Origin of the sequence: Pantoea sp. RIT413 (genome assembly GCF_003057675.2) — a bacterium.
Taxonomy (GTDB): domain Bacteria; phylum Pseudomonadota; class Gammaproteobacteria; order Enterobacterales; family Enterobacteriaceae; genus Pantoea; species Pantoea eucrina.
In genome coordinates this window covers 1-57,483 of record NZ_QBJB02000007.1, presented here as the reverse complement: position 1 = coordinate 57,483, position 57,483 = coordinate 1, and the positions used below count along the sequence as shown (strand labels likewise).

The following is a 57,483-nucleotide window of genomic DNA, read 5'->3' as shown; positions in this document are numbered from 1 at the left end:
GCGCCAATCAGCGCGCTATCGCCAAACGTTGCCACCATCGCCCCGATGCTTTGCGCCCAGTCGGGCGAATTCAGCGGAATTTCGATGGCATCAAAGCCAGCCTCAATGAGCGCACCGACGTGCGCTTCAGCTTCATCCGGTGTTATGCCGCGCAGAATAGCAATCAGCGGCAGTTTAGTGGGCCAGGACATTCGCAATACTCCTCATTCCATGCTGGAATGCAACATCGCCTTCCAGCGTAACTGAATCCCGGTTAATAAACGTCAGCGCCTGCTGATAACGCTGCGCCAGCGTGTGGCCGCCAATAATGGCGATCGGCTGTGGTGACGCATCCATGCGCTGCGTCATCAGCGCCACTTCATGACCGATTAACAGGCCGGAAAGAAACTCACTGACATGACGGCGATCGCGGGCGCCCAGCACATGCGCCGCGCGCACTTCAAACAGGCGGGCAATAACAGACGCATCCTGACACCCTCTTTCCACCCCCTGCATAAATGCCGCCTGAGAGGTCTCCTGTTCGGGCAGACCGGCGCCAATCAGCGACTGCTGCAGCAGTAAATGGTGCAGCTCACCGGTCATGACCGTACGAAAGTCCAGCACCCGATCCTGTTCCAGCTGAACCCATTTGGCATGCGTGCCGGGCATTACACACAGCGCTACCGGCTGCAGCGTTAACGCACCCAGCAGCTGCGTCTCTTCACCGCGCATCACGTTGTAGTTATCATCACGTTCAACGCTTAGTCCCGGCACAATCCATGCTTTTTGCTCCACACGCGTCAGGTGAGCGTGCAGCGCATTCAGGCTGGCCGGACAGGGCAGATAGGGGACTGACAGCCAGCCGGCATTGCTGCCGACCATGCCGGCCATGATCACCGGCACCTCATCCACAGGCCAGCCAGCGGTGACGCTGGCAAAGACCTGCGCTGGCGTCTGCCCGCCGAGGCGCGTGATGCCGGCGGGGGAGCGGCGTTCATTAACGCAGACGCCCTGCTGATAATGCCAGGCGCGTAAATTCGTTGAGCCCCAGTCAATAGCGATATAGCTGGTCACAAAATCTCTCTCAGTCGGGCCGTGGAGCTGGCAATCATCGCTTTTGCTGCACGTTCCGCGGCGTCACTATCCTGATGACGAATAGCGTCGTACAGCGCTTTATGTTCAGCTAATGTGCGCGGCATATTGCCGGCGTCCGCCATGTACGTCTGCGCAAACACCGCTTTCTGGAGCTGGCTTATCGCGACGTTAAGCTGCTGCAGCACCGGATTATGTACCGAGCCCATCACCGCTTCGTGATAGCGAATATCCGCATCGTTAAACGCTTCGCGATCGAGATGGTTTGCCACCATATCGTTATAGGCCTGTTCGATAGCGGCCAGATCGGTTGAGGTCGCCCGCTCGGCTGACCAGCGCGCAATCTGCGGCTCAACCAGCACGCGCACTTCGTTCATGGCGGCAATCAGGCGCGGATCCTGATCGTGCGCCAGCGCCCACTGCAATACATCGCTATCGAGATAATTCCACTGATTGCGCGGGGTCACGAACGCACCGCGGTAACGCTTCATCTCCATCAGGCGCTTTGCGATCAGCGCACGATAAACCTCACGGATGATGTTGCGTGAGGTCCCGAATTGTTCGCACAGCTCTGCTTCTGCGGGCAGCGCCGCACCCGGCACATACTTACCGGCGACAATCTCTTCACCCAGCGTATGGATAATGCGCTCTGTTTTGCTCAGCTGTTGTTGTGTCATGGGAGTCCGGTATATGAAGGGCATCAGCCCGTCAGATTACTGCGTTCCTGGTTTGAAACCTAACGGCTGCCTGAGCCATTGCGGACAATTGTAGTACTACATATGTATCTCGTACTACAATTCAGATCACAAAACAGACAATCGATGCGGATTTTACCGATTGGCAGGCCCTGCCGGCTCGTCATGACGCGCACAGCGTCAGCGTTTAACCACGGCAATGAGGAAGCCTGAAGCGCGCGGCTGGTCTGAGAAGGAGGTGATGCCGGTGCGGCAGGCCATACGACCTTCCACAACCGGCACAGAGATACCGCGGTGAGGGGGATTATCTGCGGGGCTCCCGCAGCGTGCCGGGAATCATATAAACGTGCTGGGGTTACAGCACCAGCTCTTCGATAGCGTGCGCAACGCCATCTTCCATATTGGTTTTAGTCACGAACTGAGCGATCTTTTTCACTGAGTCGATGGCATTACCCATCGCCACGCCGGTGCCGGCATACTCAATCATCGCCAGATCGTTCTCCTGATCGCCAATCGCCATCACTTCTGACTGCTGCAGGCCGAGTTTTTCCGCCAGCATCTTCACGCCATAGCCTTTGTTCACCAGCGGGTTGAGGATTTCCAGAAAATAAGGCGCGCTTTTCAGGACGGTGTAGCTCTCCTGCATGCGTACTGGCAGCCCGGCGATCGCTTTATCCAGCAGCGCCGGCTTATCGATCATCATAATTTTCGGGAAGCGCGTCGCCGGATCCATCTCTTCAACCGCACGATAGCGCACCGGAATACCGGTCAGGCTGGCTTCATGAATGGTGTATTCGCTGATGTCTTTATTGGGGGTATAGAGGGACGATTTGTCGAACGCCTGAAAATGCACGCCGAGTTCGCGCGCCAGCTGCTCAAGATAGAGGTAATCATCAAAGCTCAGCGTTTTCTCAGCCACCACGTCACCGCTATCGGCCTTGTGCGCCAGCGCACCGTTATTGCTGATGCAGTACTGACCCGGCTGGCGCAGATCCAGCTCCATCAGATAGCGCTCAACGCCGACAAACGGGCGGCCGGTCGCCAGCACAATCGACACGCCCTTGTCGCGCGCGCGCCCAATCGCTGTTTTTACCGCCGGAGTGATTTCGTGCTGCGGATTCAGCAGCGTGCCGTCCATATCGATCGCAATCAGTTTTATCGCCATAACGTCCTCGGTTAATTCAGGGTCTGACTTTCATGCTAGCGCGATTCAGCTCTCATTGACCAGTTTATCGGCGCGGCGGATCGCAGATGCGGTGGGCGGCAGATTCCGGATCGCTATGCTGGCCATATACAGGCGGCTGAATAGTTGACCATATAAGTGATTGCTTATAAATTTATATAAGCAATCACTTATAGGACGATTGCAGTATGTGGGAAATTATATTTTCCAGTCACTTTAAAGACTGGTTGCTATCACAGGAAATAAACCTGAAAAAGCGTCTTGCCGCAGCGCTTCTGAACCTTGAGCACTATGGGCCCCTGCTGCCCAGGCCTTATGCCGATACCGTTCACGGTTCCAGTTATCACAATATGAAGGAACTCAGAATTCAGTATGCAGGCCAGCCAATAAGAGTTTTCTATGCTTTTGATCCTGAAAGAAAAGCGATTGTACTCTGTGCTGGCAATAAGCGCGGGGATAAGCAGTTTTATCAGCGCATGATTGCCCTTGCAGACCAGATTTTCACCAACCACCTCGAACATGCTGAGGACAGGAACACATGAGCGACCTGAAGAAATTTCTCGATACGACATTTTCTGCCGCTGAGAGAGTGGAAATTCAGCAGCAAGCTGATGAATTAATACTGGAAACCGGCCTGCAGCTATTAAGGGAAGAATTGCAGTTGTCGCAACGGAAAGTGGCTGAAGCCATGGGTGTGAAGCAGCCGCGGATCGCACAAATTGAGCAGGGCGGAGCCGATCAGCGGTTAATCACGATTAAACGTTATATCGAAGCGATGGGCGGCAGGCTGAGCCTGGTGGTTGAGATGCCGGATGGTGCAGGAGAAAGGACTTTGCGGATATAAAAAACCCCTCCCGGGCGGGAGGGGTCAGAGCGTATCAGATATCGATGTTAGCGGCTTTCAGCGCGTTCTCTTCGATAAAGGCGCGACGCGGCTCCACCGCATCGCCCATCAGCGTGGTGAAGAGCTGATCGGCAGCAATCGCATCCCTGATGGTGACGCGCAGCATACGGCGGCTGTCCGGATCCATGGTGGTTTCCCACAGCTGCTCCGGGTTCATCTCGCCCAGCCCTTTATAGCGCTGAATGGAGAGACCACGGCGCGACTCTTTCACCAGCCACTCAATCGCCTGCTCAAAGCTGGCAACCGGCTGACGACGTTCGCCGCGCTCGATGTAGGCATCTTCTTCAATCAGGCCGCGCAGCTGCTCGCCCAGCGCACAGATTTTGCGATACTCCGGGCCACCGATAAACTCGCTATCCAGCGGGTAGTCGGTATCCACACCGTGGGTGCGCACACGCAGTACCGGCTCAGCCAGCTGCAGCTCACGATTTTCGCGTACCTGTGCCACATAGGTGCTGCCGTGTGCTTCACGCTCGTTAAGATACGCTACCAGCGTTTCCAGCCAGCTGCTGACGGCGGCGGTATCATCCAGCCCTGCCAGCGTTGGATGGTAAACCAGCGCATTAAGCAGGGCTGCCGGGAAGCGACGCTCCATGCGTTTGATCATCTTCTGCGTACTGTTGTACTCCGCGACCAGGCTCTCCAGCGGCTCACCGCCCAGCGCCGGTGCGCTGGCGTTGGTGTGCAGCGTAGCGCCGTCCAGCGCGATGGCGATCTGATACTGATCCATCGCGTCGGTGTCTTTAATATACTGTTCCTGCTTGCCTTTTTTCACTTTAAACAGCGGCGGCTGCGCAATGTAAACGTGGCCGCGCTCAATGATTTCCGGCATCTGACGGTAGAAGAAGGTCAGCAGCAGCGTACGGATATGTGAGCCATCGACGTCCGCATCGGTCATGATAATGATGCTGTGATAGCGCAGTTTATCCGGGTTGTACTCATCGCGGCCGATACCGCAGCCCAGCGCGGTGATCAGCGTGGCGACTTCCTGCGAAGAGAGCATTTTATCGAAACGCGCTTTCTCTACGTTGAGGATTTTACCCTTCAGCGGCAGAATCGCCTGGTTTTTACGGTTACGCCCCTGCTTCGCCGATCCGCCTGCAGAGTCACCCTCCACCAGGTAGATTTCAGAGAGCGCCGGATCGCGCTCCTGACAGTCTGCCAGCTTGCCCGGCAGGCCGGCCAGATCCAGCGCGCCTTTGCGGCGGGTCATCTCACGCGCACGGCGTGCTGCTTCGCGCGCGCGCGCAGCATCGATGATTTTGCCTACCACAATTTTTGCATCCGCCGGGTTTTCCAGCAGGTATTCGCTCAGCAGCTCATTCATCTGCTGCTCTACCGCCGATTTTACTTCGGAGGAGACCAGCTTATCTTTGGTCTGCGAGGAGAACTTCGGATCCGGCACTTTCACGGAAACCACGGCAATCAGGCCTTCACGCGCATCGTCACCGGTGGCGCTGACTTTGGCTTTTTTGCTGTAGCCCTCTTTATCCATATAGGCATTGAGCGTGCGCGTCATCGCCGCACGGAAACCGGCGAGATGCGTCCCGCCGTCGCGCTGCGGAATGTTATTGGTAAAGCAGTAGATGTTTTCCTGGAAACCATCGTTCCACTGCAGCGCCACTTCCACACCGATGCCATCTTTCTCGGTAGAGAAATAGAATACGTTAGGGTGAATCGGGTTTTTGTTGCGGTTCAGATACTCCACAAACGCCCTGATGCCGCCTTCATAGTGGTAGTGATCGCTCTTGTCATCACGCTTATCCTGCAGGCGAATAGAGACGCCGGAGTTCAGGAACGACAGCTCACGCAGGCGTTTGGCAAGAATCTCATATTCAAAATCGGTGACGTTGGTAAAGGTCTCGTGGCTTGGCCAGAAGCGTACGCGCGTACCGGTCGTCTCGGTATCGCCGGTAACCGCCAGCGGCGCCTGCGGCACGCCGTGCACGTAGGTCTGCTGATGCACTTTGCCGTCGCGACGAATGGTCAGCTCCAGCTTCTGCGACAGGGCATTAACCACGGAAACGCCAACGCCGTGCAGGCCGCCCGACACTTTGTAAGAGTTGTCATCAAACTTACCGCCGGCGTGCAGAACGGTCATGATCACTTCCGCCGCCGAGACACCCTCTTCCGGGTGAATACCGGTTGGAATACCGCGCCCGTCATCCTGCACCGACACGGAGTTATCTGCGTGGATAGTGACCACGATGTCACTGCAGTGTCCGGCGAGCGCTTCGTCGATGGCGTTATCCACGACCTCGAATACCATGTGATGCAGACCGGTGCCGTCATCCGTATCGCCGATATACATACCCGGGCGTTTGCGTACCGCATCAAGCCCTTTCAGGACTTTGATACTTGAGGAGTCATAAGAATTCGACATCAACGTTTCTCGCTCATTTAATCTTCAGGTTGAACCGCTATTTTACCCTGTTCCACGCGGAACATCTTGCCCTTTTCGTCGCTCATATCGATTACATGCTCTGTGCCAATAGCACTGACAAACACCTGAGCCTGCGTGGCTTTCAGCCGCTCAGCCAGCAGTCGCCGGCGCGTGTCATCCAGCTCGGATGCGAAGTCATCAATCAGGTATAAACAGCGACGTCCGCTGCTGCGCGTCAGGTACTCACCCTGCGCTAAACGCAGGGCGCACATCAGCAGCTTCAGCTGTCCGCGTGAGAGTAAATCTTCTACCGGCGTCCCTTCAGCACGAATGCGGAAATCCGCTTTGTGCGGGCCGCTGGCGGTGTAGGTAAGCGCGCGATCGCGCTCAAAATTGCGCTCCAGCAGATCGCCATAGTCGCTCTCTTTATCCCAGCCGCGCTGGAAAGAGAATGACAGGGCAAACTCAGGCAAAAACTGGCTGCAGGTCGCGGTGATCTCACTGGCGATGGCCGCGCTGTACTCCGCGCGCCAGGCGCTGATCTGCGCGGCCAGCGGCACCAGCTCCTGATCCCACGGACGAATCTGGCTGTAGCGTGAGGCCTGACGCAGCGCCGCGTTACGCTGCTTCAGCAGGCGACGCAGGTTGCTCCAGGCGATAAAAAAACCGGGATAAGCATGAAAACAGCCCCAGTCGATATAGGCTCTGCGGTATTTGGGGCCGCCGTTGAGCAATGTAAACCCCTCAGGCGTAATCAGCTGCATCGGCAGCAGCTGCGCCAGCTCGGCCACTTTATGCCCGTCGCTGCCGTCAATCCGCACCTTGCTGTCGCCGGCGCGGTTTTTGGTCAGCCCCACCGCCAGCGTGCGTTCACCGCCGCCATCAATACGCCCGTGCAGGACAAACGCCTCCTGCTCGTGACGGATCACCCGCCCCGCCTGCAGGCTGCGAAACGCCCGTCCGTGACCCAGCGTATAAATCGCCTCCAGCACGCTGGTTTTACCGCTGCCGTTGGCGCCGACAAGAAAGTTAAAGCCGGGTGCGAGGTCCAGGTCAGCCTGCTCAATATTACGAAAATCTTTAATCAGAAGGCGGGTTAAAGCCATGACGTGTTCCGGGGATCAACGTAGGGGAGCCATTAATGGCTCCCGAAGTGGTGCAAAAATCCGTCAGGTCGGCATAAATGCCGCCCCTACAATCTCATCGGCATGACGACGTATGCCGCAGCTGGACTGGCTACGTCTTCAATCTGTACGCTGGAAACAGAGTCGGTAAGCAGCAGACGGACGTTCTCGCACTTCAGCGCATTCAGCACATCCAGTACGTAGCTGACGTTAAAGCCAATCTCCAGCTCGGTGCCGCTATAAGAGACATCCAGCATCTCTTCCGCCTCTTCCTGCTCCGGGTTGTTTGCCGTGATTTTCAGCTGATTTTCAGTGATGTAGATGCGTACGCCGCGGAATTTCTCATTGGACAAAATAGCCGCACGGGCAAACGCCTGCTTGAGCAGATCGCAGCCCGCCTCCAGCGCCTTGTCCGGATTTTTGGGCAGAACGCGCCGGTAGTCAGGAAAACGACCATCCACCAGCTTAGAGGTGAAGATGAAATCGCCTACGTGCGCCCGAATGTTGCTGCTGCCAATCTGCACGCGCAGCGGGTTCTCACCGCCGTCCAGCAGGCGGACCAGCTCAATGACCCCTTTACGCGGTACGATCACAGAATGGTTTGGCAGCGCCTGACCAATCGGCATGGCGCAGACCGCCAGACGGTGACCGTCGGTTGCAACGGTACGCAGCTCTTCACCTTCGGTCTCAAACAGCATACCGTTAAGGTAGTAACGTACATCCTGATGCGCCATTGAAAACTGCGTGGCTTCAATCAGCCGCTTCAGCGTGGCCTGCGGCAGCGTAAATTCAACCTCGCTTTGCCAGTCATCCAGGTTAGGAAAATCGCTGGCAGGCAGCGTTGACAGTGAAAAACGACTGCGTCCGGAACGCACCAGCATGCGATCGCCTTCCAGCGTAACGCTGATTTCAGCGCCTTCCGGCAGGCCACGGCAGATATCAAGGAATTTGCGCGCCGGCACCGTGGTGGCGCCAGGCTCGTGGGCCTGATTCAGCGCCACGCGCGCTACCATTTCCATTTCCAGATCGGTTCCGGTCAGCAACAACGACCCTTCATTTACCTGCAGCAGCAAATTTCCGAGGATCGGCAGCGTCGGACGTCCGCCAAGCGGACCACTTACCTGTTGCAGGGGTTTCAGCAACTGCTCACGTTCAACAATAAATTTCATATGCGTCAGGAAGATAATGTTCGGATAAGGTTAGAGAAATCTTCTTTGATGTCGTGGCTCTCTTCACGCAGCTGCTCGATTTTTCGGCAGGCGTGCAGCACGGTGGTATGGTCCCGGCCACCAAACGCATCGCCAATTTCTGGCAGACTATGGTTGGTCAGCTCTTTTGCCATCGCCATCGCCATTTGACGCGGCCGCGCCACAGAGCGCGACCGGCGTTTCGACAGCAAATCCGCCACTTTGATTTTGTAATATTCCGCTACGGTTTTCTGAATGTTGTCGATAGTAACCAGCTTCTCCTGCAGCGCCAGCAAATCGCGCAGCGCTTCACGCACGAAATCGATGGTAATGGCGCGTCCGGTAAAGTTGGCATTCGCGATCACGCGGTTCAGCGCCCCTTCAAGCTCACGCACGTTGGAACGCAGACGTTTGGCAATGAAGAAAGCGACTTCACCCGGCAGGCGGATATCGTTCTCATCTGCTTTTTTCATCAGAATGGCCACGCGCGTTTCCAGTTCAGGCGGCTCAATGGCTACGGTCAGACCCCAGCCAAAGCGTGACTTGAGACGATCTTCCACGCCGTTAATCTCTTTAGGATAACGGTCAGAGGTGAGAATGATCTGCTGATTGCCTTCCAGCAGCGCGTTGAAGGTGTGAAAAAACTCCTCCTGCGAGCGCTCTTTATTGGCAAAGAACTGAATATCATCGATCAGCAGCGCGTCCACGGAACGGTAGTAGCGTTTGAACTCTTCAATCGCATTGTTCTGCAGCGCTTTTACCATGTCCTGCACAAACCGCTCTGAGTGCATGTAGACCACTTTGGCGTTGGGTTTACGGGCAATAATGCCATTACCGACCGCATGCAGCAGGTGCGTTTTACCCAGACCCGTGCCGCCATAAAGGAACAGCGGGTTATAGGCACCACCAGGATTATCTGCCACCTGGCGTGCCGCCGCGCGCGCCAGCTGGTTTGATTTACCCTCAACAAAGTTGTCGAAGTTATGGCGGTTGTTCACGTTCGAGCGATAGGTCACGTCCGCAGGTGCCGGCACTGAATCCCAGCTCGGACGCAGCAGCTGTGCCGGTGCCGGACGGGTTTCCACCGGTGCCGGCGCGCTGACGGTGCTGGTCATAACCGGCTGTGCAGCAGCAACCTGCGCCACAGGACGCGTACCCACTTCAAATCGCAGCAACGGCACATTTGCGCCGCAGAATTCGTTCAGCAGCCCATTAATACTGTTGAGGTATTTATCCCGAACCCAGTCGAGTACAAACCGATTTGGTGCATATAAGGCCAGCGTATTGTCGTTTAATTCAGCCTGCAGTGGACGGATCCACATGCTGAATTCGGTGGCAGGTAATTCATCCTGCAAACGGGCAAGACACTGTTGCCAAAGCGTAAGTGACACGGCGGACTCCACTCGTACAAAATCGATAAGAATTTCAGGCGCTAATAATAGAAACTGTCTTTTTTGACACAGGCGGTCAGAAAGCGCCTGCGACCGCTGTCTGCGGTAGTCATCCCCGGCGATCGCAGTGAGGATCGTCAGCGGAAGGGCGGATCATAGCGCAAAGCGCACCAGAGATCTTCCCTTTCTACACAGTTTTGATCCAATTTATCCACAGGGTGTAAAACCTTTGAACAGTTTATCCGTTCTGGCAAAAAAGCAAGCGAAGATCGCGCAGCAGACGCGAATTTTTCAGCCGCCGTCGCGTTTTTTTCCTGTGGATAGCGTGTGCGATCGCAAGAAGATCCTGGACGATCCTTGCGCTTTCCTTTACAGGCCGTATAATTCCCCACCCGGCATTGGCACGTGGTGCATTAATGCCCGGAATCGCGGTGTTTCCGGGTATTCAGGTCCCGCGACCAGCGAAGTAAATTGACTCCGGACTGTACAATTATTACAATCCCGCCTCTTTATTAAAGACACATTGAGGCGTCGGTCGCTTTACTGCCCCGAAAACGCGTCACCCAGTGAAATTTTTCAAGTTTAGGTAGAAATCGCCATGAAACGCACTTTTCAACCGTCCGTACTGAAGCGCAACCGTTCACACGGCTTCCGTGCTCGTATGGCAACCAAAAATGGTCGTCAGGTTCTGGCACGTCGTCGTGCTAAAGGCCGTTCTCGTCTGACCGTTTCTAAGTAATAAAAGCTAACCCTCGTGGTTCAGCTCGCATTTCCCAGGGAGTTACGTTTGTTAACTCCCGCTCATTTCACTTTCGTCTTCCAGCAACCTCTTCGGGCTGGCACGCCGCAAATCACCATCCTCGGCCGCCGCAATTCGCTGGGGCATCCCCGCATCGGTCTTACCGTCGCTAAAAAGCATGTAAAGCGCGCGCATGAACGTAACCGGATCAAGCGATTGACCCGGGAAAGTTTTCGTCTGCGTCAGCATGAACTGCCTGCGATGGATTTTGTTATTGTTGCGAAAAAGGGGATTGCTGACCTCGATAACCGGGCACTGATGGAAGCGTTGGAGAAACTATGGCGTCGTCACTGTCGCCTGGCTCGCGGCTCCTGATCGCACTGATACGCGTTTATCAACGCGCTATCAGCCCTCTGCTGGGACCTCATTGTCGGTTCCATCCCACCTGTTCGCAGTACGGGATTGAGGCCCTGCGCCGTTTCGGCGTGATAAAAGGCAGTTGGTTGACGATTAAACGCGTATTAAAATGCCACCCGCTAAACCCGGGTGGCGACGATCCTGTGCCGCCAAAAACCTTTGATACCAGAGAACATTAACGATGGATTCGCAACGCAATCTCTTTCTCATCGCTTTTCTGTTCGTGTCTTTTATGATCTGGCAAGCCTGGCAGACGGACCACGCTCCGCAGCCACAGCAGACCCAGACCACGCAGAACACAAGCAGCGCAGCGGGTGATGCCGCCACTTCCGGCGTGCCGGCCAGCGGTCAGGGCAAAACGATCACCGTTAAAACTGACGTCCTGTCACTCAATATCAACACGCGCGGTGGTGATATTGAACAGGCTCAGCTGCTGACCTACCCGGATAAACTCGGCTCCGACGCGCCATTCCAGCTGCTGGAAACCACGCCGGCATTTGTTTATCAGGCGCAGAGCGGCCTGACCGGTCGTAACGGCCCGGACAACCCGAACAATGGCGCGCGTCCGCTCTATACTGCCGCACAGGATAGCTTCGACATGGCCGATGGCCAGACTGAGCTGCGTGTGCCGCTGAGCTGGACTGGCGAAAACGGTGTGGTTTATACCAAAACCTTCATCTTCAAGCGTGGCGAGTTCGCGGTTAACGTTGACTACAACATCAATAACACCTCACAGCAGCCGCTGGAAGTGGCGATGTTTGGCCAGCTGAAGCAGACCATCGACCTGCCTAAGCATCGCGACACGGGCAGCAACAACTTTGCGCTGCACACCTTCCGCGGTGCCGCCTACTCCACCAGCGATGCGAAATATGAAAAATATAAGTTCGACACCATCGCTGATAACGAGAATCTGAGCACCACCACCAGCAACGGCTGGGTTGCGATGCTGCAGCAATATTTCGCCACGGCGTGGGTGCCACGTACGCAGGGTAATAACACCCTGTATACCAGCAACCTCGGCAACGGCGTAGCGGCGATCGGCTATAAGTCAGCGCCGGTTACCGTTGGTGCAGGTGCACAGCAGATGCTGGGCGCAACGCTGTGGGTCGGCCCGGAAATTCAGGATAAGATGGCTGCGATTGCGCCGCACCTTGACCTGACCGTGGATTACGGCTGGCTGTGGTTTATCTCTCAGCCACTGTTCAAGCTGCTGAAGTTCCTGCACAGCTTTATCGGTAACTGGGGCTTCTCCATTATCGTCATCACCTTCATCGTGCGCGGCATCATGTACCCGCTGACCAAAGCGCAGTACACCTCGATGGCTAAGATGCGCATGCTGCAGCCGAAGATTCAGGCGATGCGTGAGCGTCTGGGCGATGACAAGCAGAAGCAGAGCCAGGAAATGATGGCGCTCTACAAAGCGGAGAAAGTGAATCCGCTGGGTGGCTGTCTGCCGCTGGTGATTCAGATGCCTATCTTCCTGGCGCTCTACTATATGCTCTCTGGCTCGGTAGAACTGCGTCACGCACCGTTTGTACTGTGGATCCATGACCTCTCTGCACAGGACCCGTACTACATTCTGCCGGTGCTGATGGGTATCACCATGTTCTTCATTCAGAAGATGTCACCGACCACCGTGACCGATCCTATGCAGCAGAAGATCATGACCTACATGCCGGTGATCTTTACCGTCTTCTTCCTGTGGTTCCCGGCAGGTCTGGTGCTGTACTACATCGTCAGCAACCTGGTCACCATTCTCCAGCAGCAGCTGATTTACCGCGGCCTGGAAAAACGGGGCCTGCACAGCCGCGATAAGAAGAAAGCGTAACCTTCAGCCCGGCTGAGCAACAGGTATAATCAAGGGGCGGCATTTATGTCGCCCTGTTTTTTTTCTATTTTTCAGCCCGGCACAGCGCGGGCAAGAGGACGATCATGAGCCACAGCGATACTATCGTTGCGCAGGCAACCCCACCGGGCCGCGGCGGCGTCGGTATACTGCGTATCTCAGGCACCCGGGCAGCAGACGTTGCGCAGGCGCTGCTGGGTAAGCTGCCAAAGCCGCGCTATGCCGATTATCTGCCCTTTACCGATGCAGATGGCAGCGTGCTGGATCAGGGCATTGCGCTGTGGTTTCCGGGTCCGAACTCCTTTACCGGTGAAGATGTGCTGGAGCTGCAGGGGCATGGCGGACCGGTTATCCTGGACCTGCTGCTGAAACGTATTGTCGCCCTCCCCGGCCTGCGTATTGCGCAGCCAGGTGAGTTTTCGGAGCGCGCGTTTCTGAATGACAAGCTCGATCTGGCGCAGGCTGAGGCGATTGCCGATCTGATTGATGCCAGCTCGGAACAGGCGGCGCGCTCGGCAGTGAACTCGCTGCAGGGCGTGTTTTCACAGCGCGTAAATGCGCTGGTGGAGGCGCTGACCCACCTGCGCATCTATGTTGAGGCCGCTATCGATTTCCCGGATGAGGAGATCGACTTTCTTTCCGACGGTAAGATTGAAGCGCAGCTTAATGCGGTGATCGGCGACCTGAATGGCGTACGCGCTGAAGCGCGTCAGGGCAGCCTGCTGCGTGAGGGCATGAAGGTGGTGATTGCCGGACGCCCGAATGCAGGTAAGTCGAGCCTGCTGAATGCGCTGGCGGGACGCGAAGCGGCTATCGTTACCGACATTGCCGGCACCACGCGCGATGTCCTGCGCGAACATATCCATATTGATGGAATGCCGCTGCATATCATTGATACCGCCGGACTGCGCGAAGCCAGTGATGAAGTCGAGCGCATCGGCATCGAGCGCGCCTGGCAGGAGATTGAACAGGCCGATCGGGTGCTGTTTATGGTCGATGGCACCACAACGGACGCTACCGAAGCGGCGGCTATCTGGCCCGACTTTGTGGCACGCTTACCGGCGGCGCTGCCCATTACCGTGGTGCGTAACAAAGCGGATATGACCGGTGAGATCCTGGGGCTGAGTGAGATGAACGGCCATGCGCTAATCCGCCTTTCAGCCCGGACCGGCGACGGTGTGGAAACGCTGCGCGATCATCTGAAACAGAGCATGGGCTTTGCCGGCAATATAGAAGGCGGATTCCTTGCGCGCCGTCGCCATCTGCAGGCGCTGGAGAGTGCCGCCACGCATCTGCAGCAGGGGAAAGCGCAGCTGCTGGGCGCGTGGGCGGGTGAGCTGCTCGCGGAAGAGCTGCGGCTGGCACAGCAGGCGCTCAGCGAAATTACCGGCGAGTTTACCTCTGACGATCTGCTGGGCCGTATCTTCTCCAGCTTCTGTATCGGGAAATAAGCGCGTACCGCTCTTTGCCAGTCGATCATACATCTTTGTTATTTGGCTCCCTTTCTCCTTTACAGTATAACGATAGAGGCTGCGTTAAGCGCAGCCTCTATTATTCATGCTAAAAATCGGGCCTGCATCGCAGCCTGAACAGGAGAAAAACATGAGTACACCGCTCGACAGCGCGGCGCTTGATGCGCTGTTTACTGACGCCCGCACCCACAGCCACTGGCAGGATAAGCCGGTTTCACAGGCGCTGCTGCAGGAGCTTTATACCCTGACGGCTCTGGGCCCGACCTCCGCTAACTGTTCACCAGGCCGCTTTGTATTTGTGACCTCAGCGGAAGGCAAAGCCAGGCTGAAACCTGCCCTCTCCTCAGGCAACGTGGATAAAACCATGTCGGCGCCGGTAACGGTGATTGTCGCGTGGGATCCGGAGTTTTTTGAGCAGCTGCCAAAACTGTTTCCGTTTGGTGACGCGCGCAACTGGTTTACCAGCAGCCCGGAGCTGACAAAAGAGACCGCGTTTCGTAACAGCAGCCTGCAGGCAGGCTACCTTATCCTCGCCGCACGTTCGCTCGGTCTGGATGCCGGTCCGATGTCCGGCTTTGATCCCGCCAAAGTAAATGCCGCTTTCTTCAGCGAAAGTAAATGGCAGGTGAACATGCTGATCAATCTTGGCTACGGCGAGGCAGATAAACTGCATCCGCGCCTGACGCGACTCGGTTTTGATGAAGCCACCACCTTTGCCTGAAAGCTGGCAGCCCGTTTGCGCTCTGCCGGTCAGTCCGGCAGAGTCTCTTTCCCGCCTCGTCCCGCGCTAATTTTCAGTCTTATCTGAATTTATCGCTCTGCCGGGAAAGCCGGATGCAAACATCTAAGAAAATTCTTACAATGCCGCTGATGATTATTCGCCCATTTTCACGGAGCGACAGATGGCTGGTCATTTTGTGCGCTGGACAGGCACCACACCCCTGCCGGTAACGGTTTCACGCATCACTCCGGATGTGCTGGATAGCGCTGCCCGCCTGCCCGACCGGCGGCGCGCGCGTTTTCTTGCTGCCCGCGAGCTGCTGGCGCAGCTGATGCTGCGTATCTACGGAATCGATCGGCTGCCACCGCTGAGCGTCAGCAGCAGCGGACGCCCCTGCTTTGCCGATCCGAACCTGCCTGATTTCAGCATCTCCTATACAGGCAATATTACCGGCGTACTGCTGGCGGAAGAAGGCGGGCGTGCCGGACTGGATATGGAGATTGTCCGCGCGCACAGCCGGCAGACGCAGGAAGCGCTGATGCAGGAACTCTCTTCCGGTGAAAAGGCGTGGATCAATGCACAGCAGGATTTTATGGAAGCGGCCACGCAAATCTGGACGCTACGTCAGAGCGTGCTTAAGCTGACCGGTGAAGCAGATCGGGGCCTCTCTTCGCTGCGTCTGCATCCGGCATCAGGCCGGTTGCGCTCCACGCTATTTCCCGATATTCAGGCGGTCTGTGATGCCGAGCCGACGCTGGTCTGGTCATGCGCCCTTTCACCCGGAACCGGACATCTGCGACTGTGGGAGATTGACGGGCAGCAGCAGTGGGTTGCGCTGCGGGATATTGAAATGAATAAGCCGAACATGGATTCACATACGCTGCGCCTGACCAGTCTGCCCGGCGAACGCATAGCCGGGCAGCAGGAGATGCGGCAGCACTGAATCGGATGGCCGCACAGGCCACCTGAAGCGTCAGTGCGCGTCAATAAACGCGATTTTCAGTGCAAACAGCAGCGCAACTATCACCACGCAGGGGCTAATTTCACGCCAGCGTCCGGTGCCCAGCTTCATCACGCAGTAGGCGATAAAGCCCAGCGCGATCCCTTCCGTAATCGAGAAACTAAACGGCATCATCGCCGCGGTGACAAAGGCCGGTACCGCTTCGGTGAGATCGTCCCAGCGTACGCGCGACAGCGATGCCGTCATCAGTACACCGACGTAGATCAGCGCGCCCGCCGCCGCATAGCCCGGCACCATCGCCGCCAGCGGCGACAGAAATATTGCCAGCAGGAACAGCAGCCCGGTGATGACCGCCATCAGCCCGGTACGGCCGCCAATGGCAACGCCGGACGAACTCTCAATATAGGCTGTCACCGATGACGTACCCGCCAGCGCACCCGTGACGGAGCTGATGCTGTCCACATACAGCGCCTGCTTCATACGGGGAAAGGTGCCCTTTTCATCGGTCAGACCCGCTTTATCCGTTACGCCAATCAGCGTACCGGAGGAGTCAAACAGATTGACCAGCATAAAGGAGAAGATCACGCCTGCCATACCGATATTGAATGCGCCTTTGATATCCACCGCACCCGCCACCGCAGAGATTGACGGCGGCGGCGCAAAGAAACCGGTGAACCTGACATCTCCCAGCGCAAGCCCGATGCTGGTCGTGATCACAATCGAGACCAGCACCGCCGCGTGAATATTACGCGATGCCAGAATAGCGATAATGAAGAAGCCCAGCGCGCCCAGCAGCACACTGTGCGACGTCAAATCGCCGACGGCCACCAGCGTCTCCGCGTTTGGCACAATAATGCCGGCATTTTTCAGCCCCATCATCGCGATGAACAGGCCGATACCGGCGGTGATCCCGGTGCGCAGGCAGAGCGGAATATTGGCTATCATCCAGTAGCGCACGCGCAGCAGCGTCAGGATCAGCAGCCCCAGCGCACCCCAGAAAATGGCGCCCATCCCTATCTGCCAGGAGTAGCCCATTGCACCCACCACCACAAATGCGAAAAAGGCGTTCAGGCCCATCGCGGGTGCCAGCGCAACCGGCAGGTTCGCTATCAGCCCCATCAGGATGCTGCCAAAGGCGGCAATCAGACAGGTAGTGACAAACACCGCCTGGGTATCCATACCGGCAGCGCCGAGGATCTGCGGGTTAACAAAGACGATATAAACCATCGTCAGAAAAGTGGTGAACCCGGCAATCACTTCGGTGCGTACCGTAGTCCCGTGTTCCTGCAGTTTAAACGTGCGCTGCAGCAGGCCCTGAGTCTTCATTTCGCTGTTCCGCTGAAAAATTTATCGCCGCGTATCCTATAGGCTTTATTGCGGTAAAACACGGAATTTTCGCAACCGGTTGCCTGCTGCTGCCTGTGGCAATCCAGGCTAGAGTAAAAGCTGAAGAGTTATCAGAAGGATAGTGGGCGATGACAGTGGAGTGTGTGTTCTTTGATTGTGACGGCACGCTGGTCGACAGCGAAATGCTCTGCACGCAGGGCTATGTGAATACGTTTGCGCGCTACGGCATCACGCTGTCGCTGCAGCAGATGTTTGAGCGGTACAAAGGCGTGAAGCTTTACGACATTATTCGCGACATCAGCGAAGAGTATCATCAGGCGCTGCCGGTAGCAGAGGTGGAGCACGCCTATCGTATTGAAGTCGCGCGCCTGTTTGAGCAGGAGCTGCAGCCGATCGGCGGTGCACCGGAGCTGGTGGCGCGGATCCGCGTTCCGGTATGCGTGGTTTCTAACGGACCGGTAAAGAAAATGCAGCATTCGCTGGGTCTTACCGGCATGCTGCCGTGGTTTACCGAGCGCCTGTACAGCGGCTATGACATTCAGGCATGGAAACCCGATCCGCAGCTGATGTTCCACGCCGCAGAGCAGATGCAAGTGCCGATTGAACGCTGCATTCTGGTGGATGATTCCGAAGCGGGCGTTCGCGCCGGCATTGCTGCAGGTATTCCGGTGTTTTACTACTGCGCCGATGCGCATAATCCCGCAATTGATCATCCGCTGGTGACGCGGTTTGATGATATGGCGCAGCTGCCTGCGCTGTGGCAGGCGCGCGGCTGGGCGCTGTTATCAACCAGCGAGGTTCTGTAGGGGGCGCCCCTGATATGCGGCGGCATTGCCTGATATCAGGGCGGCATTAATGCCGCCCCTACGGCGCCCCTGCAATGTTTTGTAGGGGGCGCATTTATGCGCCCCTGGCATGAGACGCCGTACATCGCCTGATACCAGGGCGGCATGAATGCCGCCCCTACGGCGCCCTTGCAATGTTTTGTAGGGGGCGCATTTATGCGCCCCTGGCATGCGCGCAGGCTATCAGCCTATCGCGCCCAGCGAATCCTCATTGCTTTGCTTCTTAGGCAGCAGAAACAGCGTGGCGAAAATATCCAGCAGATAAATCAGCGCCAGCAGCGTAATAGCGGCGGTGAAGGAAATTTGCGTAGCCAGCGCGCCAATCACCAGCGGACCAAAACCGCCGACGCCGCGCCCAAGGTTAAACAGCACATTTTGCGCGGTAGCACGCGCCTGCGGCGGGAACGTATCGGAGATCAGCGCGCCATAGCCGCCAATCATGCCGTTAACAAACATGCCCATGATGGCGCCGGTAAACAGCATTACCGTCGGATCGCGCAGCTGCGCATAGACCACCACCATCACCACGGCACCGAACTGGTACAACAGAAAAATTTTCCAGCGTGCGAAGCGATCGGCCAGCACGCCAAACAGCCAGATACCCAGGGTCATGCCCACCACCGTCACCGCGGTCCACAGCCCCGATTTTGTCAGGCTGAAACCAAAGCTGGAGGAGAGATAGCTCGGCATCCAGATCATCAGACCGTAATAGCCAAAGTTCTGTACCGAACAGAGGATAAAAATACCCAGGCTCGCTTTACGGGTGGCGCGGTCAGCAAACAGCAGCTTTATGCGGGCGGTAAACGAGAGAGCCGGTGCGTTTTTCACCTCTCTTGTAAAGCTCTCCGGCTCTCCCATACTGCGCCGCAGCACGAATGAGAGCAGTGCCGGCAGCATACCCACCAGAAACATGCCGCGCCAGCCAATCACGCTGAGCAGCGGCGGCGTAATAAAGGCGGCCAGCAGCACGCCGAGCTGCCAGCCGATGCCGACCCAGGCCGATGCCCGGTTGCGCTTCTCCTGCGGCCAGGCTTCGGCGATCAGCGCCATACCGATACCAAATTCGCCGCCCAGCCCCACTCCGGCCAGAGTCCGGTACGCCAGCAGATCCCAGTAGCCCTGCGCCACCGCGCACAGGCCGGTAAACAGTGAAAACATCAGTATCGTTACCGTCAGGATACGGATCCGGCCAAAGCGATCGCTGAGGTGACCAAACAGAATACCGCCGATCACTGCACCGATCAGCGTCCAGGTCACCAGCGAGCCCGCCTGTGACGGGTCAAGCACCAGCGATACGCTGATGGCCGGCAGCATAAAACCGAGGATCAGCAGATCAAATCCATCCATGGCGTAGCCGCTGATTGCGGCCAGCATCGCTTTAGCCGGCGTTACGGCAGGTCTAGCAGAGCGGGAAAGGGACATAAAAGAGCACCTGGCGAAAAAAAGTGCGCCAAGTATAAAGAGCGGGCAGCAGAGTGACCAATCAGAAATGGTAATGGCTGCCGCACAGGCAGCCGGAGGAGAGGGTCAGGTAGGGCGATTGCTGCCGTCGTCGCCGGAGAGCAGTTCATCCAGCCGGTCGCCGCCAACGTGACGAAAATCCTGCCCCTTAACAAAATAGAAGATAATTTCGCAGATGTTCTGACAGCGATCGCCGATACGCTCGATCGCGCGCGCGCACAACAGGGCGGTCAGCACGCTGGGGATCGTGCGCGGATCTTCCATCATGTAGGTCATCAGTTGGCGCACGATGCCTTCATACTCTTTATCCACTTTTTTATCTTCACGGTAGATGGTGATGGCAGCGCTGAGATCCATGCGCGCAAACGCATCCAGTACGTCATGCAGCATCTGCACCGTATGATGGCCCAGCGACTCCAGGCTGACCAAGAGCGGCAGATGCTGCTGGCCAAACTTCTCCAGCGCGGTGCGGCTGATTTTTTCCGCCACGTCACCAATACGCTCCAGCTCAGAGATCGCTTTGATAATGGCCATTACCAGCCGCAGGTCGCTGGCGGTAGGCTGACGCTTGGCGATAATACGCACGCACGCCTCATCAATCTCTACCTCCATCATATTGACCTTCTGGTCGCCTTCAATCACCCGGCGTGCCAGTTCCGCATCCTGATTATGCATGGCGGTAATCGCGTCGGTGAGCTGCTGCTCCACCATGCCGCCCATGATCATCACCTGCGTACGAATATGCTCCAGCTCGGCATTAAACTGACCGGAGATATGTTTATTAAGATTTAAATTATCCATGAGTCTCTCCTGAATCAGCCGTAACGACCGGTGATGTAATCTTCAGTCTGCTTCTGCGCGGGTTTGGTAAACAGCGTGTCGGTGTCGCTGAACTCAATCAGCTCGCCAAGATACATAAACGCCGTATGATCGGAGCAGCGGGCGGCCTGCTGCATATTGTGCGTCACAATCACCACGGTGTAATCCTGCTTGAGCTCGGTGATCAGCTCCTCAATGCGGCCGGTGGAGATCGGGTCCAGCGCCGAGCAGGGCTCATCCAGCAGCAGCACTTCCGGCCGGATAGCGATACCGCGCGCGATGCAGAGACGCTGCTGCTGCCCGCCGGAAAGACTGTAACCGCTCTGATGAAGCTTGTCTTTGGTTTCGTTCCACAGCGCGGCTTTGGTCAGCGCCCACTGCACGCGCTCATCCATATCCGCGCGCGACAGCTTCTCAAACAGGCGCACGCCGAAGGCGATGTTGTCGTAAATTGACATCGGAAACGGCGTTGGCTTCTGAAATACCATGCCGACGCGCGCGCGCAGCAGGGCGATATCCTGGTGCGACGCGAGAATATTGTCGCCATCCAGCAGGATCTCACCTTCTGCGCGCTGCTCCGGGTAGAGCGAATACATTTTATTAAACGTGCGCAGCAGCGTGGATTTACCGCAGCCCGACGGGCCGATAAACGCGGTGACCTGATTGCGGGCAATATCCAGGTTGATATCTTTCAGCGCGTGGAACTTACCATAATGAAAGTTCAGATTACGCACCTGGATTTTACCGGCAGAAGGGGTTGCCATACTCATTGCTCATCTCTCTTATACAGCGCCGCCAGAGCCGCGCCGGAAAATTAGTGTTTGCCTTTGGCGAAGATCATGCGGGCAACAATGTTCAGCAGCAGCACGCACAGCGTAATGATCAGCACGCCTGCCCACGCCAGGCTTTGCCATTCGGCAAACGGGCTCATGGCGAACTTGAAGATAGTGACCGGCAGGTTGGCCACCGGCTGCATCATGTCAGTGCTCCAGAACTGGTTGGAGAGCGCGGTAAACAGCAGCGGAGCGGTTTCACCTGCGATACGCGCAATCGCCAGCAGTACGCCGGTAATGATGCCGGAAACAGACGCTTTCAGCGTGATGGCTGAGATCATCTTCCACTTCGGTGTGCCCAGCGCGTATGCCGCTTCGCGCATGCTGTCCGGCACCAGCCGCAGCATATTCTCGGTGGTACGGATCACAATCGGGATCTGCAGCAGCGCCAGCGCCGCAACGCCTGCCCAGCCGGAGAAGTGCTGCATCTGTGATACCACAATGGTGTAGACAAACAGTCCGACCACGATAGAGGGCGCGGAGAGCAGAATGTCGTTGATAAAGCGGATCACCTCTGCCAGCCAGTTCTTACGGCCATACTCCGCCAGCCAGATCCCGGCCATAATGCCCAGCGGCGTACCGAAAAAGGTGGACCAGAAAATCAGCAGGCCGCTGCCCGCCAGCGCATTTGCCAGCCCGCCGCCGGCGGTGTTGGGCGGCGGCGTTGATTCGGTAAACAGCGACCAGCTCAGCCCGTCGATGCCTTTAGTCACCGTGGTGAACAGGATCCAGATCAGCCAGAAGAGGCCAAACGCCATGGTCAGCAGCGACAGCGTCAGGGCGATTTTATTTTTTGTACTGCGCCACGCCTGCATTTTGCGGCGCGAGGCTTCCAGCTCAGTACGGCTCTGCATTTCAATTGCGGTCATGAACGGGCCCCTTCACTTTTTGCCAGCCGCAGGATCATCAGCTTCGAGATCGCCAGGACGATAAAGGTGATCACAAACAGGATCAGCCCCAGCTCCATCAGCGCAGCGACATGCACGCCCGATTCCGCTTCAGCAAACTCGTTAGCCAGCGCGGAGGTGATACTGTTGCCAGGCATAAACAGCGAAGCGCTGTCGAGCTGGTAGGTGTTACCGATAATAAAGGTCACCGCCATGGTCTCTCCCAGCGCCCGCCCCAGTCCCAGCATCACGCCACCGATGACGCCGTTTTTGGTAAACGGCAGCACGATACGCCAGATCACTTCCCAGGTTGTGCAGCCGATGCCATACGCGGACTCTTTCATCATCACCGGCGTCTGTTCAAAGACGTCGCGCATTACCGAGGCGATATAAGGAATGATCATAATCGCCAGGATGACGCCTGCGGCCAGGATACCGATACCAAACGCCGGGCCGGAGAACAGCGTGCCGACGATGGGAATGTTAGCGAGGACGTTGCCAACCGGCGTCTGAAAATATTCGGCAAACAGCGGCGCGAAGATAAACAGGCCCCACATGCCATAAACAATGCTCGGGATGGCCGCCAGCAGTTCAATGGCGGTGCCCAGCGGACGACGCAGCCAGCCGGGTGCCAGCTCGGTCAGAAACAGTGCGATCCCGAAGCTTACCGGTACCGCGATGATTAATGCGATCAGTGAGGTCACCAGCGTACCGTAAATCGGCACCAGTGCGCCAAACTCTTCGTTTGGTGCATCCCAGGTTTTGGTCCAGAGAAAAGCGAAGCCAAACTTCTGAATGCTGGGCCAGGAGGAGACGATCAGGGAGACAATAATGCCACCCAGCAGCAGCAGGACAATCAGCGCAGAGAGTTTAACCAGCGCGCCAAAAATCATGTCGCCTTGCTTACCCGGTGCTTTGAATGCCGGCTTGGTAGCAGCCATAAAATTCTCGGTTCTCAGAGGATATGCAGGGCGACCAGGCGGCCGCCCCCGGGATACTCAGCCAGTAGCCGAGCCTGACAATGGCTTACTGCCAGAGCGCTTTGCCGCTGCTGTCTTTGATATTCGCTTTCCATGCCGCACGGATCTGCGTCACTACGCTCTCCGGCAGCGCTGCGTAATCCAGCGCCGTGGCGGTTTTGCTGCCGCCTTTATAGGCCCAGTCAAAGAACTTCAGCACTTCTGCGCCCTTCTCCGCATTAGCCTGATCTTTGTAAATCAGGATAAAGGTGGTGGAGGCGATCGGCCACGCGTCGTCACCTTTCTGGAACGTCAGGTCCTGAGCAAACGAGCTGCTCCAGTCAGCGCCTTTGGCGGCGTTGGCAAAGCTGCTTTCACTCGGGGCCACCGGCTTGCCATCCGCATCCAGCAGTTTGGTGTAGGTCAGGTTGTTCTGTTTCGCGTAGGCGTATTCGACATAGCCAATTGAACCCGGCAGACGCTGCACGAAAGCGGCCACGCCATCGTTGCCTTTACCGCCAAGACCGGTTGGCCAGTTAACGGTGTTGCCTTTGCCTATTTTGCTTGCCCAGTCCGTGTTCACTTTGGTCAGATAGCTGGTAAACACAAAGGAGGTACCGGAGCCGTCAGCGCGGCGCACGACGTTGATATTGGTGTCAGGCAGTTTCAGGTTCGGGTTCAGCTTAGCGATCGCCGGATCGTTCCATTTTTTGATGGTGCCGAGGTAGATGTCACCTACGGTTTTGCCATCGAGCGTCAGCTCGCCCGACTTTACACCCGGAATGTTAACGGCCAGCACCACGCCACCGATAACGGTCGGGAACTGGAACAGGCCATTTTTCTGCAGATCTTCCTCTTTCATCGGCGCATCAGAAGCACCGAAATCCACGGTTTTTGCGATGATCTGCTTTACGCCACCCGAAGAGCCGATCCCCTGATAGTTGATTTTGCTACCGGTGGCCTGCTGATACTCTGCTGCCCACTTGGCATAAACCGGGGCCGGGAAGGTCCCGCCAGCGCCGGTCAGATCGGTGGCGGCAAACGCAGAAACTGCGCTGACGGCGAAAGTGGCGGCGAGGATTCGGGCTACGGTGCTACGCATCAGTGTCATGTTCCCTCCGGGGGAGTATAAATCAGGCTTAACGCCGTTTTAGTTGGAGTCAGTGATTGCTGCTGGAGGGAAAATAGGACAGTTTGATGACAGCGAAATGTACGAAATGTGACAGTTTTATGACGAGAATAAAAACCGGGCGGGCCTGTTGCAGGCCCGCCCGGCTTAGCGATTACTCAACGGTAACCGATTTTGCCAGGTTACGCGGCTGGTCCACGTCGGTGCCTTTGATCAGCGCCACATGATAAGAGAGCATCTGCAGCGGCACGGTGTAGAAGATAGGGGCAATCACTTCCTCAACATGCGGCAGTGAAATGATTTTCATCCCTTCACTGTCGCTGAAACCCGCATCGCCATCGGCGAAGACATAGAGCAGGCCGCCGCGCGCGCGCACCTCTTCAATGTTGGATTTCAGCTTTTCCAGCAGCTCATTGTTAGGTGCGACCACGATCACCGGCATATCGGCATCAATCAGCGCCAGCGGGCCGTGCTTCAGCTCACCGGCCGCGTAGGCTTCGGCATGAATATAGGAGATCTCTTTGAGCTTAAGCGCGCCTTCCATGGCGATCGGGTATTGATCGCCGCGGCCAAGAAACAGCGCATGATGCTTGTCAGAGAAATCTTCTGCCAGGCTCTCGATGATCTTATCCTGCGCCAGCATCTGCTCAATACGGCTTGGCAGCGCCTGCAGCGCGTGCACAATCTCATGCTCCGTTTCCGGCTTCATGCCGTGCAGACGACCCAGTTTTGCCACCAGCATCAGCAGTACCGTCAGCTGCGTGGTAAAGGCTTTGGTGGAAGCCACGCCAATTTCCGTGCCCGCTTTGGTCATCAGCGCCAGATCGGATTCGCGCACCAGCGAAGAGCCGGCGACGTTACAGATAGCCAGTGAGCCAAGATAACCCAGCTCTTTGGAGAGGCGCAGCGCCGCCAGCGTATCGGCGGTTTCACCCGACTGCGACAGGGTGATCAGCAGGCTGTTTTTGCGAACTGCGGATTTGCGGTAGCGGAATTCAGAGGCGATCTCAACGTCACACGGGATATTCGCCAGTGATTCAAACCAGTAGCGCGATACCATACCGGAGTTGTAGGAGGTGCCGCAGGCGATGATCTGGATATGCTCTACTTTGCTCAGCAGCGACTCTGCATGCTCACCCAGTTCGCGCAGATCGACAATCCCGTCGTGGAAGCGGCCCGCCAGCGTATTTTTGATAGCGTTGGGCTGCTCGTAGATCTCTTTCTGCATATAGTGGCGATAGATACCTTTATCGCCCGCGTCATACTGCGCGTTTGATTCGATCTCCGCGCGCTGGACCTGATGGCCTTCGCGATCGATGATAGTGACTTCACGGCGGGTAACCTCGGCAATATCCCCCTCTTCCAGGTAAATAAAGCGGCGGGTAACCGGCAGCAGCGCCAGCTGATCGGATGCGATAAAGTTCTCGCCCACGCCACGGCCAATCACCAGCGGGCTGCCGGAGCGCGCGGCCACCAGCACCGACGGATCGCGGCTGTCCATGATGACCATGCCGTAAGCACCGCGCAGCTGAGGGATCACGCGCAGAATAACCTCACGCAGCGTGCCGCCCTGCTTCTGCTCCCAGTGCACCAGATGCGCCACCACTTCGGTGTCCGTCTCGGAGGCAAAATGGTAGCCGCGTTCGATCATTTGCGCGCGCAGCGGCTCATGGTTTTCGATAATGCCGTTATGCACCACGATGATCTGCTCTGAGACGTGCGGATGCGCATTTGCCTCAGAAGGTTCACCGTGCGTGGCCCAGCGGGTGTGGGCAATACCGGTACCGCCAATCAGCGGCTGCTGATCTGCGGCCTCCGCCAGATTAGCCACTTTGCCAACGCGACGCAGACGCGTCACGTGCCCCTGACGATCGACGACCGCCAGACCGGCTGAGTCATAACCGCGATACTCCAGACGACGCAGACCTTCCAGCAGGATCTCTGCAATGTCACGCTGCGCTACTGCTCCAACAATTCCACACATATTCGTTTCCTGACTTCATGGCTTTCGGCCATTGCGTTGTCATCTGACCTGATTTCCGGCTGCGCCGGTTCCCCGAGCCTTGTAGAGAGTGGGGATATCGTTATGGCACTGCTAAACGGGCCGATCTTTGCCGGCCCTTAAAATTTATTTTTTCTTCACCGGGCGCTGCCAGCCCGCTTTCTGCTGCTGTTCTTTGCGGTTGTAGACCAGATCGGCGGCGGTAACATCTTTCATCACCGTAGTACCGGCAGCGATAGTGGCGCCTGCGGCAACGGTGACCGGTGCCACCAGCTGCGTATCCGATCCCACAAAGACGTTATCGCCAATGATGGTTTTAAACTTGTTAGCGCCATCATAGTTGCAGGTAATAGTGCCAGCGCCGATGTTAACGCCCGCCCCTATTTCCGCATCACCCAGGTAGGAAAGATGGCCCGCTTTGGAGCCTTTGCCGAGCGTGGCCTTTTTCATTTCCACAAAGTTGCCGACGTGCGCCTGTTCAGCCAGTTCGCTGCCAGGACGCAGCCGGGCAAACGGCCCGACCGTGCAGGCGGCGGCCAGCGTCGCATCTTCGATGACAGAATAAGGGCTGATCTCACAGTCATCGCCCAGAACGCTGTTTTTGATCACGCAGCCGGCGCCAATTTTTACCCGGTTGCCCAGCGTGACATCACCTTCAATGATGACGCCGATATCAATTTCCACGTCGCGCCCGTGCGCCAGCGTACCACGCAGGTCAAAACGCGCCGGATCGCGCAGCATCACGCCCGCCAGCAGCAGTTTTTCCGCCTGCTCCTGCTGAAAAGTGCGCTCCAGCGTAGCCAGTTGCAGACGATTATTTACACCTTCCGTTTCACTGATACGTGCCGGATGAACGGTATTAATTACGCGGCCTTCCTGATGCGCCATCGCGATAATATCGGTGATATAGAACTCACCCTGTGCGTTATTGTTGTCGAGCTGTGCCAGCCAGCGCCGGAGATCGCCGCCGCTGGCGATCAGGATACCGGTATTGATCTCCTGAATAGCCAGCTGCTCAGCAGATGCATCCTTCTGTTCAACAATGCCGGTCACGATCGTGTTTTCACGCACAATCCGGCCATAGCCGGTGGGGTTATCCAGCACCACGGTCAGCAGCCCGATGCCGCCTTCAGGTTTCGCCGCGCGCAGCTGCTGCAGCGTTGCCTGCGAGATAAGCGGGACGTCGCCATACAGCATCAGAATATCTTCGTCATCCGCAAAGAAGGGCGCTGCCTGCTGCATGGCGTGCCCGGTGCCGAGCTGTTCCGCCTGCAGTACCCAGTTCAGGGCGTTGTGCGCCAGCTTCTGCTGCAGCAGTTCCCCCCCGTGACCATAGACCAGGTGAACCTGACGGGCACCAAGCCCGGTAGCGGCATCAATAACATGCTGCACCATGGGTTTACCTGCCAGCGTGTGCAGAACTTTAGGCAGATCGGAATACATACGGGTGCCTTTGCCAGCGGCCAGGATCACCACACTCATCGCGCTTACAGACATAATTTTCCAGACTCAATTTAACTTTCGAAAGTGTAAGGTTTACCCCTGAGATTACTACATTTTTCTCATGGCGAAATTAGACAACCGGAGGAAAGCGGAAAGGGGAGTCAGGGAGGGTGCATGACAACGGGTTTGCCGGGCGCCGGGCAAAAAAAATGCCAGCCCCGGAGGGCTGGCATTTCATGACGCATAAAGCCTGATTACATCGCTTTTTTGGTCAGCTCGATAACACGCAGTTTCGCGATAGCTTTCGCCAGCTCTGCAGAGGCCTGAGCATAGTCCACGTCGCCGTGGCTGCTGTTCATGTGCTCTTCTGCTTTACGTTTCGCTTCCAGCGCGCGCGCTTCGTCAAGGTCTTCACCACGAATCGCGGTGTCGGCCAGAACAGTCGTGCTGCCCGGCTGTACTTCCAGCACGCCGCCGGAGAGGTAGATATACTCCTCGTCGCCGTGCTGCTTCACGATGCGAATCATGCCAGGCTTGATGGCGGTCAGCAGCGGGGCGTGGCCCGGGTGGATACCCAGCTCGCCTTCGCTACCTGACACCTGGATACGCTGTACCAGACCGGAGAACATCTGCTGCTCCGCGCTGACCACGTCCAGATGATAAGTCATAGCCATACCATTCCTCCCGGGAAACCGTTATTACAGTTTCTTCGCTTTTTCTACGGCTTCTTCGATAGCGCCGACCATGTAGAACGCCTGCTCTGGCAGGTGGTCGAATTCGCCTTCCATGATGCCTTTGAAACCACGAATGGTATCTTTCAGCGTCACGTATTTGCCCGGAGAACCGGTGAAGACTTCAGCAACGAAGAATGGCTGAGACAGGAAGCGCTGGATCTTACGCGCACGTGCCACCAGCAGTTTATCTTCTTCAGACAGCTCGTCCATACCGAGGATGGCGATGATGTCTTTCAGCTCCTGGTAACGCTGCAGCAGTGACTGTACGCCACGTGCGACGTCATAGTGCTCCTGACCCACGATCAGTGGATCCAGCTGACGGCTGGTAGAGTCCAGCGGGTCAACGGCCGGGTAGATACCCAGAGAGGCGATCTGACGGCTCAGCGTAACCGTTGAGTCTAAGTGAGCAAAGGTGGTTGCCGGAGACGGGTCAGTCAGGTCATCCGCAGGAACGTAAACGGCCTGTACGGAGGTGATTGAACCAGTCTTGGTGGAGGTAATACGCTCCTGCAGCACACCCATCTCTTCAGCCAGCGTTGGCTGATAACCTACCGCAGATGGCATACGACCCAGCAGTGCAGATACTTCAGTACCTGCCAGGGTATAACGGTAGATGTTGTCGATGAACAGCAGAACGTCACGACCTTCATCACGGAATTTTTCCGCCATGGTCAGACCGGTCAGTGCTACGCGCAGACGGTTACCCGGCGGCTCGTTCATCTGGCCATACACCAGCGCTACTTTATCGATAACGTTGGAGTCAGTCATTTCGTGGTAGAAGTCGTTACCCTCACGAGTACGCTCACCCACACCAGCAAAGACCGAATAACCTGAGTGCTCAGCCGCGATGTTACGGATCAGCTCCATCATGTTTACGGTTTTACCTACGCCCGCACCACCGAACAGACCGACTTTACCGCCCTTAGCGAACGGACACATCAGGTCGATAACCTTGATGCCGGTTTCCAGCAGTTCCTGCGAGTTTGACTGATCTTCATAGGAAGGCGCGGCGCGGTGAATAGAGGAGACCTCTACTGCGCTGCCATCTTCTTCTGTCAGGTCGCCTTTCATGTCGATAGGCTCGCCCAGCACGTTCATGATACGGCCAAGGGTCGCTTTACCAACCGGAACCTGAATAGGTTTTTTCAGATCGATTACTTCCAGACCGCGCTTCAGGCCGTCAGAAGAACCCATGGCGATAGTACGTACTACGCCACCACCCAGCTGCTGCTGAACTTCCAGCACCAGACGAGTATCACCATTCTTAACCTCGAGAGCGCTGTATACCTGTGGTACCGCGTCCTGAGGGAATTCGACGTCAACTACGGCGCCGATAATCTGGACAATCTTTCCAGCTGCCATCTTGAATCCTCTACCTAATACGAGAATATCCGGCCGCGCTCGGGCGACAGGATATATGCCTGGTTAAACCGCGGAGGCTCCCGAGACGATCTCGGTAAGTTCCTGGGTGATGCTGGCCTGACGAGCTTTGTTGTAGACCAACTGCAGCTCTTTGATCAGGTTTCCGCCGTTATCGGTTGCGGCTTTCATCGCTACCATACGCGCGGCCTGCTCACTGGCCAGGTTTTCCACCACACCCTGATAAACCTGCGATTCGACATAACGACGCAGCAGCGTATCAAGCAGCGCCTTCGGATCGGGTTCGTACAGGTAATCCCAGGTCTTCGCCTTCATATCTTCTTCACCTTCCGCTGGCGGTAACGGCAGCAGTTGGGTAATGGTCGGAGTCTGAGACATGGTGTTGTTAAACTTGTTGCTGACGATATACAGCTTGTCGATACGGCCTTCATCGTAGGCCTGCAGCATAACTTTTACCGGGCCGATCAGATCGGACAGCGCAGGCTTATCGCCCATGCCGGTAACCTGAGCCACGACGTTACCACCGACAGAGCCGAAGAATGAAACGCCTTTAGAACCGACAATCGCCAGATCGCTCTGAACGCCTTTGTCTGCCCAGCCTTTCATTTCAGCCAGCAATTTTTTGAACAGGTTAATGTTCAAACCACCACAAAGCCCGCGGTCAGTCGAAACGACCAGGTAGCCGACGCGCTTAACGTCGCGCTCATCCAGGTAAGGGTGCTTGTATTCCAGATTACCCAGTGCAAGGTGACCAATCACTTTGCGCATGGTATCTGCATACGGACGGCTGGCCGCCATGCGTTCCTGCGTTTTACGCATTTTGGAGGCGGCGACCATTTCCATCGCTTTGGTGATCTTCTGCGTATTTTTTACGCTTCCGATCTTGGTACGTATTTCTTTTGCGCCGGCCATTAGCTTCTCCTCAAAGCCTTGCGGCCTGTCTTTTCAGACAAGCCGCCAGACATTACCAGGACTGGGTTGCTTTAAACGTTTCGAGCAGGCCTTTCAGCTTCGCTTCGATATCGTTGTTGTAGTTACCCGCCTGGTTGATTTCAGCCATCAGCTCAGCGTGTTCGCGATCGGCGTACGCCAGCAGAGCGGCTTCGAAGCTGCCGATTTTCGCCAGTTCAACGTCGTTCAGGAAGCCGCGCTCAGCAGCAAACAGCACCAGACCCTGCTGCGCAACGGACATTGGCGCATACTGTTTCTGTTTCAGCAGCTCGGTCACTTTCTGACCATGGCTCAGCTGTTTACGCGTTGCATCATCCAGATCGGAAGCGAACTGAGAGAACGCTGCCAGTTCACGATACTGTGCCAGCGCGGTACGAATACCACCGGACAGTTTCTTGATGATCTTGGTCTGTGCAGCACCACCAACACGGGATACGGAGATACCCGGGTTAACGGCTGGACGGATACCGGAGTTGAACAGGTTCGACTCCAGGAAGATCTGACCATCAGTGATCGAGATAACGTTGGTCGGAACGAACGCAGAAACGTCACCAGCCTGGGTTTCAATGATTGGCAGCGCGGTCAGAGAACCGGTCTGGCCTTTCACAGCACCGTTGGTGAAACGCTCAACGTAGTCAGCGCTTACGCGTGATGCACGCTCCAGCAGACGAGAGTGGAGATAGAACACGTCGCCCGGGAATGCTTCACGGCCTGGTGGGCGGCGCAGCAGCAGGGAGATCTGACGGTAAGCGATAGCCTGCTTAGAGAGGTCATCGTAAACGATCAGCGCATCTTCACCGCGGTCGCGGAAGTATTCGCCCATGGCACAACCAGCGTACGGAGACAGGTACTGCAGCGCAGCAGACTCCGATGCAGAAGCCACAACCACGATGGTATTAGCCAGCGCGCCGTGCTCTTCCAGCTTGCGAACCACGTTAGAGATGGTTGACGCTTTCTGACCAATCGCAACGTAGACACACTTGATGCCTGAATCACGCTGGTTGATGATGGCGTCGATAGCCATTGCAGTCTTACCGGTCTGACGGTCACCGATGATCAGCTCACGCTGGCCACGGCCGATTGGAATCATCGCATCGACAGATTTGTAACCAGTCTGAACAGGCTGGTCAACAGACTGACGATCGATAACGCCTGGTGCAATCATTTCAACCGGCGAGAAGCCGTCGTTGTCGATTGCGCCTTTACCGTCGATAGGTGCACCCAGGGTGTTCACCACGCGACCCAGCAGGCCACGGCCAACCGGTACTTCCAGAATACGACCGGTGCACTTAACCTTCATGCCTTCGGCAAGGTCAGCGTACGGGCCCATAACGACCGCACCAACCGAGTCGCGCTCGAGGTTCAGTGCGATAGCGTAACGGTTGCCCGGCAGGGCAATCATTTCACCCTGCATAACATCGGCCAGGCCATGTACGCGGATGATACCGTCACTTACAGAAACAATAGTACCTTCGTTGTGAGCTTCACTCACGACATTGAACTGAGCAATGCGCTGCTTGATCAGTTCGCTGATTTCGGTGGAATTCAGTTGCATATGCTCCAGTCCCCTTAAGACTGCAAGACGTCTGCCAGACGGTCAAGACGGCCGCGCACGCTGCCATCAATCACCAGGTCACCCGCACGGATAACCACACCTGCCAATACAGACTTATCAATTTTGCAATTCAGCTTAACTTTGCGTGACAGACGTTTTTCCATCGCGGTGCTGATTTTGGTCAGCTGGCTGTCACTCAGCGCACTGGCGGAGATTACATCAACTTCGGCTGTCGCTTCATAAGCGTCACGCAGTTGAATAAATTGCTCCAGTACGTCTGGAAGCGCTGTCAAACGTCCGTTCTCCGCCATTACCTTGATCAGGTTCTGAGCGTGTTCATCAAGTTGATCACCACAGACTGCATTGAAAGAGGCAGATAACGCTTCAGGTGCTAAGGCACCAGAGAGTACTTCTGCCATCTGTTCGTTGCGAGCCACTTCTGCGGCAAACGCCAGCATGGTCTGCCAGCGTTCGATACTTTGATGCTCAACAGCAAAGTCAAAAGCTGCTTTGGCGTAGGGGCGAGCTACAGTAATCAGATCAGACATCAGCCCCTCCCTCCTTACAGTTCAGCGACCAGTTTATCAACGATGTCGCTGTTAGCAGCTTCATCCACGGAACGTTCGATGATTTTCTCGGCGCCAGCTAATGCCAGCAACGCGACCTGTTTACGCAGCTCTTCACGTGCACGTGAGCGCTCGGCTTCAATTTCTGCCTGCGCCTGAGTGACGATGCGGTTACGTTCAGTTTCAGCTTCAGTTTTGGCTTCGTCCAGAATCTGGGCACGGCGTTTGTTCGCCTGCTCGATAATGACCTGAGCTTCTTCCTTCGCTTTTTTCAGCTGGTCGGTCGCATTGGCCTGCGCGAGATCCAAATCTTTCTTCGCGCGTTCAGCAGAAGCAAGGCCTTCAGCAATTTCTTTCTGGCGCTTTTCGATGGCAGCCATGATCGGTGGCCATACGTACTTCATGCAGAACGCGACAAACAGGATGAACGCGATGGCCTGGCCGAGGATTGTTGCGTTAATGTTCACAGCACAATGCCTCTTATTAAGTTAACGTGCTCTGCCGCTATCATCGATAAACGGCAGAATCTGTTCCTCATCACACCAGGTGCCATGAGTGAACAATGGCTACAGGCTTTAGGCGACAGCAAACATCACGTAGAGACCCAGACCAACAGCGATCATCGGGATTGCATCCACCAGACCCATTACAACAAAGAACTGCGTACGCAGCAGAGGGATCAGATCCGGCTGACGCGCTGCGCCTTCCAGGAATTTACCTCCGAGGATGCCGATACCGATCGCAGCACCGATTGCCGCCAGACCCATCATCACAGCGGCAGCCATGTACAGCAGATCCATATTCAGGTTTTCCATGACAGTCTCCAGTTTGTTTCAGTTATGCTTAAGTTGTTGAGAAAAAAATCAATGTTCTTCAGATGCCATCGACAGATAGACAATCGTGAGGACCATGAAAATGAAAGCCTGCAGCGAAATAATCAGGATGTGGAAAATGGCCCATGGCACATTCAGCACCCACTGCGACCACCACGGCAGCAGACCGGCAATCAGGATAAAGATCAGCTCACCCGCATACATGTTGCCGAACAGTCGCAGACCGAGTGAAACCGGTTTTGACAGCAGGCTGACACCTTCAAGAATCAGGTTGATGGGGATGAAGATCGGGTGATTAAAAGGCTGCAGAGTCAGCTCTTTAGCAAAGCCGCCTACCCCTTTCATTTTGATGCTGTAGAACAGAATCAAAATAAATACGCCCAGCGCCATAGATAGCGTGATGTTCACGTCTGCTGACGGCACGACGCGCAGCGCCGGCAGGCCCAGATAGTGCTCACCGATAAACGGCAGCAAATCAATAGGCAGCAGATCCATGAAGTTCATCAGGAAGACCCAGACAAAAATTGTCAGAGCCAGCGGGGCGATAACTTTACTTTTACCGTGGTACATGTCGCGAACGTTGCTATCAACAAAGCCGACAACCAGCTCGATAGCCGCCTGCATTTTCCCTGGCACGCCGCTGGTGACGCTTTTCGCCACGCTGCGGAACAGCACAAGGAATAATACTCCCAGTGCAACAGAGAAAAACATGGAGTCCAGGTTTAACGTCCAGAATGTTGCTGGCGCGTCGTGTGCATTCACCAGCTCGAAAGTACGCAGGTCCATCTGAAGATGCGTCAGATGATGTCCTATGTATTCCTGCGGCGTTGAGATTTCTCCTGCGGCCATGATGCCTCTTACCCTTTGTTGTTAATTACAGCCGGTGCGACGATTTGCACCACCAGCACCGATAACCAGGTGATTGCGAGTGGCCAGAAGACCGCTCCGAACCCACCCAACGCCACAGCGAGAAAAATAACGGTGGCGAACACCTTAAGAACTTCACCCAGGGCGAAACTCCAGGCGACACGCCCTTTAGCCGGTGTTTGATCCTGCAGACGCCAGGCTAAAAACGTGAACAGTATGTTTGGCAGCCAGGCTGCCACACCACCCGCGATAGCAGAGGCGCCCCAGGTGACATCTTTCAGGGCAAACAGCGCACCGATTACGACAAACGTCACCAGCTGGACAACCAGAACGGCTCGGGCTAATTTCACACTGTAAAGAGACACTGACATGACGCTTAACTCTCCTGCCCCGAACGGGGTATGTCGCGTGTCGTATAAGACTGCCTTTGCCGTTTTGAGTCAAGCAGCAAAAGCCGTGCAAATTATACGGGCCGCACCTGCGATTTCAATCGCTAAGTAGCGAAAAGGTGAACAATTATTTAAATTTCTTTCTGAAGGGCTATTTTTCCAAAGATTCATAACCCGGAAAGCCATCAGCGACGTTGCCGTTTTCTGGCTAAAGCGCGATATAAAGCGTGCTGCAGATCACATAATAAACAACCAGACGCTGAAAAATTTACCAGAATGCATAATCCGCACTAATAACCAGGGCATGTTAACCATTTAAAATCATGGTTTTATAAATTTAAATCTGCTTCAGCTCACTCTTTTCCGATAAAAACATCCGGTTGACACTGCGGAAAGAATTAAAATCGAAATAATAATATTACGCCCGCCGATTTATTGCCGCGTCATATTTCCCTGCGTGATAATCGAAAGCAGAAAACAGCGGTTATCATGTGACATTAGTGGCAATAAAATGTGAATTAATCGTTAAATGTAACAACGCTTTTCGGATAATTACGGTGAAGGATGTTAACGCCTTTCCCCTCCCCTGCCGAATAAAAGCGTTTGTCACCGCGCGTTCAACCGCTGTTTTTTTATTCAGCCCTGACGATGGTTCCGCTGCCAGAAGCTGAATAAAACCCTGCTTTTTGCAGGCTTATTGCTGCGAAATCACCACAAGATGACGCTCGCCTTCCAGTTCAGGAACGCGCAAGGCTTCAATTTTTTCTACGCTAAAGCCTGCTGGCAACGAAGCGATCTCCTCATCCGGACGCACGCCTTTCAGCGCATAAAAGCGTCCATGCGTTCCGGGCAATGCGCGGCACCAGGTCAGCATATCTTCCAGTGAGGCAAATGCCCGGCTGATGACACCATCAAACGGTGGATCTGCCGGGAACTCTTCAACCCGGCTCTGGACCGGAGTAATGTTAGTGAGTCCTAACTCATGCTGTACCTGACGCAGAAAACGAACCCGCTTACCCAGGCTGTCCAGCAGCGTAAAATGCGCCTGCGGACGGACAATGGCCAGAGGAATGCCCGGCAGTCCTGGTCCGGTCCCTACATCAATAAAGCGCTCCCCCTGCAGATGCGGCTCTACCACCACGCTGTCGAGGATATGGCGTACCAGCATTTGATGCGGATCGCGCACTGAGGTCAGGTTATACGCTTTGTTCCACTTATGTAGCAGCTCCACATAGCCAACCAGCTGCTGTTTTTGTTGATCGGAGAGCGAAATATTTGCTGCGTCAAGCAGCCGGGAGAGTTTGTTAATCACAGCGAGGTTTCCGTTAACAGGGGCAGTCGAAGCTGCCCCGGTGGTCAGTCAGGCGCTTTTACGCAGCAGACCCTGTTTTTTGAGATAGATCAGCAGAATTGAGACCGCAGCTGGCGTGATGCCGGAAATACGCGATGCCTGGCCAATAGAGGTCGGCTTATGGTCGTTGAGCTTGGCGATCACTTCGTTTGACAGGCCATTAACCTGACGGTAATCGAGATCGACAGGCAGCAGCGTGTTCTCATTGCGCAACTGGCGATCTATCTCCTCCTGCTGACGCGCAATGTAACCCTCATATTTAACCTGAATTTCAACCTGCTCGGCTGCCTGTTCATCAGGCAGTGCCGGACCATAGTCCGCCAGCGTCATCAGTCGGGCATAGGTCATCTCCGGACGACGCAGCAGATCCTCTGCGCTGGCTTCTTTTGTCAGCGGTGCGCTGATGATGCTGTTTACGTCAGCCACATTCTCTGACTTCGGATGCACCCACAGGCTGCGCAGACGCTGGCGCTCCTGCTCAATCGCCTCCAGCTTCTGGTTATAGCGCGTCCAGCGCGCATCATCGACCAGTCCCAGCTCGCGGCCCGTTTCAGTCAGACGCAGATCGGCATTATCTTCGCGCAGCATCAGACGATACTCAGCGCGGGAGGTAAACATGCGGTATGGCTCTTTGGTACCCAGCGTGCAGAGGTCGTCGACCAGCACGCCGAGATAAGCCTGATCGCGGCGCGGTGCCCAGCCCTCTTTGTCCGCAGACTGCCGTGCAGCGTTAAGGCCAGCCAGCAGACCCTGGGCTGCAGCTTCTTCATAACCGGTGGTGCCGTTGATCTGGCCGGCAAAGAAGAGACCGTGGATAAACTTGCTCTCCAGCGTGGGTTTCAGATCGCGCGGATCGAAGAAATCGTACTCGATAGCATAGCCCGGGCGCACAATGGTGGCGTTCTCCAGCCCTTTCATTGAACGGACAATCTGCATCTGTACATCAAAAGGCAGACTGGTTGAAATTCCGTTCGGGTAGATTTCATTGCTGGTCAGCCCTTCCGGCTCCAGAAAGATCTGGTGGGCGTTGCGATCGGCAAAGCGCATCACTTTATCTTCGATAGACGGGCAGTAACGCGGACCAATCCCCTCAATGACGCCCGCATACATCGGGCTGCGATCGAGATTATTACGGATCACATCATGCGTCTGTTCGTTGGTATAGGTGATCCAGCAGGGAACCTGCTGCGGATGCTGTGCCACGCTGCCCATAAACGAGAACACCGGCATCGGCGTATCACCGTGCTGTGGCGTCAGTACAGAGAAATCGATCGAACGCGCGTCAATGCGCGGTGGCGTACCGGTCTTGAGACGGTTGACGCGCAGCGGCAGCGCCCGCAGCCGTTTTGCCAGCGGGACAGAAGGCGGATCGCCGGCGCGTCCACCGCTGTAATTATCAAGACCGATATGAATTTTGCCATCGAGGAAGGTGCCAACGGTCAGCACCACGCTTTTAGCCCGGAATTTCAGCCCCATCTGCGTGACGGCACCTACCACCCGATCGTTTTCGACGATCAGATCGTCAACCGCCTGCTGGAAGATCATCAGGTTGGGCTGGTTCTCCAGCGCGGTGCGTACCGCCTGGCGGTACAGTACACGGTCTGCCTGAGCACGCGTAGCGCGCACCGCCGGACCTTTGCTGGCGTTTAGTATCCTAAACTGGATACCTGCCTGATCGATTGCCGTGGCCATCAGGCCGCCGAGGGCGTCCACTTCCTTTACCAGGTGTCCTTTCCCGATACCACCGATTGCCGGATTGCAGGACATCTGTCCCAGCGTGTCGATGTTATGCGTGAGTAACAGCGTCTGCTGACCCATTCGGGCGGCCGCCATAGCGGCTTCGGTACCCGCATGACCACCACCGATTACGATGACGTCAAAAGGATCTGGATAAAACATGAAGTGGGTCCTCGTTAAAGTTCAGACAGGGATCGTTGCCCTGGGCGGTGGATTCTACTGAAATTATGGTTCAGGCGAAAGCGGCGGATCCTGCGTGTTTATAGAAAGGATCTTTACTCTTTTATATGATCTTCTTGTTAGATCTCTTATTAGGATCGCCGGTTTCTGTGGATAACGTGGCAAACCCGTTATTTTACATCAGCCTGGGAAGGATCGTTTGCTGTGAAAGATCGGTGATCCTGATCCAGATAAGCTGGGATCAACTTTGCTGGTTATCCACAGATGAAAAAAGCATCAGCGGTTATTCTTGGGATAACTACCGGTTATACGCATGATTCAGGCTGGTTTATCCACAGGAGATCGGAAGGATCCGGAAGAAATACAGTGTAATCGTCTGGGGATCGTCACTATTTCCCGATCCCCTGCCGGTTATGATCCGTCAGATCTGCTCAATCCAGCCAGCGACCCAGGCTTCAGCGGCATCTTCCGGTATTTCATGCTCAAGCATGTCGATTTCCAGCCGTTCCCCGATGCGCGTTGCGCCCAGCGCGATCAGCTGAGCCTCCAGGGTTTTTATTGCGCCACAGAAAAGATCGTATTCGCGGTTGCCGATGCCTGCTGCGCCAAAGCGCACGGCGGAAAGATCGGGCTTTTCAGTCTGCAGCGCTTCATAAAAGGGCAGCAGATTGTCCGGCAATTCACCGGCGCCGTGTGTGGACGTTACCACCACCCAGATACCCGAATCAGGCACCTCATCAAGCGCCGGGCCGTGCAGTACGCTGGTTTTGAAGCCCGCATCCTGCAGCTTCTCTTCTAAATGTTCTGCGACATATTCGGCACTGCCAAGGGTACTGCCGGTGATTAAGGTAATATCAGCCATGATCGTCTCCCGCACTAAAGGCAGGCATTGTACGCTGTGATCAAGCCGTGATCCACCTGTGGAAAACAGGGTTAATAAAAGAAAGCATCCGCCGACAAACCGGATACCGCGCCGGATCGCTGCTGCATAACTTTATGCACAGGCTGGTGCGGTTCAGGGCTTGATGGTACGCATGATCGGGTTTTGCAGCGAGATCAGCGTCTCAGTGGACTGGATCTCATCAATAGTCTGGATCTTGTTGATCAGCACCTGCTGCAGCGCATCGATAGATCGGCACATGACCTTAATAAAGATGCTGTAGTGACCGGTGGTATACCAGGCTTCAACCACCTCATCCAGCGCTTCAAGCTTGCTGAGCGCTGCCGGATAGTCTCGTGCGCTCTTCAGAATGATGCCAATAAAGCAGCAAACATCGAATCCCAGCTGGCGTGGATCGATTTCCACGCGCGTACCGAGAATAATGCCGGCCTGACGCATTTTCTCAACGCGGACATGAATAGTGCCGGGGCTGACATTGAACTGCTTTGCCAGCTCTGCGTAAGCCGTGCGGGCGTTCTCCAGCAGCGCATTGAGTATGCCGCGGTCGAGATTATCCAGTTGCAGATGTTCTGCCATCATCCTTCCTCTTAAATTCGTCTTCGCTGAACAGAGGTGAATGTGCAGGAATTTAGCGGGGCAGGCAAGATGCAGACTGCGGGCATGCCGCAGTCTGCACGCTTTTAGCGCTTACGCCAGAGCGTAAGCTGCGCCTGAGTATGCTGAAACTTGCGTGCGGTTTCGCGGATCACAAAGGGAACATCCTGCGGCGGCGCGATTTCATCAAACTCGTCGCGCAGAAGGCGCTGCAGTGCCTGGCAGGTGGTCAGCGCTTCGCCGTTTTCGCGGATACCGCCCAGCCAGTTCTCTTTCGGCGTGAACTCCTCAAGCCAGGTGTAAGGTGAAGAGATCGCCAGCACGCCGCCCTGACGGATCATCGGTGCGATATCCTGCAGGAAACGCTTTGGCTGACGCAGACGATCAATCAGATTGGCGGCCAGCACCAGATCGTACCGATCCGGCTGCGGCTTCAGGTTGCAGGCGTCACCCTGAACGAATTGGATCCGCTCCGCCTGCTGCCGGTCCGTGCCGATCTCCTTCAGGCGCACCTGGCGATACGCCACCAGCTCGCCCTCCTCCGGTACCACGTAGCGGAAATCCTCACCGGAGGTGAGCTGCAGCGCCACGTCGATAAAGCGTGCGGAGTAGTCCATGCCGGTAACGGCAGCAAAGTGACGCGCCAGAGCAAAGCTGGCGCGACCGGTGGCACAGCCGATATCCAGCGCATGCTCGCGCTGATGGCAGTGCGGCAGCACCAGCTCAATCAGTTTTTCGGCATAATTTTCCACGCCGTAGTAGCCAGGCCCGTACTGGAAATCGAGATACTGCGACACCATGCCGTCGGTTTCATACGGGTTAAGCTGCATACTCTCCTGATGCGCTGACACCACGTAACGGAAGCCGGCATGCTGGAAAAAGTGGCGGCGAAACGCGTAGCGCGACGATTTTAACGCCTCGTTACCGGTTGAGATCCAGCTGCCGCCTTTGATGATGGCATGCTTGCCGTCAAAGGTAGGCGTGGAAAAATCGTCATACAGCGGATGGACGCGAAATCCTTCAAAGCCATTGATGGGCGTGGTGGTCCACTGCCAGACGTTCCCCACCAGATCAAAGAACGCGCCCTGGGAAAAATGATCCACCGGACAGGAGGAGGCCCAGTACGCGAGATTGATATTACCGGGTGCCTGCTCCCAGTCTGGCTGATCGCCGCTGACCTGTTCGCGCAGCAGCATATATTCCGCCTCACATGGCAGCTGAATTGTCTTACCGCTTTTGTCTGCCAGCCAGCGGCAGAAGGCGGCCGCTTCCAGCTGATTAACTTCAGCCGGCCAGTCCCACGGCATCGGGACTTCCTGCGTCATCAGGCGCAGGCGCAGCGCGTCAGGTTGGGTGATATCACCGACCCAGAAAGCAGGCATCTGCGCCCCGGCAAATGTCCGCCAGCCCTCTCCCTCTTCATCCCACCAGCGCGCCGTCTGATAGCCACCGGCAGCGACAAACTGATAAAACTCCGCGTTGCTGACCAGCATTTTGCTGGCCTGGAAGGGGCCGAGCTCGGTTTTCTGATGGCCATACTCATTGTCCCAGCCATAAGTCTCATCCGTTTTTCCCTGCAGCACCGATCCACCCGCCAGCGCAATCAGACTGTTTTCCGGCACCGCGGCGCGATCGTGACGCGCCAGCGGGCAGGCAGGCCAGACGGGCTGCGGCTGCACCCACTCCAGCGGCAGCTGGCGGATCAGCACGCTGGAGGTTTCCAGATGGATGCGCTCATGCTCAATGCCCATCAGGATCACCCAGGCCGGACTCTCCCAGCCGATCGGCAGCTCAAGCGGCATCGTACGGATAAAATCAGTCACCAGCGCTTTCACTTTGCCGCGGTAGTCGCGCACTTCTGCCACACCGGGCCAGTCGTAGTGGGCGTCATTGAGATCGTCCCAGCTCATCTCATCCACACCAATCGCCATCATCGCCTCAATGCGCGCGTCAACACGGCGATCGAGATAGCGTCCAGCCATCAGCTTGTTGATATAGAAAGATGCGGTATGGCCAAAATAGAAAATCAGCGGATGGCGCAGCGAAATCGCTTTATTAAACCAGGCGCGCTCATCGCTCAGGCAGTCGAACAGGCTTTCATACAGCGTCCAGGTCTGAGTGAAATAGGCGAGCAGTTCGGCACGTTTCTCTTCAGCGGTGCCACCGGAAAGGCGCAGGGTGCGGGTCGGAGCAGGCAGCTGGCAGGGCAGATCGGCGATTGTCACAGTGAACTCCATAAAGCTGAATAAACACAGCGGGTCATTCACTATAGCAAACAGGCGTGTCTGTCAGATGAATCAGCGCGTCCAGCGACGCAGCAGGCGGCTTTTCAGCCCGGTATCGAAGCGCCAGATATGATCGAAGATGCGCAGAATGCCGGGTTTGCCATGCGCTGACATCGCCACGGCGTGAAACCGCTGCTGCTGCATCCGCTGTCGCTGCTTTATGGTCTTAATCAGCTCTTCCGGCAGGCGCTGGGCGATAAAGTCCGACACGATCACCGCGTCTGCCTCCTGCCACTGGCTGCCTTCCATGCGCTGCACCACGGCACTCAGGCAGGCCGTCAGATCGGTACCGCCGCGAAAACGCTGGCTGAGGAAACGAATCGCCTGTTCAATGCCGTTATCGGCGGTCAGCTCATAGCCGACCACCTCATGGGCAAACAGCATAATGTAGCAGCGACGCCGATCTGCCAGGGCGATTTTCAGCAGCGCAAGGCAAAAGGCCTTGGCGCAGCGTTCATTAAACCCGCCCATAGAGCCGGACGTATCCACGCAGACAATAAACGGACCGCGCGGCTCTGTTTCATGCTGCTGATGGCTCACCGGCCGCAGCGCGGTTTTTTCGTGCCAGGCATCACCCTGCAGGCGATAGGTCAGCAGGCGTTTTTCTACCAGACGCCGGTAAAATTCCAGCTCCAGTTCACTGATACTGAGCGCGGCCAGTTCCGGCGGCAGCAGGCGCAGCACATCATCGCTCTGATGAATGCCGCTGACCTCTTCCGGCACGTTATCTGGCTCATGCACCAGCTGATGAAACGCTTCCAGCGGCGCATCGCGTGACGGCACCGATTTGGCTTCGCGGCTGCGGCCCAGCTGCTGCGCCAGCTGCATCAGCTCCGGCTGCTGCGCCAGAAACGCACCATATTGCACAATTAGTGTGTAGTCGCCTGGCTGCAGCGAGGCTTTGCTGAGATCCCACAGCCGGCCGGCGGCGGCCTCATCTTCATCGCTCAGCACCGGCGCCAGCTGGCCGCTCAGCGCCATACGCTGCTGCAGTTCCGCCAGCAGCCGTTCACGCTGCGCCTCCAGCAACGTTTCATTCAGCGTCAGCGTCTGCAGCGTCAGGCTCAGTCGCCAGCGCTGCAGGAACAGCCGGTGCTGCGCGTTGCTCAGTTCCGGGCCTTCATTACGCTGCAGCAGCGTCCCGGCTTCGGTGAGAAAAGGGGATGGCAGCTTCTGCAGCTGCTCAAGGAGGTGCGGCAGTTGAGCGCTGAAATCACGGCTGCTGAGCAGCTGTAACCGCTCAAACAGCTGAAACTCCTGCGCCAGCACGGCGGGCACGGGCGTCGATCTCATCTGCCCGGCGATTTCAGCGCGCCAGCGCGGCAGATCGCGCAGCATCGCCTGCTTCATGCGGGGAAATTTTTCGAAAAACAGCGTCAGCTGCGGTGTGGCCAGCAGCGCCAGAATCAGCTCATCAATCAGCTCCGTTTCACCAATTGAGAGCAGTGTGCTGAGCGTCTCCAGCGAGATCATTTCCGCGCCTGTTTCAGCTGCTCGGCGACATCCTGCAGGCTGGTCTCAATGCGTGCCAGCCAGTCATCGCTGATAAACAGGCAGCGCTGATGCTGGCTGAACAGCGCCCGCTGCGCCCGCAGGCGGGCCTCAAGCGCATCATATTCATCAACGATTTCCGGCGGCAGCGCCTGCAGGCTCGCCGCTCCGGGCAGCGTCAGGCGCGCAGACTGCAGGCTGACATCGCGTAGCGTCAGGCAGTGATGGGTATCGACCACCAGATCGAGTGACTGTGCAAAGCCGATGCCGTTCAGCTTGCCGCGTATATCTCCGCCTTTCAGCAGCCACTGTACCAGGGCCTCACGGCTTACCACTATATGGCTGACCTGCATATCGTGCAGCGTCAGCGGCTGCTGCAGCATCAGGGTCAGCTGTTCGCCGGCAACCGACTCCGGCAGCTCATAATGTGGCTTACGGCTGAACATGCCGCTGTGTTTCTCCAGCGTCAGCGCCTGCGCCACGCTCTGCTGCTGCTGCAGTGCCAGACGCTGCGCATTGATCTGCTGCAGCCGGTGCAGCATCGCCTGCTGCTGCCAGGCGTGCTGCGTCATCAGCGCATCCATTTCCCGGTCCAGCAGCGTCATCGAAGCGATGTCGTGCCAGAGGCAATCTTTGAGCAGAACCAGATCGATAGGCGCAATCGCCGTGCGCCCGCTGTAAAAGGCGCTGGCCTGCAGCAGATGAATCGCTTTTTTCCAGCGGCGGTCAGAGATGTAGGGCGCATCCGGCAGGTTTTCCAGCTGCTGACGCAGCTGATAGATAAGCTCAAACACATCGTCAGGCAGCTTTACCTGACTGATGCCCTTTTGCCACTGCAGATACTCTTCATCGCTGATGCAGAGCGACTCCGCGACCGGATTGACGTTCTCATCCTGCTGGTGGGTCAGCATGCTGCGAAAATTTTGCTTCTCATGTACGTTATCGAGCCACAGGCGGATAAGCATGCGGTCATAGAGCGCTTCAAGGCCGCTGTCAGCTTCCGGCAGCTCGTTTGAGGCGGTCACCAGCAGACGCATCGGGATCGCCTCTTCGCAGTCGCCGTTCCGGAAGCGGCGTTCGTTAATGGCGGTCAGCAGCGTGTTCAGAATGGCCGGACCCGCTTTCCAGATCTCATCCAGAAAGACGATCTCCGCATCCGGCAGATAGCCTCTGGTCAGACGCTGATAGCGGCCCTCATCTTTCAGTGCCTGAATCGACAGCGGGCCAAACACCTCTTCCGGCGTGGAGAAACGGGTCATCAGATATTCAAACGCACGGGCGTGCTGGAAAGCATATTTAAGGCGACGGGCAATCAGGCTTTTGGCAATGCCGGGCGGGCCGAGCAGAAAAACGCTTTCGCCGCTTAACGCTGCCAGCAGGCAGAGGCGAATGGCATGGTGCCGTTCATACAGCCCTTTTTCCAGCGCATTACTCAGTCGGGAAATTCTTTCTGCCAACAGATGGGGTTGAGCCATAATCACATCATTGTCCTTCTGAACCTGGTGCCGTTACGGTCTGGCGAGCGCAATACTCTACTGTTTATCATGCTTGAATGCGTTGATAGCCGTCAGCTTTTTTGTTTCAGAAGGTTGTGGCAGCACAACGTGCGGTTTTCAGCCCGTTTTCTGCAGGATTTTCGGCGAAAAAGCAGAGTACGCTGCGTATTATCATCAGCGCTGTCTGTTGGTTTCTGCCAATTATGTGCATACTGTGCGCTTTTTGATGGCCTGAGTCGCAACGGCTCCAACACAAGACACCCTATGAGCTCGGATAAGAAACAGTCTCTTAGCGCCGTCACGCTGGCTGCAATCGGCGTGGTCTATGGCGACATTGGCACCAGCCCGCTGTATACCTTACGTGAATGCCTTTCCGGCCAGTTCGGCTTTGGCGTTGAACGCGAAGCGGTATTCGGCTTTTTATCGCTGATCTTCTGGCTGCTGATTCTGGTGGTTTCGCTGAAATATATCAGTTACGTCATGCGCGCGGACAATGCGGGTGAAGGCGGAATTCTGACGCTGATGTCGCTCGCGGGTCGTCACACCGGCGCGCGTGCCACAGCCGTTCTGGTGATCATGGGGCTGATCGGCGGCAGCTTCTTTTATGGTGAGGTGGTGATCACCCCGGCCGTATCCGTGCTCTCAGCGATTGAGGGACTGGAGATTGCCGCGCCCGGTCTCGACACCTGGATCGTCCCGCTGGCGATCGCCGTGCTGACGCTGCTGTTTATAATCCAGAAACAGGGCACCGGTATCGTAGGCAAGCTGTTTGCGCCGGTTATGCTGGTATGGTTTCTGGTGCTGGCCGTGCTGGGCGCGCGCAGCATCCTGAATAATCCTGATGTACTGCACGCGATCAATCCTTACTGGGCGCTGCACTTCTTTGTTCAGTATAAGTCGGTCTCCTTTTTTGCGCTGGGTGCGGTGGTACTGGCGATCACCGGCGTGGAAGCGCTTTATGCGGACATGGGACACTTCGGCAAATTTCCGATCCGTCTGGCGTGGTTTGTGGTGGTGCTGCCTTCGCTGGTGCTGAACTATTTTGGCCAGGGTGCGCTGCTGCTGGCGCATCCGGAAGCGATAAAGAACCCGTTTTTCCTGCTGGCACCGGACTGGATGCTGATCCCGATGCTGCTGCTCGCTACGCTGGCGACGGTTATCGCCTCACAGGCGGTGATCTCCGGCGTCTTTTCCCTGACGCGTCAGGCGGTGCGGCTCGGTTATCTGCCGCCGATGCGCATTGTTCACACCTCTGAAGAGGAGTCAGGACAGATCTACATTCCTGTCATTAACTGGCTGCTCTACGCCGCGGTGGTGATTGTGATTGTTGGTTTTGAGCACTCCAGTAATCTGGCGGCGGCCTACGGCATTGCCGTGACCGGCACTATGGTGCTGACGGCGATCCTCTGCGCCACGGTGGCGATTCAGAACTGGCACTGGAATCGCTATCTGGTCATGCTGATGCTGGCCGCGATGCTCTGCATTGATGTGTCGCTGTTCTCCGCTAACCTGATCAAAGTCTTCTCCGGCGGCTGGCTGCCGCTGACGCTGGCGCTGATGATGTTCATCATCATGACGACCTGGAAAAGTGAGCGCTTTCGTCTGCTGCGCCGCATGCATGAGCACGGCAATTCGCTCGATGCGATGATCGCTTCACTGGAGAAATCACCGCCGGTACGCGTATCGGGTACGGCGGTATATATGTCGCGTGCGCTGAACGTGATCCCTTTCGCGATGCTGCATAACCTCAAGCACAACAAAGTGCTGCATGAGCGCGTGGTGCTGCTGACGCTGCGTACGGAAGATTCACCCTATGTGCATAACGTACGCCGGGTCACCATTGAACAGCTGTCGCCTACGTTCTGGCGCGTGGTGGCGAGCTACGGCTGGCGCGAGACGCCAAACGTGGAGGAGATTTTTCACCGCTGCGGGCTGGAGGGGCTTAACTGCCGGATGATGGAGACCTCATTCTTTATGTCGCATGAATCGCTGATCATCGGTAAGCGGCCCTGGTATCTGCGCCTGCGCGGCAAACTGTTCCTGACGCTGCAGCGTAACGCGCTGCGCGCGCCGGATCAGTTTGAAATCCCGCCTAACCGTGTTATCGAGCTGGGTACGCAGGTCGAGATTTAGCGCCGCTGCGTTGCCGGATTAGCGTGATGCGCAGCCCCTGCGGCACGGCGTGACTGAAGTGCAGCTGCAGATCGTGCAGCTGCGCAATATTTTTCACAATCGACAGCCCCAGGCCGCTGCCGCTCTGTGCCTGGCCGGGCGGACGCCAGAAGCGTTCGCCGAGCCGCGCCAGCTGCTCGTCCGATACGCCCGCACCATTATCTTCAACCACTATGCTGTCCGTCTCCAGCCGCAGCGCTATCCGGCTCTGTGCCGGCGCATAGCGCAGCGCATTATCCAGCAGATTACGTATCATCAGGCCCAGCAGCAGCGGATGACCGTTCATCACCGGCGCGGCATCGCTGGTCAGTGTTATCTCTGTCTGCTGCGCGGCGGCCTGCGGCAGATGTTCAGCGACCAGCGCCTGCAGCAGCGGGAGCAGCGCGACCGGCTGAAATTCACTGCGCAGATCGTCCGCTTCAACGCGCGACAGCGTCAGCAGCTGATCCACCAGCCGGGTCGCACGGATAATACCGCTATCGAGCTGCTGCAGCGCCCGCCGTCGCACCTGCTCATCATCTTCGGCCAGCTGGATCACCTCACTTTGCACGCGCAGGGCAGCCAGCGGGCTGCGCAGTTCATGGGCGGCATCGGAGGTGAAGCGACGCTCGCGCTGTACCAGCTGCGCCGTGCGTCCGAAGAGATCGTTGAGCGCCGCTACCAGCGGCTGTACCTCACGCGGCAGATGCGTAACCGGCAGCGTGGTCGCGTCATCCGGCGCACGCTGCTGCAGCCGGTGCGCCAGCTGCTTCAGCGGCCGCAGTTCATACCACACCAGCAAGAGCAGCAGCAGCAGCATAAACGGCATCGCGACAAGCCACGGCAGCAGGGCGGCGGACGCCAGATCGAGCGTCATATCATCCCGGTACTCCTGCTCCTGCCCCACTACCACGCGATACTGTTTATCGGGTGACGTCAGCCAGAGCAGACGCCAGCGCTCATCGTCATCACGCAGCTGCCCGTCACGAAAGCCGTCGCGTCGCGTATCGAACGATAACCCGCGCCCGTTCTCGCCGTCGTTGAGCAGCGGCGTACCGTCGGTGCGGAACACCGCAAATGCCAGGGCGTCATCATCCTGATCGCCGCGGTGATGGCGTAAAAGGGTTTTGGTTTTCGGTAATGCCGCGTGATGCAGGCTGGTGGGGTCGAGCGCCAGCAGCCGTTTGGCAAACAGCATCTGCTGGGTATCAAACAGTTCATTAACCGTGTCGCGCGTCTGCTGCCACGCGCTCCAGCCGGCGCTGGCACCGCACAGCAGGATCAGCAGCACAAAACCCGTTGCCAGGCGCACAAACAGGCTCATTCTGCCGCTCCCAGCGTATAGCCAATACCGTGCACGGTGCGGATAAACTGACTGCCCAGCTTTTTGCGCAGATGATGAATATGTACTTCTACCGCGTTGCTGGAGACATCGTCATCCCAGCTGTAAAGCTTCTCTTCAAGCTGGCTGCGCGTCAGCACCTGAGCCGGATGTCGCAGAAACAGCTCCAGCAGCGCCAGTTCGCGGCTTTTCAGTTCAAGCGGTTCGCCATTGAGCAGAACGCTGTGGCTGGCGGGCTGCATGACAACATTGCCGTGCCGCAGCTCAGGCTGCAGCTGGCCATGCCGGCGGCGGATCAGCGCCTGCAGTCGCGCAGCCACTTCAGTCAGTGCGAACGGTTTGCAGAGATAGTCATCGGCACCCAGCTGTAAACCCTGTACGCGCTGGTCCAGTGCGTCGCGCGCGGTGAGGATCAGCACCGGAATATCCGCGCCTGCAGCGCGCCACTGGCGCAGAATCTCCAGCCCGTCGCGTTCCGGCAGCGACAGATCCAGCACCACTGCATCCCAGGGCGCTGCGCTCAGCGCCTGACATCCGGCCTCACCGGATATAAACCAGTCGACGCTGAATCCCAGTTTTGTCAGGCCAACCTTCAGCCCGTCGCCAATCAGCGTGTCATCTTCAATCAACAGAATTCGCATTGTGCTCTCCCCCGGCTACAGGCGAGTTATACGAAGCCCGTCCGGGCTTGTACAGGCCAGCAGCGCGATTTTCAGCTATTTTTCACGCAACGGTAAAAAACAGCGCTCCTTAAGATCCTGTTAAGAACTCTCTGGTCTACTGCTGATATTCCACCTGTTCACAGAAATGAGGTAACTAATGAAAACACGTATCGCGTTACTGACCCTGATTGCCCTGGCCACCGCACCGGTACTTGCTGCGCCGCAGGGCGGCTTTATGGATCCCGCTGCGCCAGCCGCACAAAGTAATCAGGCGGGCGGTTTTAAAGCGGGCGAAGCCAGCGTCGTGACGGTAAAACAGGCTGAAGAGATGAAAGATGACAGCTGGATCACCGTGCGCGGGACGCTGGAAAAGCAGACTGGCGATGAAGATTATCTGTTCCGCGACAGCAGCGGCACCATGAAAGTGGAAATTGACCACAAGCGCTGGAACGGCGTGACCATTACGCCAAAAGATCGCGTCGAACTGACGGGCGAGCTGGATAAAGATTTCAATGCCACTGAGCTTGATGTGAAACAGGTTCGCAAACTGCCATAACTCTGTTGTGAAGCCACTGCCTGAGTGGCTTCATTTATTCTGATGGGCCCATATCATCCTGCTCCCTGCCTCTCTGTACTCCCTTACCCAAATTTTTCCGGCTGACAGCGAAACGTTTCGATGGCGATCACACTTCCGTGATGGTGTCATTGCGTTACTATGCTGCTTTTATACACTGCTCCACAGCGAAACGTTTCGCTGTGGAGTGGATGAAATGAAAAAAGGTCGCCTGTTACACGCTGAACTCTCTCATGTGATTGCCCGCCTCGGGCATACCAATACGCTGACTATTGCGGACGCGGGCCTGCCTGTTCCGCACGGCCCCCGGCGTATTGACCTGGCGTTAACGCCCGGTACGCCCGGATTTTTACAGGTTGTGGAGGTAGTCACACAGGAGATGCAGGTAGAAAGCGCCCTGATTGCGGAGGAGATAAAAGAACATAATCCGCAGCTTCACAGCCAGCTGCTCGCCGTGCTCGAAGCGTTGCAACAGCACCAGGGGAATAGCATCACCGTCCGTTACATCAGTCATGAACAGTTCAAACAACAGACGCAGTGCAGCCAGGCGGTCATTCGCAGCGGAGAGTGTTCTCCGTATGCGAATGTCATCCTGAGCGCCGGCGTCACCTTCTGAGGCCGCTATGCAACCCTTACTGCAACTTAAAGGAATCGAAAAGTCGTTTCCTGGCGTAAAGGCGCTGAATGGTGCCTCGCTGGCGGTCTACCCGGGGCGCGTTATGGCGCTGGTAGGCGAAAACGGGGCCGGTAAATCCACCATGATGAAGGTGCTGACCGGCATCTACACCATGGACGCCGGCTCGCTGCAGTGGCTGGGTGAAGCTGTCGCCTTCTCCGGCCCTAAAGCGTCGCAGGAGGCAGGCATCGGCATTATTCATCAGGAGCTTAATCTGATCCCGCAGCTGAGCGTGGCGGAAAATATTTTCCTCGGCCGGGAGTTTGTAAACCGGTTTGGCCGTATCGACTGGAAAAAGATGCATCGCGAGGCAGAGTCGCTGCTTAAGCGTCTTAACCTGCGTTTCAGCAGCCACAAACTGGTGGGCGATCTCTCAATTGGCGACCAGCAGATGGTAGAGATTGCCAAAGTACTGAGTTTTGAATCACGCGTCATCATCATGGATGAGCCGACGGATGCGCTGACGGATACCGAAACGCTGTCGCTGTTTCACGTTATCAATGAACTGAAAGCGCAGGGGTGCGGCATTGTCTATATCTCGCACCGTATGAAAGAAATTTTTGAGATCTGCGATGACGTAACCGTATTTCGTGACGGGCAGTTTATTGCCGAACGCGCCGTCAGCGATCTGAGTGAAGAGCAGCTGATTGAGATGATGGTGGGACGCAAGCTGGAAGATCAGTATCCCCATCTCGATCAATCGCCCGGTGAAATCCGTCTGCAGGTTGAAAAGCTCTGTGGCTCAGGCGTGGAGGATGTCAGCTTTACCCTGCGCAAAGGTGAAATTCTGGGGATTTCAGGGCTGATGGGGGCCGGGCGAACGGAGCTGATGAAAGTGCTGTATGGCGCCCTGCCGCGCCGCAGCGGCAGCGTCACGCTCAATGGCCGTACCGTGACCGTACGTTCGCCGCAGGAGGGGCTCGCCAGCGGTATCGTTTATATCTCTGAAGATCGTAAGCGCGACGGACTGGTGCTGGGAATGTCGGTAAAAGAGAACATGTCGCTGACGGCGCTGCGCTATTTCAGCCACGCCGGCGGTAACCTGAAACATGCGGAAGAGCAGCTGGCGGTAGGCGATTTTATCCGCCTGTTCAATGTAAAGACGCCCTCAATGATGCAGCCAATTGGCCTGCTCTCCGGCGGTAATCAGCAAAAGGTGGCGATTGCCCGCGGCCTGATGACCCGTCCGGACGTGCTGATCCTGGATGAACCCACGCGCGGTGTCGATGTGGGTGCCAAAAAAGAGATTTATCAGTTAATTAATCAGTTCAAAGCGGAAGGGCTGAGCATCATTCTGGTGTCATCGGAAATGCCGGAAGTGCTGGGCATGAGCGATCGCATTCTGGTGATGCATGAAGGCCATATCAGTGGCGAATTTTCCCGTGAGCAGGCTACCCAGGAATCCCTGATGGCGGCGGCGGTCGGTAAGCAACACAGCGAGGATTTAGTCGTATGAGTACCCACACCCTACCCGCCAGCCGCCGCTGGTTCAGTAAAAGCTGGCTGCTGGAGCAGAAGTCACTGATTGCGCTGATTGTGCTGATCGCCGTGGTCGCCAGCCAGAGCCCGAACTTCTTTACGCTGGCCAACATGTTCAACATTCTGCAGCAGACCTCGGTCAACGCCATTATGGCGGTGGGCATGACGCTGGTGATCCTGACGTCAGGCATCGACCTGTCAGTGGGATCGCTGCTGGCGCTTACCGGCGCGGTTGCCGCGTCTATTGTCGGCATGGAGGTCAATGCGCTGGTTGCCGTTGCCGCTTCCCTGGCGCTGGGCGCGTTTATTGGCGGCATCACCGGCGTGATAGTTGCGCGCGGCAGGGTGCAGGCGTTTATCGCGACGCTGGTAATGATGCTGCTGCTGCGCGGTGTCACCATGGTCTATACCGACGGCAGTCCGGTGAATACCGGCTTCAGTGAAAACGCCGATCTGTTTGGCTGGTTCGGTATTGGTCGCCCGCTGGGGATCCCGACGCCGGTATGGCTGATGGCACTGGTATTCGCGCTGGCGTGGTACATGCTGCATCACACGCGTCTGGGTCGCTATATTTATGCGCTGGGCGGTAATGAAGCCGCTACCCGGCTATCAGGCATCAGCGTTAACCGCGTCAAAATTACCGTTTATGCGCTGAGTGGCCTGCTGGCGGCGCTGGCGGGCACGATTGAAGTCGCCCGTCTCTCATCAGCACAGCCTACGGCTGGCACCGGTTATGAACTGGATGCGATTGCTGCAGTGGTACTGGGCGGCACCAGCCTGGCAGGCGGTAAAGGCCGTATTATGGGTACGCTGATTGGCGCGCTGATTCTGGGCTTCCTGAATAATGGCCTGAACCTGATGGGCGTATCTTCCTACTACCAGATGATTGTTAAAGCCGTCGTGATTTTACTGGCGGTGCTGGTAGATAACAAAAGCAGTAAATAACTCTGACCCTCACACAGGATCCTGTAAATGAAAAAATTAACTGCACTGGCCGTCATTCTTGGTGCCACCCTGAGTGCCGGCGCAATGGCCAAGGATACGATTGCGCTGGTGGTTTCTACCCTCAATAACCCCTTCTTTGTCTCGCTTAAAGATGGCGCTCAGAAAGAAGCGGACAAGCTTGGCTACAACCTGGTGGTGCTGGACTCCCAGAACAACCCGGCAAAAGAGCTGGCTAACGTGCAGGATCTGACCGTTCGCGGCACTAAGCTGCTGCTGATCAACCCGACAGATTCCGACGCTGTTGGCAACGCCGTAAAAATGGCTAACCAGGCAAATATCCCGGTGATCACGCTGGACCGTATGGCAGCACAGGGCAAGGTAGTGAGCCACGTCGCCTCTGACAACCGCTTTGGCGGTAAAATGGCGGGCGATTTTATTGCGAAAAAAGTGGGTGACGGCGCAAAAATCATTGAGCTGCAGGGCATCGCCGGCACATCAGCCGCACGCGAGCGCGGTGAAGGTTTCAAGCAGGCCGCTGATGCGCACAAATTTGCTATTCTTGCCAGTCAGCCGGCTGACTTCGATCGTACTAAAGGGCTGAACGTGATGCAGAACCTGCTGCAGGCGCATCCGGATGTGCAGGCGGTGTTTGCACAAAACGATGAGATGGCGCTGGGTGCGCTGCGTGCGCTGCAGACCGCCGGTAAAACCGATGTGCTGGTGGTTGGATTTGATGGTACGGCTGACGGCGTGAAAGCGGTAGAGTCCGGTAAACTGACCGCAACCGTGGCGCAGATGCCGGATAAGATTGGTATGATTGGCGTGGATACCGCAGACAAAGTGCTGAAAGGTGAAAAAGTGCAGGCGATCAACCCGGTTGACCTGAAACTCGTCACTAAATAAAACCAAAGAAAAGCGTGGCCTCGCGTCACCCTCAGGGTGGCGCAACTTCCTGGATCTCTCCCTATGAGTAAATGCGCAAAACTGGCGGTAATGGGCAGCATCAACGCCGATCATATCCTGAACCTGAGTCACTTCCCGCGCCCCGGTGAAACCGTTATCGGTAAGGCGTATCAGATTGCGTTTGGCGGCAAAGGCGCTAATCAGGCGGTGGCAGCCGGACGCGCGGGTGCTGATATCGCCTTTATCGCCTGTGTAGGTGGCGATGACACGGGCGAACGCATCTGTGAACAGCTGCAGCGCGACAATATTGATATCGCGCCGGTTGAAGCCATCCCGTCAGAGGCAACCGGCGTGGCGATGATCTTCGTCAACGGTGAAGGTGAAAACAACATCGGCATTTATGCCGGCGCGAACGCCGCGCTGACGCCAGACTATGTACGGCGTCATCAGCAGGTGATCGCTGACGCTGAGGCGCTGCTGATGCAGCTGGAATCCCCGCTGGAAAGCGTGCTGACGGCAGCGCAGCTTGCGCGACAGCACGGCACGCAGGTGATCCTCAATCCGGCCCCTGCGACCAGGCTGACGGATGAATTGCTGGCACAGATTGACATCATTACGCCTAACGAAACCGAAGCGGAGATCCTGACCGGGATTGCCGTTACCAGTGACGCTGAGGCCGCACAGGCAGCGCAGGTGCTGCATGCCAAAGGGATCCGCACCGTGCTGATTACGCTGGGGCGGCGCGGCGTATGGCTGAGCGAACAGGGTAACGGCGAGCGCATTCCTGGTTTTAACGTACAGGCCGTTGACACCATTGCCGCAGGTGACACCTTCAACGGTGCTTTTATTACCGCGCGGCTGGAAGGCATGACGATGCATGATGCGGTACGGTTTGCGCATGCGGCAGCGGCGATTGCCGTAACGCGGCCCGGCGCTCAGCCTGCTGTACCGTGGCGCCGCGAAATCGACGCTTTCCTGCAGCAACAGGAATAAGCGCTTGGCTACCATGAAAGATGTTGCCCGTCAGGCGGGCGTCTCCACCTCTACCGTTTCGCATGTGATCAATAACAATCGCTTTGTCAGCGAGCAGGTGCGCGAAAAGGTTGAACAGGCCATCCGTGAGCTGAACTATGCCCCTTCGGCGCTGGCGCGCAGCCTGAAGATCAGGCAGACGCGTACTATCGGTATGTTACTGACGGCCAGCAGCAACCCTTTCTATGCTGAGGTCGTGCGCGGCGTGGAAAACAGCTGTTACGAACGCGGCTATAGCCTGATCCTGTGTAATACCGAAGGGGATGAAGAGCGCATGAATCGCAGCCTGGAAACGCTGATGCAAAAGCGCGTGGATGGCCTGCTGCTGATGTGCACGGAGACGCATCTGCCTTCGGCTGAGATCCTGAATCGTTATCCCTCGGTGCCGATGGTAATGATGGACTGGGCACCGTTTGAGGGACGGGGCGATATCATTCAGGATAATGCCTTACTGGGCGGCGAAATGGCGACCCGCCATCTGATTGAACGAGGCTACCGGCGTATTGCCTGTATTGCGGGACCGCAGGACAAAACGCCGGCGCGACTTCGTCTTGAAGGCTTTCATAAAGCGATGGCGGCGCACGGTTTAACGGTACCTGATGGGTATGTAGTTGACGGCGACTTTGAGTTCCAGGGCGGATTCAATGCCATGACGCAGCTGCTGGCGCTGGAGCCGGTACCGGAGGCGGTGTTTACCAGTAACGATGCGATGGCCGTTGGCGTCTATCACGCGTTGTATCAGGCGGGCCTGCAGGTACCGCAGGATATTGCGGTTATGGGATATGACAACATCGAACTGGCCCGCTATCTGACACCGCCGCTGACCACGGTACATCAGCCAAAAGATGAGCTGGGCGAGCTGGCTATCGATACATTGATTCACCGCATGGGCGCGCCCGACGCCAGTCAGCAAACGCTGGTGCTGACGCCGGAGCTGGTGGAACGCGGTTCTGTTTAAGCCGCTTTCTTTTTCTTTTCCCGGTTGGCGATCAGGTTACGGCCGTCGCCGGGCCGCAGTAACAGAAACGCGGCGGCAGACAGCACGGTAATGACGCCCATCGTCAGAAACGTAGCGTGGAACTGCTGCACGGTCGTACTTTCAAAATCCTGGTAAAAGCGCAGCACCGCCGCGCTGACCGCAACACCAAAGCTGATAGAAACCTGCTGCGTTACCGCCAGTACGCTGTTGCCACCGCTGGCGTTGTCATCATTCAGATCGGCCAGCGTAATCGTGTTCATCGCGGTGAACTGCGTTGACATCGCCATGCCCAGCACAAACAGCGCTATCAGCAGCATAACTGCGCCCTCACCCGGCGACTGCAGCGAGAAGCTGGCGATCAGGATGCCAATAATGATAGTAATGCCCACCAGGGTCCGGCGATAGCCAAAGCGGCGCAGCACCTGCGTCACCGTCGATTTGGCCAGCAGTGAGCCTACCGCCGTAGGCCCCATCATGCAGCCTGCAATAATAGCCGGATAGCCGAAGCCCACCTGGAGCATCAGCGGCATCAGAAAGGGAATACAGCCGGTTCCGAGACGCGCCGCAATATTGCCGAGGATACCGACAGAAAATGTACGGGTGCGGAACATCGGCAGACCGATCAGCGGTGCGGGATGGCGCCGCGCATGCAGTATATAAAGAAGCAGCAGTGCAAAGCCGCCAAACAGCACCAGCAGCGCCTGCCATGACGCAACAATGCGCTCGCCGAACAGCTCAATGCCCACTGAGATCAGCACCAGCCCCAGACCGAAAAGAAGAAAGCCGGTAAAATCGAAGCGGCGTTTTGGCGTGGTGAAATCCGGCATATATTTACGCGCGTAAAAAATACCGGCAATACCAATGGGAATATTGATCAGGAAAATCCAGTGCCAGCTGGCGTAGGTAACCAGCAGGCCTCCCAGCATCGGTCCGAGGATAGGCCCGACCAGACCCGGCATGGTCACAAAGTTAAGCACCGGCAGCAGTTCACTGCGCGGATAGGCACGCAGCAGAGCCAGACGCGCCACCGGCATCATCATGGCACCGCCCACGCCCTGCACAATGCGTGACACCACCAGAATAGTCAGCGAGCCCGACAGGGCGCAGGCCAGCGATCCCAGCGTAAACAGTGAAACGGCAATAATAAAAATACGGCGCGTGCCAAATCGATCGGCCAGCCAGCCGCTGACGGGGATCAGCATAGCGACAGTCAGGGTATAGCTGATAACGGCGGACTGCATAGCAAGGGGGGATCGTTCAAGGCTGGTGGCAATGGCCGGCAGCGCTGTATTAAGAATGGTTGCGTCGAGTGCCTGCATAAAAAACGCCATTGCGGCTATCCACGGCAAGCCAGCCATACTGCGCGCAGAACGAATCATCGAAAATCCTTCTATTGGTGGTGCTGGCAAACAGCATTATCAGAAAAGAATAGCATTGCAGTTACAGGCGATGACGTTGATTTGTGCCTCTTACGAGGCCATTTTGGCCATTAATTGGTCATATAATGCCTGCTTTTAGCGCTTTCGCTCAAAAAAGAGACGCTCAGCTATTTTTTTGCAATAAACACTTGTCACCCGGCGAGAACTCCCTATAATGCGCCACCACTGAGAC

General features: G+C 56.5%; 54 protein-coding genes (1 of these 54 only partly in view). 18 read left to right on the top strand and 36 right to left on the bottom strand.

All coding sequences use genetic code 11. The features are described from left to right. From DBY66_RS10970 to yidA, 4 genes are all read right to left on the bottom strand, one after another. Nucleotides 1–191, bottom strand: partial view of a 2-dehydro-3-deoxy-6-phosphogalactonate aldolase gene (locus DBY66_RS10970; RefSeq protein ID WP_108570074.1) — the beginning only. 427 nt of this gene lie to the left of the window's left edge; only the first 191 of its 618 coding nucleotides appear in the window; it begins with the start codon at nt 189–191; its stop codon lies off the left edge, out of view. Then, the gene (locus DBY66_RS10965; protein WP_108570073.1) at nt 175–1,053 is read right to left on the bottom strand and encodes a 2-dehydro-3-deoxygalactonokinase; all 879 of its coding nucleotides are present in this window, start codon (nt 1,051–1,053) and stop codon (nt 175–177) included. The genes DBY66_RS10970 and DBY66_RS10965 overlap by 17 nt, the downstream gene beginning before the upstream one ends. After that, nucleotides 1,050–1,748 (bottom strand): FadR/GntR family transcriptional regulator, encoded by a 699-nt coding sequence (locus DBY66_RS10960; protein ID WP_039381509.1) that lies wholly within the window; start codon nt 1,746–1,748, stop codon nt 1,050–1,052. Before DBY66_RS10960 ends, DBY66_RS10965 begins: the two co-directional genes overlap by 4 nt. A 373-nt stretch (nt 1,749–2,121) precedes the next feature. Beyond that, a complete protein-coding gene (gene yidA, locus DBY66_RS10955; RefSeq protein ID WP_108570072.1) occupies nt 2,122–2,931 on the bottom strand; it encodes a sugar-phosphatase in 810 nt (269 codons plus the stop codon). Nucleotides 2,932–3,137: 206 nt separating this feature from the next. On the opposite strand from yidA, the gene DBY66_RS10950 reads away from it, so the two are divergent. After that, on the top strand, nt 3,138–3,491 hold the full coding sequence (locus DBY66_RS10950) for a type II toxin-antitoxin system RelE/ParE family toxin (protein ID WP_108570071.1): 354 nt from the start codon (nt 3,138–3,140) through the stop codon (nt 3,489–3,491). Next, entirely contained in the window at nt 3,488–3,793 is a 306-nt protein-coding gene (locus DBY66_RS10945) for a helix-turn-helix domain-containing protein (RefSeq protein ID WP_108570070.1), read from the top strand. The genes DBY66_RS10950 and DBY66_RS10945 overlap by 4 nt, the downstream gene beginning before the upstream one ends. 34 nt (nt 3,794–3,827) lie before the next feature. Here DBY66_RS10945 and gyrB read toward each other — a convergent pair whose 3' ends face one another. The 4 genes from gyrB to dnaA form a co-directional block, all read right to left on the bottom strand. After that, a complete protein-coding gene (gene gyrB, locus DBY66_RS10940) occupies nt 3,828–6,236 on the bottom strand; it encodes a DNA topoisomerase (ATP-hydrolyzing) subunit B (protein ID WP_039381501.1) in 2,409 nt (802 codons plus the stop codon). A 17-nt stretch (nt 6,237–6,253) separates the two neighbouring features. Beyond that, entirely contained in the window at nt 6,254–7,342 is a 1,089-nt protein-coding gene (gene recF, locus DBY66_RS10935; RefSeq protein ID WP_108570069.1) for a DNA replication/repair protein RecF, read from the bottom strand. A gap of 86 nt (nt 7,343–7,428) precedes the next feature. Further along, a complete protein-coding gene (gene dnaN / locus DBY66_RS10930; protein ID WP_039381494.1) occupies nt 7,429–8,529 on the bottom strand; it encodes a DNA polymerase III subunit beta in 1,101 nt (366 codons plus the stop codon). A 5-nt stretch (nt 8,530–8,534) separates the two neighbouring features. Beyond that, nucleotides 8,535–9,938, bottom strand: coding sequence for a chromosomal replication initiator protein DnaA (gene dnaA, locus DBY66_RS10925; RefSeq protein WP_039381492.1), 1,404 nt, complete (start codon nt 9,936–9,938; stop codon nt 8,535–8,537). A gap of 598 nt (nt 9,939–10,536) precedes the next feature. On the opposite strand from dnaA, the gene rpmH reads away from it, so the two are divergent. The 7 genes from rpmH (at nt 10,537) to DBY66_RS10890 (ending at nt 16,076) form a co-directional block, all read left to right on the top strand. Continuing rightward, nucleotides 10,537–10,677 (top strand): 50S ribosomal protein L34, encoded by a 141-nt coding sequence (gene rpmH / locus DBY66_RS10920; RefSeq protein WP_003849659.1) that lies wholly within the window; start codon nt 10,537–10,539, stop codon nt 10,675–10,677. Between the two features lie 15 nt (nt 10,678–10,692). Beyond that, the gene (rnpA, locus tag DBY66_RS10915) at nt 10,693–11,052 is read left to right on the top strand and encodes a ribonuclease P protein component (protein WP_071668251.1); all 360 of its coding nucleotides are present in this window, start codon (nt 10,693–10,695) and stop codon (nt 11,050–11,052) included. Continuing rightward, complete coding sequence (yidD, locus tag DBY66_RS10910) at nt 11,016–11,273, top strand: membrane protein insertion efficiency factor YidD (protein WP_071668252.1); 258 nt, start codon at nt 11,016–11,018, stop codon at nt 11,271–11,273. The genes rnpA and yidD overlap by 37 nt, the downstream gene beginning before the upstream one ends. Nucleotides 11,274–11,275: 2 nt before the next feature. Beyond that, nucleotides 11,276–12,922: a membrane protein insertase YidC gene (gene yidC / locus DBY66_RS10905; RefSeq protein ID WP_108570068.1), complete on the top strand. Its 1,647-nt coding sequence runs from the start codon at nt 11,276–11,278 to the stop codon at nt 12,920–12,922. 104 nt (nt 12,923–13,026) lie between these two features. Next, nucleotides 13,027–14,391 (top strand): tRNA uridine-5-carboxymethylaminomethyl(34) synthesis GTPase MnmE, encoded by a 1,365-nt coding sequence (mnmE, locus tag DBY66_RS10900; RefSeq protein ID WP_071668253.1) that lies wholly within the window; start codon nt 13,027–13,029, stop codon nt 14,389–14,391. Between the two features lie 151 nt (nt 14,392–14,542). After that, the gene (locus DBY66_RS10895; protein ID WP_039381472.1) at nt 14,543–15,133 is read left to right on the top strand and encodes a malonic semialdehyde reductase; all 591 of its coding nucleotides are present in this window, start codon (nt 14,543–14,545) and stop codon (nt 15,131–15,133) included. Between the two features lie 181 nt (nt 15,134–15,314). Continuing rightward, on the top strand, nt 15,315–16,076 hold the full coding sequence (locus DBY66_RS10890) for a 4'-phosphopantetheinyl transferase superfamily protein (protein ID WP_094111674.1): 762 nt from the start codon (nt 15,315–15,317) through the stop codon (nt 16,074–16,076). Nucleotides 16,077–16,106: 30 nt separating this feature from the next. On the opposite strand, the gene DBY66_RS10885 is transcribed toward DBY66_RS10890, so the two are convergent. Further along, nucleotides 16,107–17,420 (bottom strand): NCS2 family permease, encoded by a 1,314-nt coding sequence (locus tag DBY66_RS10885; protein ID WP_039381465.1) that lies wholly within the window; start codon nt 17,418–17,420, stop codon nt 16,107–16,109. Nucleotides 17,421–17,569: 149 nt separating this feature from the next. Between DBY66_RS10885 and yieH the strand changes: the two genes are divergently transcribed. Then, complete coding sequence (gene yieH / locus DBY66_RS10880; protein WP_094111672.1) at nt 17,570–18,247, top strand: 6-phosphogluconate phosphatase; 678 nt, start codon at nt 17,570–17,572, stop codon at nt 18,245–18,247. A gap of 222 nt (nt 18,248–18,469) precedes the next feature. Here the strand turns inward: yieH and DBY66_RS10875 are convergent, their stop codons facing one another. The 24 genes from DBY66_RS10875 to ravA form a co-directional block, all read right to left on the bottom strand. Beyond that, entirely contained in the window at nt 18,470–19,708 is a 1,239-nt protein-coding gene (locus DBY66_RS10875) for an MFS transporter (protein WP_108570067.1), read from the bottom strand. A 105-nt stretch (nt 19,709–19,813) separates the two neighbouring features. Beyond that, nucleotides 19,814–20,548, bottom strand: a complete 735-nt coding sequence (phoU, locus tag DBY66_RS10870; protein ID WP_108570066.1) for a phosphate signaling complex protein PhoU — start codon at nt 20,546–20,548, stop codon at nt 19,814–19,816. Between the two features lie 14 nt (nt 20,549–20,562). Then, nucleotides 20,563–21,336 (bottom strand): phosphate ABC transporter ATP-binding protein PstB, encoded by a 774-nt coding sequence (pstB, locus tag DBY66_RS10865; RefSeq protein WP_039381453.1) that lies wholly within the window; start codon nt 21,334–21,336, stop codon nt 20,563–20,565. 44 nt (nt 21,337–21,380) lie between these two features. Next, a complete protein-coding gene (pstA, locus tag DBY66_RS10860; RefSeq protein ID WP_039381450.1) occupies nt 21,381–22,268 on the bottom strand; it encodes a phosphate ABC transporter permease PstA in 888 nt (295 codons plus the stop codon). Then, nucleotides 22,265–23,227 (bottom strand): phosphate ABC transporter permease PstC, encoded by a 963-nt coding sequence (gene pstC / locus DBY66_RS10855; protein ID WP_039381448.1) that lies wholly within the window; start codon nt 23,225–23,227, stop codon nt 22,265–22,267. Before pstC ends, pstA begins: the two co-directional genes overlap by 4 nt. An 85-nt stretch (nt 23,228–23,312) precedes the next feature. Further along, nucleotides 23,313–24,356, bottom strand: a complete 1,044-nt coding sequence (gene pstS / locus DBY66_RS10850) for a phosphate ABC transporter substrate-binding protein PstS (RefSeq protein WP_039381445.1) — start codon at nt 24,354–24,356, stop codon at nt 23,313–23,315. A 172-nt stretch (nt 24,357–24,528) separates the two neighbouring features. Continuing rightward, nucleotides 24,529–26,358 (bottom strand): glutamine--fructose-6-phosphate transaminase (isomerizing), encoded by a 1,830-nt coding sequence (gene glmS, locus DBY66_RS10845; protein WP_039381443.1) that lies wholly within the window; start codon nt 26,356–26,358, stop codon nt 24,529–24,531. Between the two features lie 144 nt (nt 26,359–26,502). Next, entirely contained in the window at nt 26,503–27,873 is a 1,371-nt protein-coding gene (gene glmU / locus DBY66_RS10840; protein ID WP_108570065.1) for a bifunctional UDP-N-acetylglucosamine diphosphorylase/glucosamine-1-phosphate N-acetyltransferase GlmU, read from the bottom strand. Between the two features lie 200 nt (nt 27,874–28,073). Then, nucleotides 28,074–28,493, bottom strand: a complete 420-nt coding sequence (locus DBY66_RS10835; protein WP_039381436.1) for a F0F1 ATP synthase subunit epsilon — start codon at nt 28,491–28,493, stop codon at nt 28,074–28,076. A gap of 24 nt (nt 28,494–28,517) precedes the next feature. Then, nucleotides 28,518–29,915: a F0F1 ATP synthase subunit beta gene (atpD, locus tag DBY66_RS10830; protein WP_065647895.1), complete on the bottom strand. Its 1,398-nt coding sequence runs from the start codon at nt 29,913–29,915 to the stop codon at nt 28,518–28,520. 63 nt (nt 29,916–29,978) lie between these two features. Then, nucleotides 29,979–30,845 (bottom strand): F0F1 ATP synthase subunit gamma, encoded by an 867-nt coding sequence (gene atpG, locus DBY66_RS10825; RefSeq protein ID WP_108570064.1) that lies wholly within the window; start codon nt 30,843–30,845, stop codon nt 29,979–29,981. Nucleotides 30,846–30,897: 52 nt separating this feature from the next. Beyond that, entirely contained in the window at nt 30,898–32,439 is a 1,542-nt protein-coding gene (atpA, locus tag DBY66_RS10820; RefSeq protein WP_039381427.1) for a F0F1 ATP synthase subunit alpha, read from the bottom strand. Between the two features lie 14 nt (nt 32,440–32,453). After that, nucleotides 32,454–32,987, bottom strand: a complete 534-nt coding sequence (atpH, locus tag DBY66_RS10815) for a F0F1 ATP synthase subunit delta (RefSeq protein WP_039381423.1) — start codon at nt 32,985–32,987, stop codon at nt 32,454–32,456. 14 nt (nt 32,988–33,001) lie between these two features. Further along, entirely contained in the window at nt 33,002–33,472 is a 471-nt protein-coding gene (gene atpF / locus DBY66_RS10810) for a F0F1 ATP synthase subunit B (protein WP_039381418.1), read from the bottom strand. 108 nt (nt 33,473–33,580) lie between these two features. Next, entirely contained in the window at nt 33,581–33,820 is a 240-nt protein-coding gene (gene atpE / locus DBY66_RS10805; RefSeq protein WP_003849523.1) for a F0F1 ATP synthase subunit C, read from the bottom strand. Nucleotides 33,821–33,868: 48 nt separating this feature from the next. Beyond that, the gene (atpB, locus tag DBY66_RS10800) at nt 33,869–34,687 is read right to left on the bottom strand and encodes a F0F1 ATP synthase subunit A (protein WP_039381416.1); all 819 of its coding nucleotides are present in this window, start codon (nt 34,685–34,687) and stop codon (nt 33,869–33,871) included. Nucleotides 34,688–34,695: 8 nt separating this feature from the next. Beyond that, nucleotides 34,696–35,076, bottom strand: a complete 381-nt coding sequence (gene atpI, locus DBY66_RS10795) for a F0F1 ATP synthase subunit I (RefSeq protein WP_039381414.1) — start codon at nt 35,074–35,076, stop codon at nt 34,696–34,698. A 712-nt stretch (nt 35,077–35,788) separates the two neighbouring features. Then, complete coding sequence (rsmG, locus tag DBY66_RS10790) at nt 35,789–36,406, bottom strand: 16S rRNA (guanine(527)-N(7))-methyltransferase RsmG (protein WP_071668258.1); 618 nt, start codon at nt 36,404–36,406, stop codon at nt 35,789–35,791. A gap of 48 nt (nt 36,407–36,454) precedes the next feature. Beyond that, on the bottom strand, nt 36,455–38,344 hold the full coding sequence (mnmG, locus tag DBY66_RS10785; RefSeq protein WP_108570063.1) for a tRNA uridine-5-carboxymethylaminomethyl(34) synthesis enzyme MnmG: 1,890 nt from the start codon (nt 38,342–38,344) through the stop codon (nt 36,455–36,457). Nucleotides 38,345–38,783: 439 nt separating this feature from the next. Next, complete coding sequence (mioC, locus tag DBY66_RS10780; RefSeq protein WP_108570062.1) at nt 38,784–39,224, bottom strand: FMN-binding protein MioC; 441 nt, start codon at nt 39,222–39,224, stop codon at nt 38,784–38,786. A gap of 153 nt (nt 39,225–39,377) precedes the next feature. After that, on the bottom strand, nt 39,378–39,839 hold the full coding sequence (gene asnC / locus DBY66_RS10775) for a transcriptional regulator AsnC (RefSeq protein ID WP_039381403.1): 462 nt from the start codon (nt 39,837–39,839) through the stop codon (nt 39,378–39,380). Between the two features lie 104 nt (nt 39,840–39,943). Further along, nucleotides 39,944–42,082 (bottom strand): 5-histidylcysteine sulfoxide synthase, encoded by a 2,139-nt coding sequence (gene ovoA / locus DBY66_RS10770; RefSeq protein WP_223811799.1) that lies wholly within the window; start codon nt 42,080–42,082, stop codon nt 39,944–39,946. Nucleotides 42,083–42,154: 72 nt separating this feature from the next. Continuing rightward, nucleotides 42,155–43,615 (bottom strand): ATPase RavA stimulator ViaA, encoded by a 1,461-nt coding sequence (gene viaA, locus DBY66_RS10765; RefSeq protein WP_094111669.1) that lies wholly within the window; start codon nt 43,613–43,615, stop codon nt 42,155–42,157. Continuing rightward, complete coding sequence (gene ravA, locus DBY66_RS10760; RefSeq protein ID WP_039385671.1) at nt 43,612–45,108, bottom strand: ATPase RavA; 1,497 nt, start codon at nt 45,106–45,108, stop codon at nt 43,612–43,614. Before ravA ends, viaA begins: the two co-directional genes overlap by 4 nt. A gap of 285 nt (nt 45,109–45,393) precedes the next feature. Between ravA and kup the strand changes: the two genes are divergently transcribed. Further along, nucleotides 45,394–47,262 (top strand): low affinity potassium transporter Kup, encoded by a 1,869-nt coding sequence (kup, locus tag DBY66_RS10755; RefSeq protein ID WP_108570061.1) that lies wholly within the window; start codon nt 45,394–45,396, stop codon nt 47,260–47,262. Here the strand turns inward: kup and qseC are convergent. Then, the gene (qseC, locus tag DBY66_RS10750) at nt 47,231–48,604 is read right to left on the bottom strand and encodes a quorum sensing histidine kinase QseC (protein WP_104085895.1); all 1,374 of its coding nucleotides are present in this window, start codon (nt 48,602–48,604) and stop codon (nt 47,231–47,233) included. The two genes, kup and qseC, sit on opposite strands and share 32 nt — an antisense overlap. Next, nucleotides 48,601–49,263 (bottom strand): quorum sensing response regulator transcription factor QseB, encoded by a 663-nt coding sequence (qseB, locus tag DBY66_RS10745; RefSeq protein ID WP_071668262.1) that lies wholly within the window; start codon nt 49,261–49,263, stop codon nt 48,601–48,603. The genes qseC and qseB overlap by 4 nt, the downstream gene beginning before the upstream one ends. A 178-nt stretch (nt 49,264–49,441) precedes the next feature. Here qseB and DBY66_RS10740 point away from each other — a divergent pair, with 178 nt between their 5' ends. From DBY66_RS10740 to rbsR, 7 genes are all read left to right on the top strand, one after another. Next, entirely contained in the window at nt 49,442–49,840 is a 399-nt protein-coding gene (locus DBY66_RS10740) for a YgiW/YdeI family stress tolerance OB fold protein (RefSeq protein WP_094111666.1), read from the top strand. 214 nt (nt 49,841–50,054) lie between these two features. Continuing rightward, nucleotides 50,055–50,474, top strand: a complete 420-nt coding sequence (rbsD, locus tag DBY66_RS10735; protein ID WP_104085896.1) for a D-ribose pyranase — start codon at nt 50,055–50,057, stop codon at nt 50,472–50,474. A 7-nt stretch (nt 50,475–50,481) separates the two neighbouring features. Beyond that, nucleotides 50,482–51,990, top strand: coding sequence for a ribose ABC transporter ATP-binding protein RbsA (rbsA, locus tag DBY66_RS10730; RefSeq protein WP_104085897.1), 1,509 nt, complete (start codon nt 50,482–50,484; stop codon nt 51,988–51,990). Next, the gene (rbsC, locus tag DBY66_RS10725) at nt 51,987–52,958 is read left to right on the top strand and encodes a ribose ABC transporter permease (protein ID WP_108570060.1); all 972 of its coding nucleotides are present in this window, start codon (nt 51,987–51,989) and stop codon (nt 52,956–52,958) included. Before rbsA ends, rbsC begins: the two co-directional genes overlap by 4 nt. 27 nt (nt 52,959–52,985) lie before the next feature. After that, on the top strand, nt 52,986–53,861 hold the full coding sequence (rbsB, locus tag DBY66_RS10720; RefSeq protein ID WP_039381376.1) for a ribose ABC transporter substrate-binding protein RbsB: 876 nt from the start codon (nt 52,986–52,988) through the stop codon (nt 53,859–53,861). 63 nt (nt 53,862–53,924) lie between these two features. Then, nucleotides 53,925–54,854: a ribokinase gene (gene rbsK / locus DBY66_RS10715; protein ID WP_104085898.1), complete on the top strand. Its 930-nt coding sequence runs from the start codon at nt 53,925–53,927 to the stop codon at nt 54,852–54,854. A gap of 13 nt (nt 54,855–54,867) precedes the next feature. Beyond that, nucleotides 54,868–55,851 carry a ribose operon transcriptional repressor RbsR gene (gene rbsR / locus DBY66_RS10710; RefSeq protein ID WP_039381369.1) on the top strand — a complete coding sequence of 328 codons (984 nt, stop codon included), beginning with the start codon at nt 54,868–54,870 and terminating at the stop codon, nt 55,849–55,851. Here the strand turns inward: rbsR and mdtD are convergent. Then, entirely contained in the window at nt 55,848–57,251 is a 1,404-nt protein-coding gene (gene mdtD / locus DBY66_RS10705; RefSeq protein WP_108570059.1) for a multidrug transporter subunit MdtD, read from the bottom strand. The genes rbsR and mdtD overlap by 4 nt on opposite strands. Nucleotides 57,252–57,483: the final 232 nt, after the last annotated feature.

Bases quoted from the DNA above. Each gene is read 5' to 3' on its own strand.
- rbsB (WP_039381376.1), top strand. From the start codon at position 52,986: ATGAAAAAATTAACTGCACTGGCCGTCATTCTTGGTGCCACCCTGAGT.
- DBY66_RS10950 (WP_108570071.1), top strand. From the start codon at position 3,138: ATGTGGGAAATTATATTTTCCAGTCACTTTAAAGACTGGTTGCTATCA.
- pstC (WP_039381448.1), bottom strand. From the start codon at position 23,227: ATGGCTGCTACCAAGCCGGCATTCAAAGCACCGGGTAAGCAAGGCGAC.
- atpB (WP_039381416.1), bottom strand. From the start codon at position 34,687: ATGGCCGCAGGAGAAATCTCAACGCCGCAGGAATACATAGGACATCAT.
- pstS (WP_039381445.1), bottom strand. From the start codon at position 24,356: ATGACACTGATGCGTAGCACCGTAGCCCGAATCCTCGCCGCCACTTTC.
- rbsC (WP_108570060.1), top strand. From the start codon at position 51,987: ATGAGTACCCACACCCTACCCGCCAGCCGCCGCTGGTTCAGTAAAAGC.
- rbsK (WP_104085898.1), top strand. From the start codon at position 53,925: ATGAGTAAATGCGCAAAACTGGCGGTAATGGGCAGCATCAACGCCGAT.
- pstB (WP_039381453.1), bottom strand. From the start codon at position 21,336: ATGAGTATGGCAACCCCTTCTGCCGGTAAAATCCAGGTGCGTAATCTG.
- yidD (WP_071668252.1), top strand. From the start codon at position 11,016: ATGGCGTCGTCACTGTCGCCTGGCTCGCGGCTCCTGATCGCACTGATA.
- atpI (WP_039381414.1), bottom strand. From the start codon at position 35,076: ATGTCAGTGTCTCTTTACAGTGTGAAATTAGCCCGAGCCGTTCTGGTT.
- gyrB (WP_039381501.1), bottom strand. From the start codon at position 6,236: ATGTCGAATTCTTATGACTCCTCAAGTATCAAAGTCCTGAAAGGGCTT.
- pstA (WP_039381450.1), bottom strand. From the start codon at position 22,268: ATGACCGCAATTGAAATGCAGAGCCGTACTGAGCTGGAAGCCTCGCGC.
- recF (WP_108570069.1), bottom strand. From the start codon at position 7,342: ATGGCTTTAACCCGCCTTCTGATTAAAGATTTTCGTAATATTGAGCAG.
- atpH (WP_039381423.1), bottom strand. From the start codon at position 32,987: ATGTCTGATCTGATTACTGTAGCTCGCCCCTACGCCAAAGCAGCTTTT.
- DBY66_RS10895 (WP_039381472.1), top strand. From the start codon at position 14,543: ATGAGTACACCGCTCGACAGCGCGGCGCTTGATGCGCTGTTTACTGAC.
- mioC (WP_108570062.1), bottom strand. From the start codon at position 39,224: ATGGCTGATATTACCTTAATCACCGGCAGTACCCTTGGCAGTGCCGAA.
- DBY66_RS10740 (WP_094111666.1), top strand. From the start codon at position 49,442: ATGAAAACACGTATCGCGTTACTGACCCTGATTGCCCTGGCCACCGCA.
- DBY66_RS10835 (WP_039381436.1), bottom strand. From the start codon at position 28,493: ATGGCTATGACTTATCATCTGGACGTGGTCAGCGCGGAGCAGCAGATG.
- mnmE (WP_071668253.1), top strand. From the start codon at position 13,027: ATGAGCCACAGCGATACTATCGTTGCGCAGGCAACCCCACCGGGCCGC.
- rpmH (WP_003849659.1), top strand. From the start codon at position 10,537: ATGAAACGCACTTTTCAACCGTCCGTACTGAAGCGCAACCGTTCACAC.
- DBY66_RS10885 (WP_039381465.1), bottom strand. From the start codon at position 17,420: ATGAAGACTCAGGGCCTGCTGCAGCGCACGTTTAAACTGCAGGAACAC.
- atpA (WP_039381427.1), bottom strand. From the start codon at position 32,439: ATGCAACTGAATTCCACCGAAATCAGCGAACTGATCAAGCAGCGCATT.
- rbsD (WP_104085896.1), top strand. From the start codon at position 50,055: ATGAAAAAAGGTCGCCTGTTACACGCTGAACTCTCTCATGTGATTGCC.
- DBY66_RS10875 (WP_108570067.1), bottom strand. From the start codon at position 19,708: ATGTCCCTTTCCCGCTCTGCTAGACCTGCCGTAACGCCGGCTAAAGCG.
- dnaN (WP_039381494.1), bottom strand. From the start codon at position 8,529: ATGAAATTTATTGTTGAACGTGAGCAGTTGCTGAAACCCCTGCAACAG.
- yidA (WP_108570072.1), bottom strand. From the start codon at position 2,931: ATGGCGATAAAACTGATTGCGATCGATATGGACGGCACGCTGCTGAAT.
- qseB (WP_071668262.1), bottom strand. From the start codon at position 49,263: ATGCGAATTCTGTTGATTGAAGATGACACGCTGATTGGCGACGGGCTG.
- atpE (WP_003849523.1), bottom strand. From the start codon at position 33,820: ATGGAAAACCTGAATATGGATCTGCTGTACATGGCTGCCGCTGTGATG.
- glmS (WP_039381443.1), bottom strand. From the start codon at position 26,358: ATGTGTGGAATTGTTGGAGCAGTAGCGCAGCGTGACATTGCAGAGATC.
- viaA (WP_094111669.1), bottom strand. From the start codon at position 43,615: ATGATCTCGCTGGAGACGCTCAGCACACTGCTCTCAATTGGTGAAACG.
- yieH (WP_094111672.1), top strand. From the start codon at position 17,570: ATGACAGTGGAGTGTGTGTTCTTTGATTGTGACGGCACGCTGGTCGAC.
- asnC (WP_039381403.1), bottom strand. From the start codon at position 39,839: ATGGCAGAACATCTGCAACTGGATAATCTCGACCGCGGCATACTCAAT.
- atpG (WP_108570064.1), bottom strand. From the start codon at position 30,845: ATGGCCGGCGCAAAAGAAATACGTACCAAGATCGGAAGCGTAAAAAAT.
- phoU (WP_108570066.1), bottom strand. From the start codon at position 20,548: ATGGATAATTTAAATCTTAATAAACATATCTCCGGTCAGTTTAATGCC.
- DBY66_RS10945 (WP_108570070.1), top strand. From the start codon at position 3,488: ATGAGCGACCTGAAGAAATTTCTCGATACGACATTTTCTGCCGCTGAG.
- qseC (WP_104085895.1), bottom strand. From the start codon at position 48,604: ATGAGCCTGTTTGTGCGCCTGGCAACGGGTTTTGTGCTGCTGATCCTG.
- yidC (WP_108570068.1), top strand. From the start codon at position 11,276: ATGGATTCGCAACGCAATCTCTTTCTCATCGCTTTTCTGTTCGTGTCT.
- atpD (WP_065647895.1), bottom strand. From the start codon at position 29,915: ATGGCAGCTGGAAAGATTGTCCAGATTATCGGCGCCGTAGTTGACGTC.
- rbsR (WP_039381369.1), top strand. From the start codon at position 54,868: ATGAAAGATGTTGCCCGTCAGGCGGGCGTCTCCACCTCTACCGTTTCG.
- glmU (WP_108570065.1), bottom strand. From the start codon at position 27,873: ATGTCTGTAAGCGCGATGAGTGTGGTGATCCTGGCCGCTGGCAAAGGC.
- mdtD (WP_108570059.1), bottom strand. From the start codon at position 57,251: ATGATTCGTTCTGCGCGCAGTATGGCTGGCTTGCCGTGGATAGCCGCA.
- mnmG (WP_108570063.1), bottom strand. From the start codon at position 38,344: ATGTTTTATCCAGATCCTTTTGACGTCATCGTAATCGGTGGTGGTCAT.
- DBY66_RS10890 (WP_094111674.1), top strand. From the start codon at position 15,315: ATGGCTGGTCATTTTGTGCGCTGGACAGGCACCACACCCCTGCCGGTA.
- kup (WP_108570061.1), top strand. From the start codon at position 45,394: ATGAGCTCGGATAAGAAACAGTCTCTTAGCGCCGTCACGCTGGCTGCA.
- rbsA (WP_104085897.1), top strand. From the start codon at position 50,482: ATGCAACCCTTACTGCAACTTAAAGGAATCGAAAAGTCGTTTCCTGGC.
- ravA (WP_039385671.1), bottom strand. From the start codon at position 45,108: ATGGCTCAACCCCATCTGTTGGCAGAAAGAATTTCCCGACTGAGTAAT.
- DBY66_RS10960 (WP_039381509.1), bottom strand. From the start codon at position 1,748: ATGACACAACAACAGCTGAGCAAAACAGAGCGCATTATCCATACGCTG.